The organism is Tritonibacter multivorans (genome assembly GCF_001458415.1).
Lineage (GTDB): Bacteria > Pseudomonadota > Alphaproteobacteria > Rhodobacterales > Rhodobacteraceae > Epibacterium > Epibacterium multivorans.
Genome location: NZ_CYSD01000021.1, coordinates 113,442 through 171,112, shown reverse-complemented (window position 1 = coordinate 171,112; position 57,671 = coordinate 113,442). Strand labels below are relative to the sequence as shown.

The window sequence follows — 57,671 nt, the reverse complement described above, 5'->3', positions numbered from 1 at the left end:
AGGATCCGCAAAAAAAAGGATTTGCCTTGTGCGCCTAACTGCGGGACTAATCAACTTTAGTTAAGGCCACCTAATCTGAGTGGGCAGTATCCAGGCAGCCATTCATGTCCAGACGTCACTACAATCTTCCCCCTTTGACGATGCTTTTGGTCTTTGAGGCCGCCGCGCGCCATCTGAGCTTTAAGGCCGCAGCCCAAGACCTGTCCGTGACGCCTGCGGCGGTCAGCCACCAGATCAAGGCGCTGGAAACCGAACTGGGCACGCCCCTGTTTGTCCGCAAACACCGCGGCGTAGAGCTGACCGAGCATGGCGTCGGACTGTGTCAGGTGCTGAGTTCGTCGTTCACCCAAATCTCGCGCGAGCTGGAAAAGATCCAGCGCGCCGAAGAGCAGGACACAGTAACGGTTGGGTCCACCACTGCGGTTGCGGCCCTGTGGCTGTCGCCGCTGATCATTGATTTCTGGCAGCTGCACACCGATGTCAGCGTCAATCAGGTGACGCAGGACCGCCCCTTTCAAAGCCCGCAGGGAGTCGATTTCTTTATCCAGTATGGGCGCGAAAAGGTCGATTACCTTGAACATCAAGAGATTTACCGCGACCAGCTGGTGCCAGTGGCAGCCCCACAATCGGCGCGGGATCTGGAGGGCAGCAGCCTGGCCGACCTTGCCAGTCAACGTCTGATCCATCTGCACGTGCGGTCACAGAACTGGACGACATGGCCCGACTGGTTTTCGGGTCTGGGCTACACCGGCGCGATCAACGAAGGCACCACGGTCACCAATTATTCGCTGGCGCTTCAATTTGCGCAGAAGGGGGCCGGAGTGGTGCTGGGGTGGAAAACGCTGATCTCTCCCATGTTGAAAAGCGGCAAGCTGGCGGTGATCGGATCACATTCCCTGCCTGCACCGCACGCTTTCTGTTTGGTTGGCCCGCCCAAAGACCAGCTGTCGGAGAATGCCCGCAAGCTGCAGGACTGGATCTTGGCGCGCAGCCTTGCCGGGTCGGATTAGGCCACCTTAATCCTGATTGAGGTTTTTCAATATTGAGAGCCCCCCGTTTTCGCGCCTTTATCACTGAAAATGAACCGCTCGTTTCAGGAAAGCGCCATGAACAAACACAGCTCTCTTTCTTCCGTGTTGACCGATGTGAACACTGCCAACGGTCTGCCCAATGCCCATTACATTGACCCCGCGATCTTTGACGAAGAAAAGCGATCTGTGCTGTTTGCCAATTGGTCGGGCATTGGCTTTGGCAAGGACATCCCCGAGGCAGGCGATGCCAAACCCGTGGATTTCCTCGGCATGCCGCTGTTGCTGGTGCGCGATCGCACCGGTGAGATTGGCGTGTTCCAGAACACCTGCCGCCATCGGGGCATGATCCTGGTCGACAAGCCGCAGAAGATCCGTGGTGCAATCCGCTGTCCCTATCATAGCTGGTGCTATGGGCTTGATGGCGCGCTGCGCACCACGCCGCATGTGGGCGGCCCCGGTCAGAACACCCATGAAGATGTCGACATGGACAAGCTGGGCCTTGTGCGCATCCGGTCTTTTGTCTGGCGCGACGTGGTGTTTGTGAACATTGACGGCACCGCGCCCGAGTTTGAGGAGGCCCATGCCGACCTGTTGCAGCGCTGGAAAGAGTTCGACACGCCGATCCATCATGGTGGCGAGGTGTCCTCGTTCAAGCTGGAGGTCGCAACCAACTGGAAGCTGGCGGTCGAAAACTACTGTGAAAGCTACCACCTGCCGTGGGTGCATCCGGGTTTGAACAGCTATTCCCGTCTGGAAGATCACTACAATATCGAAGAGCGCGGCAAATACTCCGGTCAGGGCACGCTGGTCTATCGCCAGCTCAAAGGCGAGAACGGTGAAACCTTCCCAGACTTCCCGGGGCTCAGCGACAAATGGGACGAAGGCGCGGAATATGTCGCGGTCTATCCCAACGTCCTCTTGGGCATTCAACGCGACCACAGCTTTGCGATCGTTCTGGAGCCCAAGGATTGCGGCAATACGGTTGAGCACATCGAGCTGTATTACGCCCAGTCCGAAAAGGACACACCGGACCAAGACGCGCTGCGGGCATCTAACGCTCAGCTGTGGAAGACGGTTTTTGAAGAAGATGTCTTTGTGGTCGAAGGTATGCAGAAGGGCCGCCACGGCGAACTGTTCGACGGCGGGCGCTTTTCGCCTGCGATGGATGGCCCGACCCATAACTTCCACCATTGGGTTGCAACGCAGGTTGAGAAGGGCCGCGTAGAATGACTGCGGCACTGAAGGACGGGCTGGCTCGTAATTTTGTTGCGGGCCAATGGGTTGAAGGTGATGTCGGCGCGGTGATCCCGGTCGAGGATCCGGGCCATGCGGCGCATTTTGCTGATTGCGCCCAGGCCAGTGAGACCAGTGTTGCCACCGCGCTTGAGGCCGCGCGCGCCTCGTTTGAGCGGGGCGATCTGGCGGATTTGCAGCCCTCGGCCCGGGGGCGGCTGATGCAGCGCATCGCGACAGAGATCCGCAACATTGCGGATGAAGGCGGCGAGGTCCTGTGCCGGGAAAGCGGCAAGTCGCTGGAGGCCGCGCGCGATGAATTTGAAGAGGCGGCGCAGTATTTTGAATACTACGGCGGTGTCGCAGATAAGATCGAAGGCAAATCCATCCCCTTGGGGCCGGATTATGCGGATTACACGGTCTATGAACCCTTTGGGGTGTCGGCGCAGATCGTTCCGTGGAACTTCCCGGTGTCCATTGCCGCGCGGTCGCTGGCGCCGTCGATGGCGGCAGGGAACTCTACCATTATCAAATCGCCTGAACTGGACCCGATTGGTCTGGCGATGCTGGGCACGGCACTGGAGCGCGCGGATGTGCCCGCAGGGGCCGTTTCGATCCTGAACGGATTGGGGTCGGACATTGGTGCCAAGCTGGTGGCGTCTTCCGAGGTTGATCAGATCGTGTTCACGGGGTCGGTTGCAACCGGGCAGGCGATCCTGCGCGCGGCGGCTGATCCGGTGACGCCCTCGCTGATGGAGCTGGGCGGGAAATCCGCGGCGGTGGTGTTTGAGGATGCAAACCTCGACACGTTCATTGCCAGCCTGCAAAGCGGGATCTTCTATAACGCGGGGCAGGTCTGTTCGGCCATGTCGCGGGTGCTGGTGCATCGCTCGATCTATGACGAAGCCGTGGCACGCGCGGCGGAATTGGCAAATGGGCTGAGCGTTGGGCATGGGCTGGAAAACCCGGATCTGACACCTGTGGCCTCGGCCCTGCAGCTGGAGCGGGTGGAAACCCTGACAGCCACGGCACGTCAGGACGGCGCCCGTGTTGCGGCCGGCGGTGCGCGGTTGGATCGCAAGGGGTATTTCATGGCGCCGACCATTCTGGCCGATGTGGACCCCGCAAGCCGGGTGGCCCAAGAAGAGATCTTTGGCCCTGTGACCTGCATGACGCCCTTTGACACCGAAGCGGAGGCGATTGCGCTGGCCAATGGCACCGATTTTGGTCTGGTCGCGGGGATCTTTACCCGTGATCTGGCACGGTCCCATCGTGTGGCGCGCAAGCTGCGCGCCGGGCAGGTGTTTGTAAACGAATGGTTCGCCGGGGGCATCTCGACCCCCTTTGGCGGTGTCGGGAAGTCTGGCTTTGGCCGCGAAAAAGGGCTGGAGGCGCTCTTTAACTATGTGCGGACCAAAAACATCGCCATTTCGCTGAAAGGCTGACCATGCAGCGGGATGAACTGGATCAGGCGCTGCTGGCGGCGCATGCGGATCATGACATCGCAGAGCTGGTGCGGCTTTACACTGTTGCTGCCGAAACGGCAGAGGCGGATGATGATGTCGAAGCCGCCAACTTTTTCCTGACCCATGCTTTTGTTTTTGCACTGGAAGGGGGCGCGCCAGAGGCCGCGCCCCTGAACCAGCGGCTCGCCGCGCGGGGCTGTGCAAAGCTTCTTGAGTTTTAAACAGACGGTTCAGACCTTCCAGTCGCGGGGGCGATGAGCCGCGCGCAGGCCCTGAGATGAACCAGCAAAGGACCAGCACGGGACCCGGCCATCGCCGGGTGCCGAGGCCGCGCGTGCGCGTTTCCTGTGGTGAGCCTGCGGTGCAAATGCCCCTTGATATCGGCGCAGGCGCTTTCCGGACGCTTAACGCCGATGTGATGCAAGTTTCCTTTTGAGTTTACCCTTCCTTATCGGGTGTCGCGTAACCCTTGTTTTAACAGTCGCGAATGATGGATTCGCATCAGTGTTTAGCTCGTTTTTTGTCATTTTGCCTGATGGCCACGCTTAAACAAGTTTTGGAATAATCATGGGAATTCTCGATTGGGTTGCCGCCTTTATTGCGAGCAGAACAGGCAGTGACAGCGACGACAATATGGCGGGCTCGACCGGCGATGATACCATCGACGCGGGCGCAGGTGCGGACACGGTCGCGGGCGAAGAGGGCCATGATGTCATCGATGCGGGCGATGGCGATGACGTTGTTTATGGCGACATGGGGGACGGGTTCGCGCAAGGGCAGGATGCCTCTTCGCTGGTGCTGGACATCAACAATATCCAGAGCGTGTCTCATGACGGGTATACGGGGTCTGCCGGGAACTATGCGGTGTTCAGCGATGTGGCCACGCTGGACGATGGCACCTCGGTCTGGGGCAAATTGGTTCTGGTCGAAAAGTCCAATGCGGATATGTCCGTTGGCTTTGGCTATACGGCTGGTGCTGAAATCATTTTGTCCGGGGATGAAGCGGGCGATCAGGCCACGTTTCGGCTGGAGTTCTATGACCCCGTTACGGGGGATCCGGTCTATCTGAATTCTACCGCGACTTTCAATGACGTCGATGACAACAGCGGCTATGGCGACGCCGAAGCGGTGATTGTGGATGGCAACAGTTTTACCAGCTTTGGCCTGTCACAGGATTCTTCCCTGACAACCACAAATGTGGATGGGGTTGTGACGGCGACCGGGTCGGAGATGAACGACTATACCGATCAGGATGCGTGGTTCTCGGCCGAGTTTGAGGATCGGTCTTCGATCGAGTTCACCCTTCAGACCCGTGTTGGTCTCGCGGGGTTTACGCTGTCTGGCAGTACCATTGATGATCCGGTCATAACCCTGATCGAACAGGGGGCTGACACGATTTCGGCGGGGGATGGCGACGACGTGGTCTTTGGTCAGGGCGGCGACGATGTGCTGTCCGGCGATGATGGCAATGACAGTATGGAAGGCGGGGATGGCGACGACAGCCTGGACGGCGGCGAAGGGGCTGACACGCTTTTGGGCGGTGAGGGGGCTGACACCATCGCCGGCGGCGATGGCGACGACTATATCGAAGGTGGGGCAGGCGACGACTTTCTGACCACGGGGCTGGGCAATGACACGCTGATCGGCGGTGAAGGTGACGATACGCTTCAGAACTCTGCAGGGGACGACAGCCTTGTGGGCGGGGTTGGCAATGACAGCATTGTTGCGACCGATGGCAATGACACGCTGGATGGCGGTGATGGCGCAGACACGCTCTATGGCGGCAATGACAACGACCTGCTGATCGGCGGCGAGGGCGCGGATCTGATGTACGGTGAAGCCGACGCCGATACCTTTCAAATCGAAGACAGTTTTGGCAATGACACGCTGGAAGGTGGTGAGGCCGGAACCGATTTCGACACCGTTGACCTGACGGCGGTGACGACAGGCGTCACGGTCACGTATTCGGGTGACGAGGCCGGCACGATCACCGATGGGGCCGACACGGTCACATTCTCGGAAATCGAAGCGCTGGATCTGACGGATCAGGCGGATGTGGTCGATGCGTCCTCGGACAGTGCCGGTGTCACGATAGATGCCGGCGCGGGGGACGACACGGTGACCTTTGGCGCGGGCGATGACTCCATCACCAGTGGCGCCGGGTATGACGACCTGATCCTGACCGCCGCAGGTGGGGCCGATACGGTGAGCGACTTTGACCTTGGTGATGATGACGCCAATGGGTTCTTCAATGACCAGCTGGATGTGTCTGATCTGATTGGCGGCACCGGTCCAGCTGGCGCGATCCGCGCCTGGGATGTGAGCGTCACCGATGATGGGTCCGGCAATGCCCTGTTGTCGTTCCCGAGCGGAGAGCAGCTGGTGCTGGAAGGCGTTGCCCCCAACCAGATCAACACTGCACCACAGCTTTTCGCGGCAGGGATCCCCTGTTTTACACCGGATGTTCGGATCGCAACGGCGCGCGGCGCGGTTCCCGCAGGCCAGATCCGGGTCGGAGATTTGGTGCAGACCGCCGACAATGGGTATCAACCTGTGATCTGGACCGGCCAGCGCAGTCTGTCGGCATCAGACTTGCAGGCACGTCCGCATTTGCGCCCTTATTATGTGCTGCCGGGGGGTTTTGTGTCGCCCGAACGTCCAATGCTTCTGTCTCCGCAGCACCGGCTGGTGGCCGGGCGGCAAGTCCTTGGGCAGGCTGCGACAGTGGCCACACCTTTGGGCGAGACATTTGTGTCGGCCAAGCTGCTGGCAGATATTGATCCCGGTTGCCATCAGCACGAGGGCGAAGAGGGCGTGACCTATGTGCACCTGATGACAGAACAGCACGAGGTGGTCTTTGCCGAAGGGGTCGCAACAGAGACTTTCTGGCCCGGCCCCGAAGCTGTGCTTGGCCTGTCGCGCGCAGACAAACGCGAACTGTTTGCTTTGTTCCCGGAACTTGTCGCGGTGCATGGTCTGGTTGGCGACCATGGCCGCGCGCATGTCGCGCATGTCTATGGTGGTCTGGCGCGCCACGCCCTGACGCGTCGGGATCTTCGGGCGATGCAGGTGGCCTGAGCATCGCCAAGCGCAGAGGTCGCTGTTGGAAAAGCAGCTGTCGCAGAAGGGCGGGGCAAAAGCACACCCGAGGTTTTAGACAGGGCGCGTTGCAGAGCATGCGCTCTTTTTCTTTTGGGTTTACAGGCTGCAAGAGTTCGTTGATTTGAACGGACATAAAAAACCAACAGGGACACTGAAATAATGACCGCTTTGAAAGAAGAGGGTGCAGGCATCGCACCTTCGGAAACCGACTATAAATTTGGCGCAGGCCAGGCGCTTGCCGGGGCGCAGATGCTGTTTGTGGCCTTTGGCGCGCTGGTGCTGGTGCCGATCCTGACAGGTCTGGATGCCAGTGTGGCGCTGTTCACCGCTGGCCTTGGTACGTTGATCTTTCAGATCGTGACACGCGGACAGGTGCCGGTGTTTCTGGCGTCGTCTTTCGCCTTTATTGCGCCGATCATTTACGGCGTGCAGACTTGGGGTCTTCCGGCGACCACCGGCGGTCTGGCGGCGGCGGGCCTGCTCTATGTCGCGCTCAGCTTTGCGGTGCGGATCTGGGGCAGTGGTTTCCTGCACAAATACCTGCCGCCCGTTGTGGTTGGCCCGGTGATCATGATCATCGGCCTGTCGCTGGCGCCGGTTGCGGTCAATATGTCCACTGGTCTGGCCGGTGATACGCAGATCATGCCGCGCGGGATCGCCATGCTACTGGCGGCAATTGCGCTGGGCACCACCATGCTGACAGCGATCCTTGGCCGTGGCATTATGCGGATTGTGCCAATCCTTGCGGGCATTGTTGCGGGCTATGTCGCGGCTGTGGTCATTGGGTTGATCACCGGCGAAAGCCTGATCAACACAGGCGGTCTGGCGGATGCGCCGTGGTTTGCGGTGCCGGAATTTGTCCGCCCTGAATTCAACCTCGCCGCCATTCTGTTCATCCTGCCCGTGGCGATTGCGCCTGCGATTGAACATTTCGGGGATATTCTGGCGATCGGCAATGTGACCAAGAAGGACTACCTGAAAAAGCCCGGCATTCAGAACACCATGCTCGGCGATGGTCTGGCGACCACGGCTGCGGGTCTGCTGGGCGGGCCGCCGAACACCACCTATTCCGAGGTCACCGGTGCCGTTACCCTGACCCGCGCCTTTAACCCGGCGATCATGACTTGGGCTGCGATCTTTGCGATTGCGCTGTCGTTCGTGGGCAAGCTGGGCGGTGCGCTGGGCACCATCCCGATGCCGGTCATGGGCGGCATTATGGTGCTGCTGTTTGGTATGGTCACCGTCATCGGCATGTCCGTGGTCGCAAAGATCGGCGATCAGCTGCAAGAGCCGCGCAATATGGTGATTGCCTCCACCATCCTCGTGCTGGGGCTGGGCGGTCTGACCCTGTCCTTTGGCGAAGGCTTTTCGCTCGCGGGCATTGGTCTGGCTGGGGTGGCCGGTCTGGTTCTGAACCTGGTGCTGCCGCACGCGCCCAAAGACTAAGGTCTGGAAGATAGACCGCAGGAGGCCCTTTAGGGGGCCTTCTGTACGGTGGTGCCGGGGATCAGGCGAAAGCCCACGTCCTTGGTCGACACCATCGGCTGCCCGGCGATCCGCGACAGCATCAGTTCCGCCGCCTGCTGGCCAATCTTCAGATGTGGCACCGAAATCGAGGTCAGCCGATAGGGCTGGATCGAGGCAATCGGAAGATCCCCCCAGCCTGCAATGCCAATATCATCCGGCACCGACAGGCCCTTTTTCTTGCAATACTCATAGCCACCGACGGCCATATTGTCGTTCTGGTAAAAGATCACCTCGGCCTCTTCGCCCGAGGCCAGCAGCTGTTCGGTGCCATAGTAACCGGGGTAAAAACCGGGTGCGTCGCGCAGTTGCAGCTGTTTGATCAGCGTGCCACCCGCATCTTCGATGGCCTTTGTATAGCCTGCCAACCGAGAGCTGGCGGCATTGGCAGAGTGATGCGAGGTGCCGATATAGGCAAATTTTCGGTAGCCATTGGTCGCCAGATAGCGCCCCATGGAATAGCCGCTGTCAAAATGGTTGAGGCCCACACACATGTCCAAAGGGGCAGAGTTGAAATCCCACAGCTCCACCACCGGCAGGCCCGAGTTGCGCAGCATCTGCACCGCGCGCGGGGTGTGCGACCGGCCCGTGACGATCAGCCCGGCGGGCTGCCAAGACAGAACCGTCTCAATCCACTTCTCTTCGTTCTCGAGCGCGTGTTCGGTCAGCCCCAGCACCGACTGATGGCCAAAGGCCACCAGCTTGCGGTCGATGCCTTCAAGAACCTGCGCAAAGATCTCATTGCCGAGTTCGGGAATGGAAACACCCACAAATGTGGTCTTTTGATCACCGGCAAACACCGTCGCCAATCGATTCGGCAAGTAGCCAAGACGGTCTACCTCGGCCATGACTTTGGTGCGGGTTTTCTCGGAAAAACCACCCTCATCCCGCAAAACCCGGCTGGCCGTCATTTTGGAGACACCTGCGGCGCGGGCAACTTCGGCGAGGCTTACTTGCTTGTTTTTCATCGGTGTTTCAGTGTTTTTTCAGGCTTACGTTACGGGTAACGTTTTTTGTTGACTTATTGTGGCTCCCGTCGAATGCTAACGTAACGTTACGGGTAACTCAACACATGTTGGGAGGCATGGAGGACCCGAATTCGGAGGAGGACGTTGTGCTGACGACAACGCAGAACAATCTGTTTTTTGACGGCATCAAAAAGCACTTCGGCGGCACCTATGCGCTGCGGGATGTGTCATTGAATGTCGAACCCGGGGAAATTGTGGCCCTGTTGGGGGAAAACGGCGCCGGGAAATCGACGCTGATCAAGATCCTTGGCGGGATCCACAAGGCCGATGAGGGCCGGGTGTTGATCAATGGCACCCCTTACGAACATCGCCCCGGCGGGTTTGGAGAGCGCCAGTCGGTGGCTTTCATCCACCAAGACCTTGGCATGATCGAATGGATGACCGTGGCGGAAAACATGGCGCTGGCGCTGGGATACGCGCGCCAGTCCGGCATGATCCGCTGGGGCCAGGTCGAAGAGTTCGCCCGCAAAGCCTTGGCCAAGGTGGGCTGTGACTTTGATCCGACAACCCGTGTTCAGGACCTGTCGCGCACCGAAAAGTCGCTGGTGGCGATTGCCCGTGCGCTGGCGGTGGATTGCGATTTTCTGGTGCTGGACGAACCCACGGCCTCTTTGCCTGCAGATGAGGTGGAGCGATTGTTCGCCGCCCTGCGTCCGCTGAAAGAGCAAGGGGTAGGGATGATCTATGTCTCGCACCGTCTGGACGAGATTTTCCAGATCGCGGATCGGGTGGCGGTTCTGCGCGACGGCGAACTGGTTGGCCTGCGCAGCATTGAACACACCACACCGGAAGAGCTGGTCTATATGATCGTGGGGCGCAAGACGCGGCAGGTGATGAAATCCACCACTGAGCAGGGCGCGCCAATCCTGCAGGTGCGCGATCTGTCGGTGGGGGCAACCGGGCCGGTGAGTTTTGACCTGCACAGCCAAGAGATTGTGGGACTGGTTGGTCTGCGCGGGGCAGGGCACGAAGACGTGTCCCGCGCGCTGTTTGGCGCGAAGGCGTTTGAAGGCACCGTGACCCTGAACGGCAAGACGCCGGATTTGGCCTCCCCCCGGTCCGCGTTGCAGTCCGGTATTGGCCTTGTGGCCCGCGACCGCACCGAAGAGTCGGTGGCCATGTCGCTGAGCATTCGGGAAAACACCTTTTTGAACCCTGCCGCCGTGGGCCGGTCGCTGTTTTCCTTCCTCAGCCCCAGTGACGAAAGTGCCCTGGCCGAAGAGATTGGCGCGCGGGTGGCGTTGTCGCCCAATGATCAGAGCATGGCGATTGAATCGCTGTCGGGCGGCAATCAGCAGAAGGTGGTCATTGGCCGTTGGCTGGAGACCGGCCGCGAACTGCTGATTTGCGAAGACCCCACAGCGGGCGTCGATGTGGGCGCCAAGGCCGAGATCTATGCGCTTTTGAACAAGGCGATGGAGGATGGTCTGGGGATCATCATTGTTTCTACCGATTTTGAAGAAGTGGCCACGGTGTGCCACCGTGCAGTTGTGTTCAGCCAGGGCGAGATCGCCGGGCAGCTCACGGGTGCAGAACTGACAACAGAGAACCTCATCCAGGCCGCCAGCGCCGGGAATGCGGTCGAGACGCAAGGGTAACTGATCATGCAATCGCTTGAATCCAACGCATTGGAACCCACCAAGGCCGAGCTTAAGGGCGCGGATACCAAGACCCGACTGCTGCGGTTCCTGCCGGTCTATGGGCTGGTGATCCTGACGCTGGGGCTGATCCTGCTGTTCTCGATCCTGCTGCCCACAACCTTTCCGACCTTGTTGAACCTGCGGGCGATTATTTCGGACAAGGCGATTATTGCGCTGTTGTCGCTGGGGGCGATGATCCCCATGGCAGCCGGGCGGATCGACCTGACCGTGGGCTATGGGATTGTGCTGTGGCACATTCTGGCGATTTCGCTGCAGACCATGTTTGGCCTGCCCTGGCCGATGGCAGTGGCGATCGTTCTGGGACTTGGTTTGCTCACTGGGTTCCTGAACGGTCTGCTGGTTGAGGTCGCCAAGATTGACAGCTTTATTGCGACCCTTGGCACCGGCACCGTGCTTTATGCGCTGGCGCTGTGGCACACGGGCGGCCGTCAAATGGTGGGGCTTCTCCCTGACAGCTTCTATGCGATCAATGGCACCTTTGTCTTTGGTCTGCCGATCACCGGTTACTATGTGCTGGGGATTACGATCACCATGTGGCTGATCTTTGAATACACGCCAATTGGCCGCTACCTCTATGCGATTGGGGCAAACCAGCGCGCGGCGCAGCTGAACGGCATTCCGACCCGCAAGTTTGTCATCGGCGCGTTCATGTCTTCGGGCTTTATCACCGCCTTTGCAGGCGTGCTCTTGGCCTCCAAACTGCGCATTGGTCAGGCTTCTGTGGGGCTGGAGTTCCTGCTGCCTGCACTGGTCGGCGCATTCCTGGGCTCAACCACCATCAAACCCGGCCGGGTCAATGTCTGGGGCACCGTTGTCGGTGTTGCCATTCTGGCGGTCGGGATCTCTGGCATTCAGCAATTCGGGGGATCCTTCTGGGTCGAACCGATGTTCAACGGCGTAACCCTGCTCATCGCGATTGGAATCGCAGGCTACGCCCAGCGGCGCAAAGGCGCCAAAAAGTAACCATGCATAAGGGAGGAGATTATGCACAGACGAACACTCATGGCGGTGTCCACCGCCGCGATCCTGGCAGGGATTGGCCTGCCTGGCGTCGCGGCAGAGTTTGACGGGCCCACCACTGGCCCCACAGCTGCCGAAGGACATTCGATTGTCGTGGTGGCCGGCGACCTGAAGAACGGTGGCATCCTTGGTGTGACCAGCGGCGTGGAGGAAGCGGCTGAAACCATCGGATGGGATGTGCGGGTTCTGGACGGCGCCGGATCGATCCAAGGGCGCACGGCAGCCATCGGTCAGGCCATGGCGCTGAAACCCAGCGGTATTATCATCAACGGCTTTGATGCCGTGGAACAGCAGGCCGCGTTGGAAGGGGTTGCAAACGCTGGTATCCCAATGGTGGCCTGGCATTCGGGTCCCAAGATCGGCTGTGATGCGCCGGGCGGTATTTTTGTCAATGTTTCCACCGACGCGATGACCGTGTCTGAGGTGGCCGCGAAATGGGCGATGGAAGACGGAGGTGACAAGGTAGGAGCTGTCATATTCACCGACTCCACCTATCAGATCGCGATCGACAAGGCGGACCGGATCAAAGAAACGATCGAGGCGATGGGGGGCAAGGTGCTCGAATATGTCGACACGCCGATTGCCGATACCTCGTCCCGGATGGGGCCACTGACGCTGAACCTTGTGCAGAAATACGGCGACAGCTGGACCCATGCGCTGGCGATCAATGATCTGTATTTCGACTTCATGGGGCCATCTTTGGCTGCGGCTGGGATCTCCAGCGGTCAGGGTCCGCAGGCGGGGTCTGCAGGCGATGGATCAGAAGCCGCGTTCCAGCGCATCCGCACAGGTGGCTATCAGCAGATCACCGTGGCCGAGCCGCTCAATCTGCAAGGCTGGCAGCTGGTGGACGAGCTGAATCGCGCCATTCAGGGCGCGCCCTGTTCCGGTTATGTGACCTCACCTGCGCTGGTGACACAGGACGGGCTGGCGAAACTGGGCGACAGCAACCAGTTCGACCCCGCCATTCCCTACCGAGAGGCCTATAGCGCCATCTGGGGTAAATAAGCACTCCCCGCCTGTCGGCCCCGATCAACGCATCCTGCGGGGGCCGACCCTTTTCCAACACAGATGTTTCGCGCCGGGATTTTCCCGAGGTGGCGGAGCTATGCCCGAAACAGGGCAACACGAAGGGAGAAAGCCATGACGGATCATCCACTGGTCCAGATGCGCGGCATCACCAAACGTTTTGGCGGCGTCACCGCGCTGCAGGACGTGAACCTCGAAGCCTATGCGGGCGAGGTGCTGGCGATTGTCGGCGACAACGGCGCCGGAAAATCCACGTTGATCAAGATCCTGACCGGGGTCTACCAACCCAGCGAGGGAGAGATCTTCCTTGATGGGCAACCGCTCGAGATGGCGAGCCATTCGGATGCGATCGCGCAAGGCATTGATGCGGTTTACCAGACGCTGGCGCTGGCCGATCATCTGACACCAGCGGCCAATATGTTCCTTGGCACCGAGCTCACGCGCAAGGTTGCTGGGATTGAATTCCTCGACAATCGCCGCATGAAATCCGAGGCCGCCCGTGTGCTGGACGAACGTCTGGGCGTGCGGCTGCGGTCGATGGATGTGACCACCGACAGCCTGTCGGGCGGTCAGCGTCAGGCGGTCGCCATTGCGCGCGCCGTCTATCACGAAGACCTGCGGGTTTTGGTGATGGATGAACCCACCGCCGCGCTCGGCCCGCAAGAAACCGCGCGCACCCTGAAGCTGATCAAAGCGCTGCGCGAACAGGGGCTCGCCGTGATCCTGATCAGCCACTCGCTGGATGATGTGTTCGAGGTCGCCGACCGCGTGCATGTGCAGCGCCGGGGCCGCCGCGTTGGCGTTGTGGAGACAGCAAACAGCACGGTGCAGGAAGTTCTGGGCCTGATCGTTGGCGCCCCCGCCAATGACGCCGCATGAGGAGGAATAAGATATGAGCGCAGTTGCAACAAATTCCACCTCAAGGTCGCTGATGGAGCGGCTGGAACCTTACCTCGCGATCATTGGCCCAATGGTCATGATCCTTGCCATCCTGCTGTTCATGGGCGTGGCAGAACCGGCGCGGTACTTCCGCTTGTCGAACCTCAACCTGATCCTGCTGGATGCGGCTCTTTATATGCCGATGGCGATGGCGATGACCTTTGTCATCACCCAGCGCGGTATTGACCTGTCGATTGGCTCTATCGCTGCGCTGTCGGGCATCTTGATGGCGTTCCTGATCAAACAATACGGCTTCCCGGCTTATGTTGCCGTGCCGCTGGCGCTGGTGCTGGGCGCGCTGATGGGGCTGATCAATGGGCTGATCATCACCCGGTTCAAAGTGCCGGATCTGATTGGCACGCTGGCCATGGACCTTGTGTATCGCGGTCTTGCGCTGGTGATCGCCAAGGGGCTGGTGCTCGCACGGTTTCCCGAGATGGTGACCGAAATCGGTCGCGGTCAGATCCCCGGCTTTATCCCGGTCCCCGTCGTGATCGGCCTGCTGACCATGGCACTTGGCTATATGGTGCTGAAGCAGACGCATTTTGGCCGCTACACCATTGCGATTGGCTCCAGCCCGGAAGCGTCCGAGATGACCGGCGTCGCGGTGGATCGTCACAAGGTCTATGCCTATGTGCTGATGGGCGCCTGCGCCGCACTGGCCGGTGTCATGCTGACCGGCAAGCTGAACGCGATCCAGGCGACATCTGCGCCTTACTTCAACCTGCATGTGATTGCGGCGGTTGTGGTCGGGGGCACGTCCCTGTTTGGCGGTCGCCCGTCCATGGTCGGCTCGCTCGCGGGCGTTTTGCTGTTGTCCATGATGATCAATGCGCTGGTGACCCTGCGGATCGAGTTCTTCTGGCAGTCGGTGGCCTCGGGCGTGGTGATCGTCAGCTCGGTCGCGCTTTACACCTGGATCCAGAAGAAAGACCGCGACGGGGCGCTTGGGTTGCTTGCCAGCCTGCGGTCGAAAGAAGCGCAGCGCATGTTCCGCTTTTCTGCCGCCCTTTTGGGCGCGCTGATCCTACTGCTGGCCATTGGCGCCGGGCTGGCAGTTGACCCCACCCCAAGCGGGTAAGGGAAACGGCGCTGGCTGGGGGTAGGAGCCCGGCCAGCGCCACGCAAGGCTCCACATCATCGCGAAACGGGAGGAACTTACGATGACAAAATCCAACACTCTACTGCTGACCACAAGTGCAATTTTTGCCTTTGGCACCATGGCATTCGCCGAAACGCTGCCTTTGCGCGAACTGCCGGGCATAGAAAGCCGCGACTACTGGGTGCCGGGGGAGGTCAATGCCGAAGGCAAGCTGGAGGCCATGCAGGAGGTGGTCGGCAGCGCGGCGGTGCCCTTCACCGGCAGCCTCGACAAGCCGGTGCAAATTGCGCTGATCTACCCCTCGGCCGATACATCCGACTTCTGGGCGCGCAACTATCTGGCGCTGACCAAACGTCTGGACGAACTGGGCATTGCCTATGAGACCACCGAATTCGCCAGCCGTCAGATCGAACATTCGCTGCAATCGACCTATGCCAATCAGGTGGTACAGGACGGCGATCTCTATGACTTTGTGATCTTTGGCCCGTCGGAACTGGCCATTCAGGCGGATAATATCGACAAGATGTCGGCGTCAGATGGGTTTTCGACCTTTGTCTGGGCGTTTCACACGCCGCTGAAGGATTTGAAGAACCAGCCGGATGCGTGGTTTGATTTCTCGTCTGCGGCGGGGGCGCTGACCATGTGTGACTATATGCTCGGCCGTTTGGGCAAGGATATCACCATGGCGATGAACCGGGGCATTCCGGGGATCACCGACAATCAGCGTTCGGGTGATTTCAAAGCTTGCGTAGAGGAAAAGGGCGGCTGGACCACGGCTTATGAGCATTACGGTGAATACCAGCGCGAAGGCGGCTTTGAAGGCACCAGCCTGATCATGCAGGCCTATCCAGAGGCGACGATCATCCACAATGCCAATACGGCCATGGCGATGGGCAGCGTCGAAGCACAGGTCGCTATGGGCAAAGAGAAAGAGATCTTCTCTACCGGTTGGGGCGGCACCGGGCTGGAGCTCGATGCCATCCGCCGGGGTGAGCTGGACGCGACGCCCATGCGGATGGGCGATGACGTGGGCGCGGCCACAGCCGAGGCAATCAAAGCCCATCTGGAAGACCGCGCGGGCGATCTGCCCTTTGTTTTCCTGGGCCGGATCACCGTCGCACATGACCAGATGAGCGCAGAGGAGATCGATGCGCTGGAACAAGAAGCCTTCCGCTTTTCCGGGGTTGGCGCGCTGGAGCGCTAATTTCTTCAAAAGCGGTTGACGAAAGACCTGTGACCGGTCACATTGTGACCGGTCACAAGATTAGACCACGGGAGGAGATTCGATGGCCCAATCCATGATGCTGATCGAGAAGTGCAGCCACTGCGTGAGCTGGTACGATATCGAGACAGGCGCACTGCAAGGACGACTGGCGCTGCCGGACTACCCGCATGAATTCGTGGTCGATGCGGATTACCACTATGCCTATGTTGGCCACTACGGGGTGCAGAACTCCGGGATTGATGGCACGGACGGGCGGTCGGTGATCGTGATCGACATCCGTAAACAGGAAATCGTTCACACCTATGATCTGGGCGAACATGCCCGCCCCCATGGGATCGATCTGGACGGGCAGGGGCGGCTTTATGTGCTGTCGGAATGGACCGGCCATCTGCTGGTCAAAGAAAACCCGCGCGCCTTTGATCAGGGTTGGGACCACATCACGCCCACCGGCGGGGTGAAATCGCATCTTTTCGCGATCACCAATGATGGCGGCACAGCTTACTCCATGAACCTGATGTCGGGCGATGTGACGGTGTTTGACCCTTACGACGAAGGTGTTGCGCCGGTGTCGATCAAAACCGGTGAGAAACCCGAAGGCCGCTGCCTGCGCGAAGAGGCGGGGATCCTTTATACCTCGCAGCGGATCTCCAACACGGTGGCGGTGATCGACACCGAAACGCTGGAAATCCAGCGCAGCTTCCCAACCCCGGATGACCCCTGCCGCATCTACTATGACGGCAAGCGCAACCGGCTGGTGACCATGAACCATTTTGGCGGCTCGTTCAGCGTCTTTGACGAGGCTACGGGCGAAATGCTGCATGAACAAAAGACACCGGCGAACCCGCTGGCGCTCTGTATCGATGACAGCTGCGACTATGCCTATATCGCGATCGACTGCGAGCAGGTGCAGCGCTTCAATCTTGATACGTTCGAGGTGGTGCAGACCTTTGATACCGGTAAAGAGCCTGACGTGATGGTCATCCTGCCGGACGGATTTTCGAAATACTGGGAGGACTTGGCGTGACCAAACCACGGATCGCCATTGTGCCGGGCGACCCTTCGGGGATCGGGCCGGAACTGATTGCAAAGCTAGTGAATGACGAAGGCGTTCTGGACGCGGCCAATGTGCTGCTGGTGGGTGACAGCCACCTCTGGCAGCAGGGGGCAGGGCAGACCGATCTGGCGGTGCCGCTTGCGACCATTGGCGAAGCAGACATCGCGGATCAGGATGGCATGTCCCATCTGGAGATGGAGACCATCTCGCCCGAGGATGTGAAAGTGGCGGAAGTCACTGTTGCGGGGGGCACCACATCGCTGCGCTGCTTGGACAAGGCGTTGGATCTGGCGCAGGCGGGTCTGGTCGATGGCGTGCTGTTTGGCCCGTTCAACAAGGCGGCCATGACCTCAGCCGGTCTGAACGCCGAAGACGAACATAAATACATGGCGCGCTATCTGGGGTTTGACGGCTACCACTCTGAAATCAATGTGCTGGATGAGCTGATGACCACCCGCGTCACCAGCCACATCGGGCTGAAGGACGTTGCGGCCAATATCACTGAGGCAGGCATCCTGAAGGCGGTGAACCTTGCCCATGACACGTTGGCCAAGGCAGGTCACAGCCGCCCGCGCATCGCAGTGGCTGCGCTGAACCCCCATGCGGGCGACAATGGCAAGTTTGGCCGCGAAGAGATCGACGTGCTGGAACCGGCTGTGCGCAAAGCGCAGGAAAAACAGATGGATGTCACGGGGCCTTGGCCTTCCGACACTGTATTCCTCAAGGCCAAGCGCGGCGAGGTCGATGCGGTTGTGACCATGTATCACGACCAGGGCCAGATCGCGATCAAGCTGATGGGCTTCGAGCGCGGCGTGACCGTTGCGGGCGGCCTGCCGATCCCGGTGGCGACCCCGGCCCATGGCACCGCTTTTGATATCGCAGGACAGAACAAGGCCAACCTTGGCGCAACCCGGCAGGCCTTTGATCTGTTGGTGCGCATGGCAGGCACACATCGAACCGCGCGTGACGCTGGCTGAGGAGACAAGACAATGACCAAGATTAAATCCGTGCGCACGCGCGTCTGGAACTGGACGGGGCCGACGGTGCCGCCCACGGGCAATTTCTGCACCAATGCGTCAGATGTATTGTGGGACAAGGGCGATGCTATGTCGTCCTTCCGCTTTCACCAGTGGCTGACCTGCGAGGTTGAAACCGAAGACGGCACCATCGGCATCGGCAATGCAGCCCTTGCGCCGACCGTGGTGAAGAAAGCCATCGACGACTGGTTCGCGCCCATGGTGATTGGCGAAGACCCGTTCGATTACGCCTATCTTTGGGAGAAGATGTACCGCCGGTCCCATGCCTGGGGACGCAAGGGCATTGGCATGACCGCGATCTCTGCCGTGGATCTGGCGATCTGGGATCTGATGGGCAAGCTGACCGGCAAACCAGTGTTCAAACTGCTGGGTGGTCGCACCAAGGAAAAGATTCCGGTCTACTATTCCAAGCTCTATGCAGGGCCGATCGAGTCGATGCAGGCCGAAGCCGAAGAGGCGCGCAAACATGGCTATCAGGGCTATAAAATGCGCTTTGGCTGGGGCCCCAAGGACGGCATGGCGGGCATGCGCGAGAACCTCAAACGGGTCGAGGCCGTGCGCGAGGTTGTGGGCTATGACGTGGATCTGATGCTGGAATGCTATCAGGGCTGGAACGTCGACTACACCAAACGCATGCTGCCCAAACTTGCCAAGTATGAACCCCGCTGGCTGGAAGAGCCGGTCATCGCCGATGACGTCGAAGGCTACCGCGAGCTGAACGCGATGGGGATCGTCCCGATTTCGGGTGGGGAACACGAATTCTCGGTCATTGGCTGTAAGGATCTCATTGAAAAGAAAGCGGTTTCTGTCCTGCAATATGACACCAACCGCGTGGGTGGCATCACGGCGGCGCAGAAGATCAACGCGATTGCCGAGGCGTTTCAGCTGCCGGTGATCCCGCACGCAGGTCAGATGCACAACTACCATCTGACCATGGCCAATGCGAACTGCATGATCGCCGAATACTTCCCTGTGCATGACGTCGAAGTGGGCAATGAACTGTTCTATTACATCTTTGAAGGCGACCCGGATGCGGTGGATGGCTTTATTGATCTGGACGATGACAAACCGGGTCTGGGGATTTCGATCACCGATAAATACCTCGAACATTTTGAGGTGACGGAATGACCGCCTACACCGGAATTTGGCCCGTCGCGCCAACGCCGTTCAACGATGACGGCACGCTCGACCTTGAGGGCATGAAGCGGGTGTTAGATTGCCTGATCGATCAGGGTGCGGATGGTATCTGCATCCTCGCGAACTTCTCTGAACAGTTCCTCCTGTCGGATGCAGAGCGCGAGGTGTTGACCCGGCTCAGCATCGAACATATCGCGGGCCGCGTGCCTGTGATCGTCACCATCAGCCACTATGCGACCCAGATCGCGGTGGAACGTGCGCAGCTGTCCAAGGACCTTGGCGCGGATATTGTGATGATGATGCCGCCCTATCACGGCGCGCTTCTGAAAGGCACGGCGCAGCAGACGTTTGAGCAGTTTCAGGCGGTGGGCGAGGTCGGCATCCCGATCATGGTGCAGGACGCGCCGCTGTCCGGAGTCGACCTGCCGGTGCCGCTCTTGGTGAAAATGGCGCGCGAGATTGAACAGGTGAAACTGTTCAAGATCGAATGCCCGCGGGCTGCGAATAAACTGCGCGATCTGATTGCCGAAGGCGGCGACTTTATCGAAGCGCCTTTTGACGGTGAAGAGGCGATCACGCTGCTGGCGGATCTGGACGCAGGTGCGACGGGGTCGATGACCTCGGGCATGATTGTCGATCAGATCAAACCGGTGCTGACCCATTACTATGCGGGTCGTATTGACGAGGCGACCGCTGCCTATGGCCGTGTGGCCATGGCGATCAACCACGAGAACCGCCAATGCGGCTGGCAAAGCTGCAAGGCTGCCATGGTCGAAGGTGGCGTGATCAAATCTGACGTCTGCCGCCATCCGATCCCGGCGCTGCATCCGGCGATCAAATCGCGGCTCTTGGATCTTCTGAAACCTCTGGACCCGATGGTCCTGACCTGGGGGAAATAACATGCTTTTGGGCAAAAATCTGATTAATGGCGCATGGGTCGGCTCTGACCGCATGTCCCCAAGCGCGGACCTTGATGGGTTTGAATTTGCACAGGCCACTGGCGAACAGGTCGACATTGCCTGCGCGGCAGCCCGCGCGGCCTTCCGCACCTATGCCAATACCTCTCGTGGGGATCGCGCCGCGTTTCTGCGCGCCATTGCCGAAGAAATTGACGTGCTGGGTGATGAGATCACCCAGACCGCAATGAAGGAAACCGGCCTGCCCGAAGCCCGCCTTGTGGGCGAACGCGGCCGCACCACCGGTCAGTTGCGCATGTTTGCGGATCTGATCGAAGACACCCAATACCTCGACATCCGCAAGGATGAGGCGCTGCCGGACCGATCCCCTCTTCCCCGGCCCGACCTGCGCCTGACGCACAAAGCCATCGGCCCTGTCGTTGTCTTTGGTGCGTCGAACTTCCCGCTGGCCTTCTCGACCGCTGGGGGCGACACCGCGTCGGCCCTGGCGGCGGGGTGTCCGGTGATTGTCAAAGGTCATGGCGCGCATGCTGGCACAGCCGAATTGGTAGGCCAGGCGGTGGCCAAGGCGATGACCCGCTGCGCCATGCCTGCGGGCACCTTCCAGATGCTGCAAGGGTCGGGCCGCGAAGTGGGCGCCGCGCTGGTGCAGCACCCGGAAATCCGCGCAGTGGGCTTTACCGGGTCGCTGGCGGGTGGTCGGGCGCTCTATGACCAGTGCCATTCTCGCCCGCATCCGATCCCGTTTTATGGCGAACTGGGATCTGTGAACCCGATGTTCTGCCTGCCTGCGGCCGTTGCCGCACGCGGTGACGCGCTGGGCACCGGCTGGGCCGGATCGCTCACCATGGGGGCAGGGCAGTTCTGCACCAACCCCGGTGTTGCGGTTGTGGTCAAAGGCGACGGCGCGGATGCGCTGGAAGCGGCCTGCGTTGCGGCGCTGAAGGATGTGGCCGAGCAGACCATGCTGACAGACGGCATTCACGAGGCCTATGTCAAAGGCGTGCAAACCTTCCGCGAGCTGATGGTCGAGGTCGGATCTTGCGGTGCGGCTGCGGGCAAACGCGCGGCCTTGCCTGCGCTGTTCAAAGTGTCTGCCAAGGAGTGGATGGCAAATCCGCACCTTCAGGAAGAAGTCTTTGGTGCCGCAGGTATTCTTGTCCTGTGTGACGATATCGCAGAGATGCAGGCCCTGGCCGAAGGGTTGGAAGGTCAGCTGACCACCACCCTGCATCTGGATGACGCCGACATGGATCTTGCGGCAGCACTTCTGCCGGTTCTGGAGGAAAAAGCAGGCCGGATCCTGGCCAACGGCTTCCCCACCGGCGTTGAGGTCTGTTCGTCCATGATGCATGGCGGCCCATACCCGGCAAGCACCGATGTGCGGGCCACATCGGTCGGCACCTTGGCGATTGTGCGCTGGCTGCGTCCGGTGTCCTTCCAGAATATCCCAAGCGCGCTTCTGCCCGAAGACCTGCGGGGGTAATCTGGCGATTGTGACCGATCCCATTTTCTCCTAAACTGTTGATAAGAAGTGAGGGAGGCTCTGGTGGGAAGCAAATCAGGCGGTCGCAATCAAGTAACAATGCGAGACGTCGCCAAAGCGGCCGGCGTCTCGCGCATGACCGTGTCGCGGGCGCTGAAAAAAGACAGCCCAATCTCCAAAGAGACCCGCGATCACATTCTCAAAGTGGTCAAGGAAATGAATTACGTGCCCGACCAGATGGCGGGCAGCCTGACCACCAAGAAGTCCGGGTTTGTCGCGGTTCTTCTGCCGTCTCTCAACAACTTGCACTTTGCCGAAACGGTTCAGGCGCTGACCGATGAGCTGGAAGCCGTCGGTCTGCAATTGCTTCTGGGCTACACGGGCTATTCGGTCGAACGCGAAGAGCAGCTGATCGAAACCATGCTGCGCCGTCGTCCCGAAGCGATCGTTCTGTCCTATGACGGCCATACGGATCGCACGCTGGAACTGTTGCAGGATGCGTCGATTCCAGTGGTCGAAATTTGGGAAACCCCGGACAAGCCCATTCAGCATACGGTTGGCTTTTCCAACAGCGATGCGGCGCGGGATATGACGCGGGAACTGGTCGCTAAGGGTTTTAAAAATATCGTTTTCCTCAGCGAAGAAGAAGATGACTGGACCCGTGGTGCGGCCCGGCGCGAAGGCTATCAGACCGCTATGATCGAGGCCGGGCTGGTGTCGCATTCGGTGCGCTTTGGCGCGCCCCCGCTGAGTATCGAGAACGGCTCTGCTGCAGCTGAAAAAATCCTGTCCGAAATCCCGGATGTGGACTGTATTTTCTGTGTTTCGGACCGCGCGGCCTTTGGTGTGCAAAGCCGCCTATTGGCGTTGGGGAAATCGGTGCCGGGGGACATTTCGGTTGTCGGGTTTGGTAACTTTGAAGTCTCCCGTTTCAGCTCGCCTGCAATCTCTACGGTTGTTGTGGACCCTGTCTCTATCGGGCGGGAGGCCGGCAGTTTGATTGCGTCAGTTTTGAATGCCGAAGCGACAAATGACGAATCGCCAATACAGATTTCCATCCCCCCGATACCTGAATTTCGGGCCAGCAGTCGCGACTGAGGGGAAAAACTTGCTAAGGCTTTGAATAGTTTCAATTTATAAATCTTTGTGACCGGTCACATATAGGGTATTGTGACCGGTATCAAGGGTGGAGACAAAATGCCTAATATTCGTTTAGAGAACCTCGTGAAGCGCTATGGAGAGTTCCAGGTTCTGCATGGAATCAACCTCGAGATGAAGGAAAACGAGTTCACCGTTCTCGTTGGCCCCTCGGGATGCGGGAAGTCGACAACGCTGCGGATGATTGCTGGTCTGGAGACGGTTTCGGACGGTGAGATCTTTATCGACGACAAGCCCGTCAGCCATCTGGAACCCAAGGCCCGTGACCTTGCTATGGTGTTCCAGGATTACGCACTTTATCCGCATATGGACGTTGCCAAGAACATGTCTTTTGCCCTGCGTCTGGAGCGCCGCCCGAAGGCGGAGATCGACGCGAAGATTAAAGACGTGGCTGAAATGCTTGGCCTGACCAAATTCCTGCACCGCAAACCGGGTGAACTGTCTGGCGGCCAGCGCCAGCGTGTTGCCATGGGCCGTGCGCTGACCCGCAACTCTGGCACCTTCCTGTTTGACGAGCCGCTGTCGAACCTCGACGCCAAACTGCGCGGGCAGATGCGGGCGGAACTGGCGCTGATGCGCCAGAAGGTTCAGAAAAACATGATCTATGTGACTCATGACCAGATCGAAGCCATGACGCTGGCCGATCGGATTGTGGTGATGCACGGCGGCTATATTCAGCAGCAGGGCACCCCGGAGGAGCTGTACAAGCGCCCGGTGAACAAATTTGTTGCGGGCTTCCTTGGCTCCCCGCCGATGAACTTTCTTGAAGGCGACTTGGCCGATGTGGATGGGCGTCTGTGCGTGCAGGGGCAGGGGTTCTGCCTGGCGCTGTCGGACGAACGCCGCCAAGCCCTGGCCAATGCGCCGCGCGGTCCCGTCACCATGGGCATTCGCCCCGCTGACCTGACCTATGCGCCCGATGCCGGTGACAACACCGCGCTCGACCTGCGGGTTGTCGTGTCTGAATACATCGGTGCCCAGTCGGTGCTGATCTGCGATTGCGCAGGCCAGAAGGTCGAGGTGGAGCTGAAGTCCGACACCCCGATCGCCTTGGGCGAAACACTTCGGTTTGCAGCCAATGCGCAGGCCATACATCTCTTCGATCGCGAAACGGAGGAGGCGCTCTAAGCGTAGGAGCTGAGCGCAAACAAAACAGCATGGGAGGAGCAAATGCTGACTAATTTCAACTTCACAGGGGCCGCCGTCGCCTTGGCAATGACCGCCGGGGCCGCCGCAGCTAATCCTTATGAACCCTATGCGGGAACCACGCTGGTCGTGAACTTTCCCGCGCATCCGCATTTTGATGCCGTAATGGAGGTACTGCCGCAATTCACAGAAGAAACTGGTATCCGGGTGGAAGTGGACCAGCTTCAATATCTGAAGATGCGCGAAAAACAGACGCTGGAACTGACCAAGCGCAAGGGTGACTATGACCTGATCGCTTATGTGGTCTTCTCCAAGGCGGACTATGTCTATGCCGACCAGCTGGAGAACCTGGCGAAATACTTCATGAATCCGGCGCTGGCAGATCCCGGCTATGACGCAGGCGACCTGATTGACGGCTATGTGGCCAATATCGGCGTGGCGGGCGGTGACAAAGGCTATCTGCCGGGGGCGACCGGGTCGCTGTTTGGGATCCCGTTTGGGTCCGAGACGTCGATCCTTGGCTATCGTCAGGACATCTTTGACAAGCATGGGCTGCAGGTTCCGACCAATTACGAGGAACTGCTGGACGTGGCCTGTAAGATCCCGGAACTGGAGCCCGGCATGGGTGGTCTGGCGTCGCGCGCGGCCTCTGGTCATCACGCAAGCCACGCGTTCCTGCTGCACCTTGCACCACTGGGTGGTCGCATCTTTGACGACCAGTGGAACCCGATTGTGAACAACGAGGCCGGTGTGGCCGCGGCTGAGGCGCTGAAAACCATTGTGGATTGTGGTGCCGAAGGCGCCAAGACCTTTGGCTTTGCCGAAGCAGGCGCGTCCTTCCTGCAGGGCAATTCGGCAATGTTCCTCGACTCCACCGTCTTTGCGGGTCAGGTGAACAACCCCGAGAAGTCCAAAGTTGTTGGCAAGGTCGCATGGGCCCCGCATCCGATGGGTGTGCGCCGTGGCAGCCAGACCGGTGGTTTTGGCATCGGCATTCCGGGCAACGCCCAGAACAAAGATGCGGCCTTCCTGCTGATGCAGTGGCTGACCTCTAAAGAAGCCGACAAAGCGATTGCGATTGCCGGTGGCAACCCGTCGCGCTTCTCGACCCACAGCGACCCAGCTGTGCTGGAAGTTCAGCCGCACCTCGAGGTCTTTGGTAAGGCGCTGGCCTTTGCAGACCCTGACTGGCGTCCGATCATCCCCACATGGGGCAAGATCAACGCTGACCTTGGCACCACGCTGAGCCAGGTTCTGACCGAAGATCTGGACATCCAGACCGCGCTTGACGGTGTGGCAGAGCGGGCCCGTGGCATCATGGAAGACGCAGGCTACTACACCTGGCAGAACTGATCTGACCAAAGCTTGGTCTTAGGACCCGGTCCTCGAGGGTGCCCGTCTGCAACGGGCGGGCACCCACCGCAAACGAAACTCCCCAAAATCGAAAAGGGCCTCAGCAATGAGCGCTGCTTCAAGGGCCAATCGGCTCACCCCATACCTGTTCCTGGCGCCTGCCGCCGTGATCCTCGCCTTCGCGCTGCTCTATCCGATCGGCTATATGGTCTACGCGAGCTTCCTTGACTGGAGCCCGAGCCAGCGCATCGGAGAGGCCGACTTTATCGGCCTGCGCAACTACACCAACCTGCTTCAGGACGCCGCCTTTGGCGAAAGCTTCTGGGTCACGATCAAATTCGCCGCCGTTGTGGTGACGCTGGAGATGATCATCGGTGTCGGGCTGGCCCTGCTTTTGGACCGCAATATCAAGGGCATGTCCCTCTTGCGGACCATCTTTATCCTGCCGATGATGATCGCCCCCATCGTTGTGGGTCTGATGTGGCGCTACATGTACCACCCGACCGTGGGTATCTTTAACCGCACCATCAAATCCTTGGGCTTTGAGGAAGGCATCCCGTGGCTGTCGGACAGCACCTGGTCCTTCATCGCGGTGGTGATTGCCGACGTCTGGCAGTGGACGCCCTTTATCTTCATCCTTGCGTTGGCTGCGATGCAGTCCTTGCCCCGCTCGGCGCTGGAAGCTGCTGATATTGACGGCGCCACCGAATGGCAGAAGATCACCCTGATCAAGATCCCGCTGATGATGCCGGTGCTGATCGTCACCCTGATGCTGCGCCTGATTGATGCCTTCAAAGTGCTCGAGGTGATCATGGTGCTGACCAATGGCGGCCCCGGCCTGTCCACGGAAATTGTTGCCCTGCGGATCTTCCGCACCGCGCAGGAATTCCAGGAACTGGGTGAAGCGGCCGCGATGTCGAACATCCTTCTTATGCTGCTGATGGCCCTGACAATCGGCATGTTCTTCTACTCGAAACTCCAAGAGGCACGGGCCGCACGGATGCGTGCCGCTGCCGAACAAGAAGAGGCGCACTGATCATGGCCGTCCAAGACAAAAAACAGAACCCGGCGTTCTACGCGCTGCTTGCAGCCTTGGTGATCATGTCGGTCGGGCCGATTGCCCTGATGCTGGCCACGTCTTTCAAGACCAACGTAGACATCTATGACAACACGGTTTCGGCGTTCTTCTTTACGCCGACGCTGAAAAACTATGAAACCGTGCTGTGCAATGTGCTGTGGTACGAGCCAGAACACGTGCGCTATTGCGATCCGACCTTTGGCCGGGCGCTGGGGAATTCGCTGTTCATTGCCACTGTGTCCACGGCGATTACGCTGATCGTCGGCTGTATGGCGGCCTATGCGCTGGTCCGGTTCAAATTTATGGGTCGCGGGGCGGTCTCTATGACCACGCTGTTGATGCGGATGGTGCCCCCGGCGGTTCTTCTGGTGCCTGTGTTTGGCATTTGGACGTTCCAATACGGGCTCGACCAATCCTATACCGGGATCATTCTGGTCTATACGGCGATGAACCTGCCCTTTGTGATCTGGATCTTGCAGAGCTTTATCGTCCAGGTGCCGATCCAGCTCGAAGAAGCCGCACGGATGGATGGGGCAAACCCTTTGCAGGTGTTCTTCCTGGTGGTGCTGCCGATTATCAAACCCGGTCTGGCGGCGGCGGCGATCTTTACCTTCCGTATCGCGTGGAATGAATTCCTGCTGGCCAACGCGCTGCTGGGCCGGTCGACCCGGACGGTGCCGGTGACCATTGTGAATTCGATCACCGAATATGACATCGACTGGGGTGTGATCATGGCCACGGGAATGCTGCTTGCGGTGCCACCGATCCTGTTCACCTTTGCGGCGTCGCGCCAGATCATCACCGGCATGACCGCAGGCGCGGTGAAAGGCTAAGTGATGGAGTGGTTGCTCTCTCCCATTGATCCCAGCCGGGCGCATGACGTGGGGTTTGCCATCAGCTGGCATGCCCGCACCATGACCCTGGCCTGGGGGGTAATGGTCCCTGCGGCGATCTTTGCCGCGCGCTACTTCAAGATCCTGCCGGGGCAGGACTGGCCGCGCGAGCTGGACAGTCAGGTCTGGTGGCGCGGGCATTGGATGGGGCAGGCGCTGGCCTATCTGCTGACGCTCTTGGGGCTGGGGCTGATCCTTGGCGACGACAGCGCGCATTTTGCCCCCATTCACCGCATCCTTGGCTATGTGGTTCTGGGGCTCGGGTCGGTTCAGGTTCTGCTGGGCGTCTTCCGTGGCAGCAAAGGCGGCCCCACAGCCCCGGCCCGCGATGGTTCCCTGCGTGGGGATCACTATGACATGACCCCGTGGCGGCTGCATTTTGAGCGCCTGCACCGGGTGCTGGGGTATGCGGCGCTGCTGATTGGCTTTGCCACCATTTTCACCGGGCTTTGGGCCGCAAATGCGCCGCGTTGGATGTGGGCCGTGCTGGTTCTCTACTGGAGCGGGCTGCTGGTGGCCGCACTCTACTGCCAGCGCCGCGGCTGGTCCTATGACACCTATCAGGCGATCTGGGGCCCGGACCCCGAATTGCCCGGCAACAAGATGCCCATGACCGGCTGGGGCACCACCCGCCCCGGCGACACCTTTGGTCAGGACGTAAAAAAGAAGAAGGAGGACACCCATGTTCGGCGTACTTGAAGGCACCGGGTTCGAAGCCCTGTCGCCTGAATTTGAAGCCTGCTTCATTGGCCACGCCCGGGTCGAACGCCTGTGGACCGGCGCACGCTGGTCGGAAGGCCCCGCATGGTTCCCGGCCGGGCGCTATGTGACCTGGTCGGACATTCCCAACAATCGCATGATGCGCTGGGATGAAACCGATGGGTCGGTGTCGGTGTTCCGCCAGCCGTCCAACAACTGCAATGGTCACACTGTGGACGGGCAGGGGCGGTTGGTTAGCTGCGAACATCTGACCCGGCGCGTCACCCGCACCGAACATGACGGGTCGATCACGGTTCTGGCCGACAGCTGGCAGGGCAAACGCCTGAATTCGCCCAATGATGTGGTGGTGAAATCCGATGGCTCGATCTGGTTCACCGACCCGTCTTACGGGATCATGATGGATTACGAAGGCGACCGCGCCAAGAGCGAGATTGGCGCCTGCCATGTCTACCGCATTGATCCGACCACCGGTGAGGTCACAGCCGTGGCGACAGATTTTGTCAAACCCAATGGGCTGGCGTTCTCGGCTGATGAACAGCATCTGTTTGTGTCGGACACCGGTGGCACACATCAGGCAGGCGGCCCGGCGCATATCCGCAAGATCGCGGTCCATGCGGATGGCACCTCCTTGGGCCAAAGCAAAGTTTTCGCAGAATGCACAAATGGGTTCTTCGACGGCTTCCGGCTTGATCGCGATGGCCGCATCTGGAGCTCGGCTGCGGATGGCGTCCATTGTCTTGCGCCGGGGGGCGATCTGATCGGCAAGATTCACATCCCCGAGATCGTCGGCAATGTCGTCTTTGGCGGCCCCAAGAAAAACCGTTTGTTCATGGCCGCGACCAGTTCGCTGTATTCGGTCTATCTGAACGTGAACGGGCTTTAGATCCCTGTCGGCAGTCATACAGGCAAGACGAAACCGGGCGGCTCTGTCATGGCCGCCCGGATTTTTGGTTCAATCAGCGCAGATCAGTATTGTGGCTGTTTGACGTTCAGAAGGTTCTGAAAATACTCGACTGTATGGGCAATCCCGGTGTCGAGTTTGATTTTCGGATCCCACCCCAGAAGCTGCTGCGCGCGGGTAATATCCGGGCGGCGCTGGGTCGGGTCGTCGCTGGGCAGATCGTGGAAGGTCAGCTTTGATTGTGATCCGGTATAGGCAATGATCTTTTCCGCCAGTTCCTTGATCGAAAATTCACCCGGATTGCCAAGGTTGATCGGCCCGATCACGTCTTCATCGCTGTTCATCAGGCGGATCAGCCCATCGACCAGTTCGTCGACATAGCAGAAAGACCGGGTCTGGCTGCCATCCCCGTAAATGGTGATGTCCTCATTGTTCAGCGCCTGGCCGATAAAGTTTGAGACCACACGGCCATCCCGTGGATGCATGCGCGGGCCGTAGGTGTTGAAGATCCGCGCAACTTTGATCGGCACACCATGCTGGCGGTGATAATCAAAGAACAGCGTCTCGGCACAGCGTTTCCCCTCGTCATAGCAGGAGCGCAGGCCAATCGGGTTCACATTGCCCCAATAGTCCTCGCGCTGGGGGGACATATGGGGGTCGCCGTAAACTTCGCTGGTGGAGGCCTGCAGGATCGGGCATTTCAGCCGCTTGGCCAACCCCAGCATATTGATCGCACCGTGGACGGATGTCTTGGCGGTCTGCACCGGGTCGTGCTGGTAATGCACGGGCGAGGCCGGGCAGGCGAGGTTGTAGATCTGGTCCACTTCCACATAGAGCGGAAAGGTCACGTCGTGGCGCATGAATTCGAACTGCGGATGGCTGTGCAGATGGTCGATATTGCGCTTGGTGCCGGTGAAGAGATTGTCCACGCACAACACTTCGTTGCCCGCATCCAGCAGCCGGTCGCATAGGTGCGAACCCAGAAAACCCGCGCCGCCGGTCACCAGGATACGTTTGCGGTTTCTATAGTGTCTGGCCATACTCAGTTACCTCTCTAAACAAAAAACAAATGGCACACGTAGGATGTCCGGGTGTTCTACCCGGGTTCACGCACCGCTGACGATGTCAGAGGATGCGGGGAAATTTTGGACGTCTGGGGGCGCTGTTCGGGGAAGAACCCCGGCGGGATTTCAGGGCCGAGCATCTCTGCCAGCTGCGCCAGATCCTGAGCGTAATGAGCGGCGATTTCGGCCGCTAGGGCGTCTGAAACAGGGTCTGCGCTGACCGGGGCCGCATTGGCCCGTTTCAGCCCTTTCATAATACCCAGGGATTTCAGCCCCAAGGCGCGTTTCAGCGGTTTCGACGCCAGTTCCCGAATTGGGCCGCCACGGGCAATCGCATAGCTGAGAAGACGCGAACGGGCGCGTTTGGCCTCATTGATGCGGGGAAACTCTGCCCGGTCATCGTCGTCGAGGCCAAAGAAATCCAGCGCGCGGCGATAGGTGCGGCCTGTGTCTGCGTTCATGTCTTCTTGAAACATGACCAAGGTCTGTTCGCGCGGCACCACTTGCCAGAACCGCTGTAGCATCGCGGCAAAAGCGGCGGTTTCCGTATAAAGCAATGTAGAGGGCGCGCGGCAACGTTTGGGAATGCTGTGCCCCGCAGCGCGATCTTTCGACAAACGCCAAGCGGCGGCAAAATCCGCCTCATCCTCGTCAAATGCGTTGACCAGCTGGCGGTGCAGCGAGGGCAGCATTTTCACCGGATTGCGCAACATGATGATAAATCGGGCATCTGGTCGCACCTTCATGATCTCTGCGGCCGCGGTGCGGGAAAACAGGTACCAAACGGAGGCCTCGATCAGCATCCGGGTCTGGTCAGAGGGCGTAAAAAACGCGCTGTATTCCTCCAACGAGGTGCTGCGGCGCAGGCCGGGCAGGTCGGTGGCGAAGTGATGCGGTTCTTTGGGTTTACTAAAGGCGACCTGCGGATGCTGCGCGAGGTAATGCGCCAGCGCCGTGGTGCCACATTTCGGAGCTCCGACAATGTATCCCTTTGGCGGGAAAGCGGAATCCTTCTGTGAGGCTGCAATGAGCATGATAACAACGGTCCGATAAAAACTCACGAGGCGCCGTTCTGCCACGTGAAAGAAAACTGGTAACGACTACTGAACTTCAGATTTCATTATACGGTGATTCGAGCGAAAGGCGACAGTCCCCCGTGAAATCTTGTGACTTTCAGCGCAAAGTTGAGTGCTGCTTTGGGATTGCAGCCAGTTGCCACGCCGCAGGGCGATCAGGTCACGTCGACACTGGTGATCTGCGGGCCGGGCAGTCGGCATGATCAGAAATTCATCATAAAAGCCAGGTTTCCCCGTTGTTGGCGGGCAAACGCGGATTTGTACCCTTTTGGGGGCATACGGGCCGCAGCGTTCGCGGTTTCCTAGACCTCGAAGTCGGTTCGAAGCTCGCTCCTTTTCGATTTGTGTTCGTCGTGAAGGTACCCGTGTGGAGCGTTGCCTCTCTCTTGTGTTGTTTTGGAGAAAGAGGTCGCTCAATGCGCAGCACGGTCCTGATCCAACGATGAGCTTCGGTTGATTTTGAATGCCCGCGACGCCGCAAGGGGTGTGCGGTTGGGTGTTGTTTTTGTTGTGTATGTTCAATGGTTTAGTGGGGGCGTGTGTTGTGACCTTTCGTAATAGTAACCCGGAATCCGGGCGCGGAGGAGAGTTCTCCAATGGGGGCGTTTCCGAAGCAGCAGACGGTTCGGTGGCGCGGGTAGCAAGGCCAGAACAGAGAAGCGAGCGGGTCGCTCGCAAGGCTCTAAAAAAGGTTTCCGATCAAGTTGTTAAACCCTCAGCCGCCGCAGCCTTGCGGGCTGCGCGTTGGCAGGCGGCACATTCTGAGGCCGAGAAGCACGAAGCGCTTCTAAAACGGGCCAAACGCCGGGGTCTTGAAGCCAAAAAAATTGACGCCGCCCCCACAGTTACTCCCCCTGATGGTTCGCCATCATCCGATATGCCTGCGGCTGACGTCGCAGAGATCGCCAAAGTTCAGGCCCCAGAAAAGCTCGCATCACCGGTGGAAATGCTCATCCCGACTCCCCTCGGGGCGGATCAGGGCGGCGTGGATCTGAACCCGGATCAAGCCCGCGACATGGAAAAAGCCGCCGCGACAGCAGCTGTGGTCCCGGCGTCTGAGCCGGTTCAAACCCGTCGGCCCGTATCTGGGTTCAAGCCACGGCACGAAGGGCTGCACCGGATCTATAATACGGGCGTTGCTGGCGGCATTTTTCTGCTCGCTTTGCCGATCATTGCAGTATTGACCCTTCTGGTTTTTGTCACCCAGGGTCGCCCGATTTTTTATCAGGGCGCGCGGGTTGGTCGCAATGGATCATCCTTTAATATCATAAAGTTCCGCACTTTGGACACGGCGAAGGCAGCCAAGCTGACCCAGAACCAGGTGCTGCCGCAGGGCTCGGGTCTGGAGACCCCTATGGGCGGCTTTCTGCGCGACACGCGTCTGGATGAGCTGCCGCAGCTTTGGAATATTATCCGAGGCGATATGAACATCTGCGGCCCGCGGCCGGTGCGCGAAGAGATCGCAGCGCTGCACCGTCAGGACATTCCTGATTACGATGCCCGGTTTGCCGTGAAACCCGGAATGCTGGGCCCGACCCAAGCGCTGATGGGGCATGGCACGCCGAAGCCCGTGCGCGCCCGTCTGAATGCCGCGCTCTGCCGCAAGCCAGTGAACTACTGGCGCGAGATTGAAATGATGGTGCTGGTCCCGGCCTGCGTGTTTGCCCGCACCGCAACGCTGCTGGCGTCCCGTGCGGGGAAGCTGGCACGCCGTGTTGGGACCCGCTTCACCGGAGGCACCTCCCGCGGGACCAGGCACGCTGCCACTCACGCGACCCTAGATGTGCTTGGCAAACCCGTCGACCGGAACATGGCGGCAAAATATGGCGTTGCGGTGCAGTTTGTTGATGCCATGGGGCAAGCCCATGATGTGCGCTGGATCGACGACAAAAGCTTTGTGACCGCAGGGTCTTTGGCAATGAACCCGGCTTTGGATGCGGCGCAGGGGCCAACGTTGGATGCGGCGCAGGGGCCAACGTTGGATGGCGCGCTGGAGATCACCTTACCCAATGGCACATTGCGTCGGGCACGGGTCAGCGGTTCTTTTGCAGGCCAGGCAAAACTTGGCACAGCTGCGGGCGCGGATGAGCTGGTGGAACTGGCCTATGAGCCTGCCAGCAAATACGCCCATCACGTGCTTGAACGCTATGTCTATCAGCGCGTTGTCGTCCCCCATTATTCCCATTTCCTGCTTGGGCGTCTGCTTCCCTCCTCGGGGTTCATGTCCAACTGGCACAATCTCTTCGGCTCAATTTCGGGCTTTGGTCAACTGCAAGGAGGAACAGCTGCATCCGGTCCGGCTTCGGGCGTGCGTACGGAGAGATAACGCCAGGCAGGAATTCATCCCTGCAAGCTTCACGGCGTTTTTGGAGAGTTTGAGATCATGGAACCTATTACATTTGGCATTACGAACCTGAGTGGAAACGCTTCGGTGAACCCAACGGGGATCGCGTTCAGCAAGACGGGGAACCCCACCCTATTTGTGGCGCAACAGGATGGCACGGTGTACCGCTACGACGTGGAGCGGTCACCGGACGGCCCCGACGCGGATGATACAGACGAATTTGCTGCAACCTCATCCCTCGCGATTGAAGTCATTCAGGATGACACCCAGAATTTCGACGACGACGGGACGGTGAATAACACCCAAAAGCGTCAGGTGACGGGTCTTGCCACCACGACTGACGACAACGGCAATGATGTGCTTTATGTGTCGTCGTCGGACTGGCGCATTGCGGTGGGCACCGACAGCGGGCTTGATACCAATTCGGGGCAGATCCACAAAATCACACTGGACCCGGTGACGGGTGCGGTGATTTCCAATGTGGCTATTCTGCGCGGCTTGCCGCGGTCCGAGGAAAACCATGCCAACAACGGCATTAGTCTTGCAGTGGACCCAAACACCGGCGACGACATCATGTATGTCGCTGTGGGCGGCATCACCAACAAAGGCGCGCCCGGTAATAACTTTGCGGGCACCACAGATTTTGCCTGGTCGGCGGCGATTATAAAAATCAACCTGACCACGCTTGAAACCTATGACGTTCGCACGGACGCAAACGGCAACGAGTTTGTGGTCGATCTGCCGACAACGGATGACCCGACGCGATCCAATGTCGACCTGAACACCCTGAATATTCAGAACCTAAATCTCGATCCCAATTTTACACTGGACGATAATGGCAACGTCGGTGGCGTGCTGCAGCCGGATTGGGCGGGCGGCAACAATGGTCTGAACCAAGCCAAGATCACCGATCATGTGCTCGTGAGTGAGAACGGCCAGCTGACCCTTGCAGAAAACCCGGTCACATTGTTCGCGCCGGGCTACCGCAATTCTTATGATGTCATCACGCTGGAAAACGGCGAGGTCTTCACGTGGGACAATGGCCCGAACGGGGGCTGGGGCGGTCAGCCGCTGTCGTTCTCGGATGGGGCGATTGTGGATGACTGGACCACGGAACTGGCCACAAATGAGTTCAACGAGACCGGCTCTAAGGGGTTTGGTGACCAGCTGCATTATCTGGGCAATACCAGCGATGAATACGGCACCTATGGTGGCCATGCATCCCCCTTGCGCGCGGCAAAAGAAGCGCTGGATGCGGCCTTTAATTCCGATGGAACCTACAAAGGGGCCACGCCGAACGATCCAATTACGGCGGATGGGGTGCAGCTTTTTGCCAATGAGGCAGAGGCGCAGGATTACCTTGCCAAACTGCTGATTATCTACGAACAGGATTCCGGTGGCAGCTGGAACGATGTGACCTCGAACACCGGCCTGCCTGCGGATCTGTTTGATGTGCTGCAGGACTATGACTGGAAACATCCGGGCAGCTCGATTTCCGACCCGACCGCCTTCTTTGATGGCACCAGCGTTCAGGATGGCACGCCGTTTTCGCCGGAAAGCCAGCTTTTGGACGAAGACGAAGATGGCTCGCTGGTGGTGACGCCGAATTCGACCAATGGTCTGACCGAATACCGTGCCACCTATTTCAACGGCGCGTTGCAGGGGGCCATCGTCGCCGCCAGCTTTGACGAAACGCTCTATTTTGCCATGCCAGAAGACACAGATGGCGACGGGCGTACGGATGCGGCCAGCATTGTGCACACCGTTTCGCTTTCTGGGTCGAACCCGCTGGCGCTGGATTCCCTGCCGGACTTTGGCCTGTCTTCCACCCTGATCGACAACACCGGCGATGGGGTGGATGACTTTTCGGGCATTATGGCGGTGGCCACCTATGGTGCGGATACGATCACCATTCTGGTGCCCGGCGGCACACCGATTGATCCCGGCAATGATCTGGATCTGGATGGTCAGAACGACACCATCGACAGCCATGTGGGCGATCCGCAAAACGGTCTTGGGGTGATCCTGAACCAGGGCCAGGAAGACCGTTGGGATTTCGAGCCGAACAATCCGGCCTCCACCCCGCCGGGCGCGGTGCCGACGGGCAACAGTATTGCTGGTGGCATTGGCATCAATGCGGCGTTCCGCGATGGCGTGGTGCCAGCGGTCAGCAATGGCGGTGACGACAATGCGGGCCTTTATGACGGCGGCGTGTTCAACCTTGGTGGCGCGTCCAGCTTTGCCAGTATCGACGAGGCCCATGATGGCGCAGCCGAGGGCAGCGGCAACACCCAGCGCGATGTTCTGGGTATTGGCTTTGGCGCACCGGACGCAGAGCGGCTCGCCATTACCACCGAGATGATCAATATCTTCACCTATTCCCTGAACACCGACGCCCCGGCCAAGACCTGGGACGGCGATGAGCGGGTGGGGCTGGTGGTCGGCCCCGGCGATCAGACCAATTTCGCTGAGGGCACCATCGCCACCCGTGACGAAGGCGGCACGGTGAAATATGGCGTGCAGATCCTTGTTGAAACCAATGAGGTGCCGCAATCGATCTTTGTGGAAATCCCCGGCATCGAGAACCCGGTGATTGCGGGTCTGGGGGATCCGAATTTTCAGGTCGCCATGGATTTTGACCTGACGGCGGGCCTCGAAAGCGCTTCGGCGCGGGCGCGTTATGTCGACAACGGCAGCTATACCGACTGGGTCTCCACCCCGGCTCTTGCCATCCCGCAAGAGGTGGTGGACGCGATCAAGGGGGCCTATGACAATCAAGGCGCTACCTCTGGGGCCTTTGTCGGCATGCTGGCCACGGCGGCTGCGGGGGATGACTCTTTTGCGGCGTCTTGGGACTGGATCGACGTAGAGAATGTCGATGATCCGGTGGGCTCGGCCCATATTGGCGTGCACGAGACCGACAATGATATCACCAAATCCAGCTTTGCGCCGGGATCCTTCGAGATTACCAATACTGGCGACAAGCGCATCACGCAGGTGGAGTTTGATATCTCCGGCGCCATTCTGCCCGATGCGGTGATTGATCCCTTTGGACTGGCGGGAGATACCGCAACCAAAGAGCTGACGATTGACAGCGCTGGTGGCACGGGGGTCGATCAGACGCCCGATGCGTCCAACTATGTCGGCGCCGGTGGGGCGGCGGGCTACGAAGGGCTCATTCTGACCTTTGACAATACGGTCAACAATGGGTTCGAGACTGGTGAAACAGTGACCTTCTCCATTGACCTTGACCCCAATTCGCTTTTGGGCGCGCGCAAAGCGCTTCTGGATGCGGGATCGACGTTCAACTGGGATGCTGCCGGGATTTCCGGGGCCGAGATCATTGGCTCGCATGTGACCGTCACTTACGAGGACGGGTCCACCAGTTCCAGCCAGCTGATCCATTCCGGCACCGATGCTGGCGCCTATACCGATACCTCTGAGGCCAGCCCCGGCATCTTGCCGACACTGACCGTCAATGGCATTGATGAAGGCGGCACTGGCACCTATGGGGCGGGTGGACCGTCGGTGGTGGTCAGCGGGCCCGATGGGTTCACCGCGCGGGTCACATTGGGCAAAGGCTTTGTGCAGCCCGTCACAAATGAATTCTACAATGGCAATGCCGCCGATCAGGCCTATGCGCCGCAGCTGGATCAGCAGCTGGCGGATCTGGCGGCCTCGGATTTCCCGGCCAACAACCTTGTAGAGCTTCAGACCTTTGACATTGCGCTGGATGGCAGCAATCAGGACATCACCTCGATGTTCGATTTCAACAATATCACGGACTATGACTTCTCGGGCGAGGCCGAGGTGCCGTTGGCCTTTGTTGCCACCATTATCAATCCGGGTGCGAATGACGCGCCGATGGGCGGAACCACCGCGCCCATCTTCCTGACGTTTGATCCGGGGGCGGGCGACACCGCACCGCCGACGGCGCTATCCTCCGATGCGCCGGATGTGGGTCCGGGCGAGGCCGGTCAGGCCACATTGGATGTCACTGTGGTGTTCCAGGACAATGTGGCCATTGATGTGTCTTCGATTGATGTGGGCGATATCACTGTCACCGGTCCGGGTGGGGCGTTGAATGTCAGCAATGTCAGCGTTGATATGGGCAGCAACGGCAGCCCGCGGTCGGCGACCTATACCATCGACGCACCGGGCGGCACCTGGGATGTGGCGGATGATGGATCTTATACCGTTGGACTTGAGGGCAGCGAGGTGCTGGACACCTCGGGCAATTCGGTGGCTGCCGATGCCACGCTCGACAGCTTCACGGTTGATATCTCCAGCCCGCCACCGGATCCGTTCCGGGTCGAGGCCGAAGACTTTACCATCGACCAGAACTTCACCATCAAAAACAACACCTCTGCCTCCAATGGCCAGTACCTGCAGGCCGGGGGCAGCGCAGAGCAGCGTGCGTCCTATACCTTCATGGCAACGGGCGGCGTCTATGATCTGGCGCTGGGCTACTATGACGAGGACGATGGGCAATCGACCTTGCAAGTTCTGTTGAACGGCACCGAAATCGACAGCTTTACCTGGGATCGGGACACCGGCGGGTCTCTGGCCAACCCGGCCACGGCGGCGACGCGGGATATCACCGGTCTGACGCTGGCCAATGGGGATGTGATCGAAGTGGTGGGCTTCAAAAACGGGGGCGAGCCGCTTCGAATCGATTTCCTTGATTTTGCCTATCAAGGGGCTGGGGGCGGTGACACCATTGTCCCGACAGTTCAGTCCACCAATGCACCCGACCTCGGATCCAGCGAAGCGGGCAATGCGACCACGGATATCACCATCACCTTTGCTGATAATGTGGCGATTGATGTGTCCTCTATCGACATTGGCGACATCAATGTTTCGGGTCCGGGTGGTTTCCTGACCATCAACAGCGTCAGTGTCGATGTTGCCAGCGATGGCACGCCGCGCACTGCGACCTATACGGTCAACGCGCCGGGGGGGACGTGGGATACAGCGGACAATGGGGCCTATACCGTGGAGCTGCTGGACAGCGAGGTCGAGGACACTTCGGGCAACAAAGTCACTGCAGATCCGAACCTTGACAGCTTCAACGTCAATATCAGCGGCTCCGGACCTGATCCGTTCCGGGTCGAGGTCGAGGACATGGCGCTGACGACCTACACGGTGAAAAACAACGCCAGCGCCTCGGGCGGGCAATATGCGCAGGCCTTCGGCAGCGGCGAACAGCGGGCGTCCTACACCTTTACCGCCACCGATGGCACCTATGACCTCGAGCTTGGCTATTTTGACGAAGATGATGGCCAGTCCAGCATGCAGATCCTGCTCAACAGTGTGGCGATCGACAGTTTTGTCTGGGATCGCGACACCGGTGGATCGCTGGCCAATGGCGCGACCTTTGCGACGCGGATGCTGAGTGGGGTGGAACTGACCAATGGCGATGTCATTGAACTGGTCGGCACCAAGGACGGCGGCGAGCCGCTGCGCACCGATTATCTCGACTTTACCTATACCGGTGCCGGTGGGGGCGGGGACACTATGGTGCCCGTTGTGCAATCCTCTTCTGCGCCGGACATTGGACCGGGTGAGGCTGGAAATGCGACCACAGACATCGTTGTGACCTTCGGCGACAATGTGGCGATTGACGTATCTTCGATTGATGTCGGCGACATCACAGTGACCGGCCCCGGCGGTGCCGTGACGGTCAGCAGCGTCAGTGTCGATGTTGGATCAGACGGGACCCCACGGGTTGCGACCTATACGGTTGATGCGCCGGGGGGCACCTGGGATGTCGCGGACGAGGGGGCCTATACGGTGGCGTTGCAAGCCAGCGAAGTGCTCGACACATCTGGCAATGAGGTCGCCGCAAACGCGACGCTCACAACCTTTGATGTCGATCTCAGTCCGCCAGCGGCGTCTTCGTTCCGGGTGGAGGCCGAAAGCACCGATGTGTCGCTCGATTTGGGTTTCACCGCTAAGAACAATGCCTCTGCGTCGAACGGCCAGTATATTCAGGCTCAGGGCAGCGGTGAGCAACGGGCGTCCTACACCTTTGATGGCACCGCAGAAACTTATGACCTGGTCATTGGCCATTACGATGAAAATGACGGTCAGTCGACGCTGAACATCCTGCTGAATGGCAGCCAGATCGACAGTTTTGTTTGGAACCAGGACGCGGGGGGGGCGCTTGCCAACGGTGACAGCTTTGCCACTTACGAAGTCAGCAATTTGGCGCTGACCTCGGGCGATGTGATCGAGATTTCGGGCTTTAAAGACGGCGCGGAACCCTTGCGGGTCGATTACTTCGACTTCGTATTTAACGATGAGCCGATTGCCTAAGGCTTGTGATTGAAACCTTGACCCGCCAGTGTTGATCCATGGTGTGATTAACGCGTTTGACCTTTGGTTACCCTTGTGAGCTGGCGGTCGTCAAGAGGGAGGTATTTTATGCAGGATTTTGCAAGCGCCACCCCGGCTGCGGCCCATATGGCTGAACCCGGCAACCAGAGCGGGGGGTATACCAACGCTGCGGCTGGCAAGAACCGATACAAGGCGCTGTTTGTCACCGCTGGGGATTTTTCCCATATTAACGCGCAAATGCTGCCCGCCCTGCGGTCGCAGTGCCCCAACGTGGATTTTGAAACCTTCAACGCAACAGAGTTTATGCGCAGCCAGCAGGGCACCATGATGCTCTGTGGGCTTGGGGCGTTGCAGGAATACGGGCTGTCGACGCTCAGCTCCAAGGCAAAGCTGCGCTACCGCCTGTTCCGGGCCCGCAGCTATTTCGACCGTGTCGGGCGCATGTTGCGGCGGCGCTTTGGCGATGCGGGGTTTGATTTCACCGTGCAGACGCAATCGATGTTCTCGGCCGCGCTGCCGGGGGTGCCGAACTATGTCTACACCGACCACGTCGCCCGTGCGCGGCTGGCCGATGAAGATCAGGAAGGCACAGGGCATCCGTCTTCGGTCTGGCTCGACCGGGAGCGCAGCATCTATGACGACGCCGATCATGTCTTTACCTTCGGCCCGAAAATCCGTGATTTCCTGCTGAACGATTATGGGATTGCGGACAGTAAGGTGTCGGCCATCGGCGCCGGGGCTTCGGCGCGGCCGGACTGTCCGGTGGACATCAGCCTGGCGCGTTCAGAGCGCCGCAATATTCTGTTTGTCGGCGTCGATTGGGAACGCAAAGGCGGGCCCGAAATGATCGAGGCGTTCAAGGAACTGCGCACCCATCTTCCAGATGCCACCCTCACCATCATTGGCTGTTCGCCGGATGTGCAGGTGGAGGGGGTCGATGTGCTGGGCCGTCTGCCGCTGTCGGAGCTGCCGGACTATTTTCACAAAGCATCTTGCTTTTGCATGCCGTCGCGGGTCGAACCCTTTGGGATCGTGTTCCTCGAGGCCATGCAGTTCGGGCTGCCGGTGGTGTCGACGACCGCGGGAGACATCGGCGCCATCGTGCAGGACGGGCGCACCGGGCGTCTGTGTGCGCCGCGCGATGCTGCTGGGCTGGCGCAGGCCCTGCGGGATGTGCTGGAGGTGCCGGAAACCTGCAAACAGATGGGCCTTGCCGGACTGGAGCGTGGCCGCCAGTTCACCTGGGAGGCTGTGGCGCGGCGGATTGCGTCGCACGCACCGGGCGCGTATGGCCGTCCCGCAGCCGAGGCGCTGCAATGGTGAGCCAGCGTATTCTTTTTGTCATCGACAGCCTGCGGGTCGGAGGGGCGGAGACGCTGCTTTTGGATTTGCTCGACGCGGCCAAGGCACGCGGCGATCTTGCGCATGTGGCGTATTTCACACCCGGCCCTTTGGCCCCCGAGGTCGAGAAACGTGGCATTGCCACCACCCGCCTCAGTCGCAAGGGGCTGAGGGATCCGCTGGCCTTGTGGCGGATCTGGCAATTGATGCGCCGCTGGCAACCCGATGTGGTGCACAGCCATCTGACCAAAAGTGATCTTGTGGCCCAACTGGCCGCACGGATGCGGGGCCTGCCGCGTCTGGTCACGCTCCACAATGCTGCCCCCTGGCGCAAAAAACGCCTGCCTGCGCGGCTGTATCATTGGGTGGTCGGCAAACCGGATGCGCTGATCGCGGTGACCCCCTTGGTGGCCGACCATGTGGCCCGCTATGGCGGAGTGCCCCGCGAGAACATCGAGGTGATTCAAAACGGCGTCGACTTGTCGCGTTTCTCGCCCGAGAACGCGACACCGCTGGACCTGAGCCAATTTGGCGTCCCCAAGGACGCTGTGGTGATTGCCAAAGTCGGGCGCCTGAATGTGCAAAAAGATCATGCCAATTTCCTGCGCGCAGCGGCCATTCTGGCGCGCAAAGACCCAAGGGCGCATTTTCTTGTTGTTGGCGACGGCGAGCTGATGACGCAGAGCCAGGAGCTGGCGCGGCAATTGGGGCTGGGCCCGGACCGGCTGACCTTCACCGGCAATATTCGCCAGATGCCCGAGCTGCTCTCGGCGATTGATATCTTTATGCTGGCCTCGGCCTGGGAAGGGCTGCCAATGGTGCTGCTCGAGGCGATGGCGATGGGGTTGCCTGTGGTGTCTACCGCCGTGGGGGGCGTGCCGGATTTGATTGCAAACGGCGAGAATGGCATGCTGGTGCCAGCCTCGGACCCGGCGGCCCTGGCGGCGGCAGGGGGCATGTTGGTGTCAGATGCCGACCTGCGCCACCGTATTGGGGCCGCAGGACAAGACACCGTAAGGGCCCGGTTTTCGGGCAAGGCTATGACCGATCGCATTTGGGCGCTTTATGCAGCGGCCCGCGCAGGCGCACCCGTTGGGCAGCCGCAGACGATGGAGGGGAAGCAGGAATGGAACGGATGACGTATGCAGGGAAACGCTGGGCTGTTGTGCGATGGCTGTTGGGCAGTCTGGTCGCGGTATTTTGGCTGAGTTCCGCACAGGTTGCTGTGGCCGAGGACTATATTATTGGGGTCGGGGACAAGCTCTCGATCTCGATCTTCGGACGCGAGGATTTCTCGAATGCGGTTGAGGTGCGCGGCGACGGCACCATTCGTCTGCATCACTTTGGTCGGGTCGCGGTCACCGGCAAAACGCTGGCTGAAATCGAAGACACGATTGCCGAACGCGCCGCCAACCAGTTCGAGGACAATGTATCTGTTGTTGCAGGCATTGCCGAATATCGCCCGATCTTTGTGATGGGGAACGTGCAGGCGCCGGGGTCTTATAAATTTGCCCCAGGCATGACGGTGATCAAAGCGATTGCGCTGGCGGGCGGCTATGAACGGGCGCAGGCGGCTGCAGGCACAAGTGAACGGGCAATTGTGGATGCCCAGCGCCGTGCCTTGGATGCGCGTATCCGCCTTGAATACGCCGAGGATGAGCAGAAATCGATTGTCGCGGAACTGGCCCGGCTTGCTGGTGAAAGTGCCGCAAGCGACGCCTCGGAGAACCCGGATCAGGTCGCGGTCTACAGCACGGGACGTGCCATTTTGGAAGAAACCATCGAAGGCTATCGTCGCCGCAGCGCCTTGGCGGAGGCCGAAACCGGGTTTTATGCCCAGCGCCGCGAGATCCTGTCGCGCCAGCTGTCTGTGATAGAACAGCAGCTTGAGGACGTTAGCGGTCTGGTGACACAGGGTCTGACGCGCCGCGACCGGCTTATTGATCTGCAGGTGGATCTGGACAATTACCGCTCGGACGAGCTGGAAACACTGGCCTTTGCCGCCAAGGCGGAACAGACGGGCGCCAATGCCGAAAGCGAGATTGGCGTGGCCCGCAGCCGCTACCACCGGGATCTGTTGCGCGACAAGATCGAGATCGACCAGCGGGTTGCCCTGCTGCGGTCAGATTTGAACGCAGCAATGGATTTCCTGCGCAGCGCAGCGCCGACCTCGGCCCTTGTGGTCGAAGCCGAAATCACCACCACCTTTGAGATCTACCGCAATGGTCAAAGCGGGGCGGCTGAATTGGTGGAGCTGACAAGTTTGATGCAGCCTGACGACGTTCTGGTTGTCACCTTTGGTGGGGTCAGCGCAGGGAACTGAGCCACAGCGACAGGCACAAACCAAAAAGGGGAGAGGTGAAAACCTCTCCCCTTTTGTTTGTTTCTGGGCAGCCGCCTACCAGTCGAAGTCGCGGCCCAGATAGTCGGACAGGCGCGCATTGTAGGGCGCATAGAACGCACGCAGGCGATCTGCGGTCTCGCCGGGGATTTTGGGATAGGATCGGGCTTCGGTGCGGGTCTTGCGATAGCCAAAGTCGTGATCGCGCAGCCCCAGAAAATCGCGCGCAACGTCTCGCAACGTGCCGGGCGCGTCGCCAAAATACTCTGCACTGTCCAGGATCAGCAACTGATCCGCTGGGAATGCCGCGTGCCACAGTTTGATCTGTTCCACATAGATCCCGCGCAGCAGGGCAAGCGGCAGTTTTTCGGCCGGGTTTGATTTCGACAGCAGCGACGCATAGCGGTCAGCGGTAATGTCGGCATCGCCCACCAGACGGAAATCCCGTTCGATCCATGCTTCAAAGCTCAGGTCGGTCATGCCGCCACGGCTGTTGTACTGATGCGCGGAATAGGCCCGTGCCACGGGGTCACGCAGCAAGAGGATCAGCCTGCAATCGGGCATCTGCTGACGCAGCAGCTGTGGCACATGGGGCAGCAGGCAATAGGACGGGCTGGCCTCTCCGGAGATCCCTTCAATCTCGCTCAGTTCACGACGGGTTGGAAAATGCGCCCGGTACCAGCTTAAGGGCGGCAGCGGGTCCTGATCAAAGTAATGCACCTCTTTGGTCCAGGCAGGCAGGATCTGCGGGTGCGTGGTGAGGTTTTTGTAAAACGATGTGGTGCCGGCTTTGTGGGCTCCGATGATCACAAAGCTGGGCAGGGGGCGGGCGGGGTCCTGCAGTCCGCGCATCTGCAACTGCGTGCTGCGGGCCACCTTATAGGCAATACTGCGCCGCAGGGTTCTGCGGGCTACATCCATAACGGTCATCTTGCGCGTTCTCCCTCGTGCGTCTGAGACAGATGAGACAGGGGTGGTGTGTTGTGGGGCTGCCCCGACACTTTGGCCGTGGGGCGATAGATGCGGGACAGGCGGTCCACCCAGGCGTCCACGCTGTAGGTGTCCGCGACCCGTTGTTTGGCCGCCGCGCCGCAGGTTTCTGCCAGATCAGGCGACTGCAGCATTCTCAGCAGGACCTCAGCCAGGGCATCGGGGTGGTGCGGTGGCGCCAGCGGCGTGCCGGTTCCAGCCAGAATCCGGGCATTGTCGCCCACATCGGTCATCACACAGGGCAGGGCATTGGCCATGGCCTCCAGCAGGGAGACGGGCGCGCCTTCCCAATGTGATGCGCTCAGGAAGACATCGGCTGCCGCCAAAAGCGCCGGAATATCCCGGCGCAGGCCAAGGAACTGCACCCGGTCCTGCAAGCCAAGTTCGGTGATCTGCTGTTCCAATGCGGCAAGGCGATTTGGCTCCGGTGCTTTGCCCGCGATCATCAGGCGCGCTTGGGGGGCTTCTGCGGCCACTTTGGCAAACGCCGTTAGCATGTCGTCATAGGCCTTCTGCCCGATCACCGCCCCCACAGCGAGCACCATCTGTGCGCCGGGCTGGTCAAAGCCAAGCTCTGCACGCAGGGCGGCTCGTGCGGTCACGCGCTGGGCATCCGTCAGCGCCGCTTCTGGCGCCACCGCATTGGGGACGACAAGACAGGGGCGGTTGCCCGTATCGGCTTGGGCCGCATCCGCCACGGCTTGACCAACCGCAATGCGGGTAATGCCGGGCAGGGCAAGCACCGCGCGGTATAGGGTGCCGCGCACGCGGCTGACACGGGCGGTGCTGGCTTTGACATTGTGGATTGTCGTGGCAAACGGAATGCCCAACAGGCGCGCGGCGAACCCTGCCACAACCGTGGATGTAATCAGATGCGCATGGACAAATTCGATCCGCCGCCGTCGCAGCGCTGCCACCACGCGCAAGAACCGGCGCGGATCAATGAGGCTTTTGCCGGGAAGGCAGACAACCTCGGTGCGGGTTGCCTGAATCTCTTCCATAAATGGGGTCTTTTGGCCGTTCAGAACAATGACCGTCAACTGAATGTCGGCGCGGTCTTCCACCGCTTTGGCAAAAGTCACCACAAGCCGTTCCGCGCCGCCGGTGACCAAAGTATCAATCACATAGGCAAGCCGCAGAGGCGCTGCCGGTGAAGGGGTATTCATCTTGGGATCCTCCTCGCTGGGGGCTCTTTCCGCCTGCAGTCCCGCGCCTGTGTGTCAGCGGCGGGACTGCTTCACGTGAACCAGAGCGGCGAATGGCTGTTAGCTTCGGTCCTGGCCGACCGCGCGGTGGCGCATCAGGTTCACCCGTTCCGAGGGCACTTTGCTGCGACCGGCTGGCGATGACGGAGCCCCTTCGCGGCTGCGCGTCTGCGGGCCGGGCGTGCGCGGGGTGGTTTCCTTGTGCGTGATCAGCGCATTGAACCCCGCAACGGACAAGCCAGCCAGCAGTGAAACAACCATGACAATCGCCAATTGAACCCGCCGCGGCGCAGAGGTGGACCGCAGCGGTGCAACCGCGGCTTCGATCACGCGCACATTGCCCTCCGAGGTGCCCTGGCTCAGTGCTTCGCTGTCGCGCAGACGCAGTTGCAGCCCCGCAATGCGTTCGGCCTGTTGGTCCCGCAGTTCGATCAGAGGGCGCATTGCCGGCATCAGTTTGGACAGATGCTCCATCTTGCTGCGGTTTGCGACCATGGCGCGTTCGATGTAATCCACACGGGCCAGTTCTTCGCGGATCTCGATTTCAGTTTCCAGCATCTGATCGCCCGTTCCAAACCGTTTCTGGTAGAGTTGGCGACGGGCCTCGAGCGCGGCGAGCTTGGTGCGGGAATCCCGCAGAAGACGCGCAAGATTGGCCTGATCTTCAGAGGTTTTATCGAGGTCTGTCGCCACAAACTGTGGATCAAGACCGCCCAGCAGCACAGAAAGCTGTCGGGTGATTTCGCCTTCCTGCGTTGTGGCCGCTTGCAGGCGGACACGCAAATTGGCGCTTTCACGGGTGGCGTGAAGGCGGCGGCGGCGTTCCAGAAAGGCATTGGTCAGGGTATTGGTCAGTTCTGCCGCGATCTCGGGGTCTTCGTGGCGGACGGCCACTTTGACCACATAAGATCCGGTGATCAATTCCACCCGCGTTGCAGCCTGAAACCACAAAACGGCCTGACGAATCGCATTCTCATCCTCGGGAAGTCCGGGGAAAACCCTTTGAATTCCGACCTTTTCCAGCGCTTCGCGGTTCAGCTCCGGATTGTCGAGAAGCAGCATTTCCGCGTTTACAACGCCCTGAAAGTCACCGGGGTTCGGCGCCTTGACCCCCGAGCCTTCGGCATCGGGGACGTAAATGAATTCTCGCCCAAGTTGGAAGAGGATAAGCGATCGCGCCTCGAAATTGGGCGCTTTGGAAAGGACGTAAAATGCAAGCACCGGAAACACGCACATGGCGACGGCTAGGGTGATGCGAACGAATTTCCACGAAAAACGAATTGGCTGGTCCAAAGCTCAGCTCCTAAACACATAACACTCGAAAACACAACACAATCGAGCGTAGCACCGGATTCCCGATCCGGCAATAAGGCAGCCGCAGAACTCAGATTTTTTCGGATGGAACTTTACATTTTGAAAAACTGTCGCCTAGACTGGAGGCAGTGTTTTTAAGTGGTACGCCCGAAGTGTCGGGCCTGTTTTGTGGGTGCACAGTCGTTATGCACGTTTTTTCTGGACCTTTGTTCCTCGTGGGGAGTCCCCGCAGCGGCACCAAACTGTTGCGCAGTTTGTTGAACCGAAATTCGCTGGTCAATCTCTGTGATCCGGAATCTCATTTTATCCCTTATCTCTTTCAGAAACACGGCGGTCAGCCGGAGCATTTTGAGGCAGATCTGGACGCACTTTTTATCGATTTCGATCAACTGCCGTTTCAGATTTACTGCCAAAGCCAGGGCCGTCCGGTGATGACGCGACGGGATTTTCAGCACCTCGAACAGGCGCGCAATTGGAGCGATGCGTTCGAGGTGATCTTGCGGTTTTACGGCGAGGATGCAGCGGCGGGCGAGGGGCCAATCTGGGGCGACAAGACGCCGTCTTACGTTTTGGAAATGGACCTTCTGAAGCGGATTTTTCCGGCCGCACGGTTCGTCCACATTGTGCGCGATCCGCGGGATGTCGCCCTGAGCGCCAAGGCGGCCTGGGGGCATAACCCTTTGCGCACGGCGGTAAAATGGGCCCGAGACATGGCCGCGGCAGAGCAGGGGGCAAAGGCGCTCGGCCGCGATTATTTGCGTGTGTTCTATGAACAGCTGGTTGCGGATCCCGAAACTGAACTGCGCCGGGTTTCAACGTTTATTGATCGCGCCTTCGAGGCAGAGATGACGACGCTCAGCGTGCCATCTGAAAACATCGGCGGGGCGCGGGGTAAACGCTTTATCGATGCGAAGAACATTCAAAAATACCGGCAGACAATGCCGCCGACGTTGCAGCGCCGGATTGAAGAAATCACCTTTCCTTGGATCACGGATCACGACACGCCCTACAAGGCCGAGCTGGCGCGGCGCTACCGCCCGATGAGCCCGCTTGCGCGCAAGATGCTGACGGGGGCGGACGGTCTGCGATCGATCCTTCATAAAATGCGGCGCAAGGGCATGATCAACGGTCTGCGCATCACTATTGGCAATCGGCTGCAAAAGCGCCGGTCGCCGCAGTAGGGAGCGCCGTCGTGTTTGGAAGCACTGAACAGATGCGGGAAAGGTTCATGCTCCTTGGGCTGGGCGTATTGGCCGCCGGGGCTGCGTTGGCGATTGGGGATTCGTCGCTTGATAAACTACTGGCACTGGTGCTGTTTGGTGGCCTCTGTGCGCTCACGCTGCGCTATCCGTTGGTGGCTTTGTCGTTGCTGATTGTGATGACGGTATCGAATCTGTCGTCCAATCTGATCCTTGGGTTCGGCGCGCCTTCGGTGGCCAAGCTGGCGGCGCCGGGGATGATGGCCCTGCTGATTGTGCGGCTGATGTTTTGGGGAGATCGCCCCTATGTTGGCTGGCTGAGCCTTTGGTTTTTCTGCGGGCTTTTGGGATTGAAGCTGTTTGGGGCCACCTATGCGGCGGATGACTGGAGCAAAACGCTCAAGGATTGCTCGGATTTCTTAAAAGATGCCATTGTCGCACTGCTTGCGCTGGCTTTTCTGAATTATCGAAACGGATTTCAGGTGGTTGTGGCGTCAGCCGCGTTGACGGTTGCCTTCATTTGCGGGCTGGGGCTGATACAGGTGCTGGGCGTCGATCTGCCGGGGGCGTTCTGGCTGTTTGCCCGGTTTGGCGAATACAATGGCCGTTTTGCCGGGCCGATTGAGGACGAGAATTTCTTTGCCGTTGTGGTGGTGTTCTGCATCCCGCTGGCATTGGCGCAGCTGTTGGAGGCGCGCAACACGCGGGGGGTGACGCTTTGGGGGCTGACCTGTGCGCTGCTGTTCTTTGGATTGCTGGCAACCCAATCGCGTGGGGGGATTCTTTCGCTATGTGTCGGGCTGTGTGTGCTGTTTGCTCAGCTGAGCCGGGGACAGAAGGTGGGGGCTGTTGTGGCCTCGATCCTTGTGGTGATTGCGGCGAGCTTTTTCATCGGCGATGAGGCGTTTGAACGTCTCGCAACCCTTGGTTCGCTGGTGAGCGAGGAAGGGGTCGACAAAAGCACCGAAGGGCGGCTTGCCAGCTGGACTGTCGCCGCCGAGATTTTTCGCAGCTACCCTTGGATGGGGGTGGGCGCGGGCAACTTCAATTTGCTCTATCAGGATATTGCGCTGGAAAAGGGGCTGATTTTCCGGGGTGAGGGACGTTCGACCCATTCCCTTTATCTAGAGGTGCTCACGGAGCAGGGGCTGATTGGTCTGATGTTCTTCCTTGGATTTTTGGCGGCGGCGGCGCGTGGGGTGTGGCGTGCAAATAGGATTGCCCATGCGGCAGGCGATCGGCGTTTGGCGCTGCAAATGGCGGCCTTTGGCGCGGGTCTTTTGGGGTATCTCACCGGGATGGCATTTCTGCATGATGCCTACCCGCGGTTCCTGTGGATCGTGTTGGTGATGGCAATCGAAGCCGACGGGGTGGTTCTGGCGACACTGCCGCCGCCCAAAGAGGGCGATATGTCCGAGGAGGGAGAGGACGAGACAGCCCCTGTTCCCAGCCTGCTGCTAACAGGAGACATGCGGGTGAGCTAAACCTTTGGGGGCTGTCCATCGCAGTTATTGCATCAACACTCTCAACAAAAAGAGGCCGCTGGCGTCCAGGGAGACGCAAGCGGCCTTTCAGGTCCGGGAAGTAAGAGCCAGCCCCGCTAGCGTGGGATTGGCGTTTGGCATATCTAAATCCTGTGGCCTGCCCCTCAGGCCGGTTGGATGCCAGACGGCGCGGGGCCATCTGGGGGCGCGGTGTCGCTGGAATACCCAAGTTGCTGCATCAGAGGGCCGCATCGTGTGGCGATCTCTTGTTGCAGGGACTGAGGCAGCCGGGCTTTGGCGGCGCTGTTTACATCACGGCGCAGGTGTTTTGCGGCGCTGTCGAGGTCATAAAACGCGTCCACTTTGCGCATGCCGACAACATTGCCTTTGGTGTCTGTGACGCGGGTCTTGTCCTGTAAGCAGAGGCCAGACACGGCCGTCGCATCCAGATGGCACCAATCGTAGACGGCGCGTGTGCTGGCTGCGATATTGGCGATAATGTCCTCGAACCGCAGCAAAAGAACCGGGAAACCCGCAGACCGCAGCGCCAAAAGCTCGCGTGCCACATATTGATACAGCGGCAGCACCACGTCGGGGCTCATCCCGCGCGAGATCATGCTTTCGCAGATCCCTTCGGCTTCGCGGATGATGCCAACAAACCGGGCATTGGGGTAGATCCGCAGAAGGTCCTGCGCAAGGCCGACATTATAGTTCACAAGTTTGACCACCATACGCGGTGTCTCCCCTTCGGCAGGCGCGCGTGTTGGCGCGTAGCCTTCTTCGGCCATTGCGCCCCGGAACCGGGCGACCTCGCGGGCGTTGCGGGCGCATTCCTGTTCCAGCCTGCGCGCCATGCGGCGGCGCAACCCCTGCGGCAGGGGCTGCTGGTTGCCGTTTGGCGGGCGGCGCGGGCTTAGGACATCGCCCTGCCGCATCAAGAACGGCAGATACCACATGGTCTGGCGCAGAAACGGTCCCGGCGCGCGCAGACCGCCCCATTTGGGGCGCAGCACCTCGTGCAGTTCCCCGTCAGGCCAGATCGTGTCGGGGTGCGAGCGCAGGATATTGAGGAGCTGATTGGTCCCGCCGCGCTGCAATCCAAGGATAAAGATCGGGCCCGAAGACGAAGCAGTACGATGGTCCATTCTGTGCTCCTGTTGGTGGTGGGGGGATGTTTGGTCCATGGCGTGCATCAGCGTGTTCCCCCGTCATGTTGCGGTGTGTGGCGCGGTGCATGCTGGTCGCGTGTTCCCCGCTCCGGAGTGGGCGGTCGCTTCAGGTCACTGTAAGCGGCCAGCAGCCGTTGCGCGGTGATGCGAATATCGTAATGCGCGATCATGGTGCGCCGTGCGGCTGCGCCAAGCCGGCGGCAGCTTTCGGGTGATTGCACAAGATCGATCAAGGCTTGGGCCAGCGCAGCCCGATTTCCGGGAGCAAAGAGCCGCCCATTGATGCCGTTCTCGATCACATCTTCGGTGCCACCAACGTCTGAAGCCACCACCGCAAGCCCCGAGGCGCAGGCCTCGAGCAGCGCATTAGAGAGCCCCTCGCGGTCCGAGGGCAAGGCAAAAACATCAACGGCCCGCAAGTATGATGGCATGTCATCCACATGTCCCAGCCGGATAACGCCGGGCTGGGTCAAAAGCGCTTCGGGCACGCTGTCGGCGTCGCCGCTACCTGCATTGTGGCCTGCCGCAGTCTGACGGTTAGCGCCTGCGATCAGCAAACGCGCCTCGGGGCAGGCGGCCAGCACGTCCGGCCAGGCCTCGAGCAGCAAAGGCAGGCGCTTCTGCCGCGCGATCCGACCGGCAAAAAGCACCAAAGGGCCAGCTGGCAGACCAAGTTCTTGGCGCAGTGCGGCTTTGGCTGCGTTGTCTTCTGCAGCATTGGGGCAGGGAGAAAACGTCCGGGTGTCCACACCATTTGGAATGGGCAGGATCTTCTGCGGCGCGATGCCATGCGCGCGCAGTTCTGTTTCGATCTCGCGGCTGACCGCGGCAAAGCCATCGACATAGGTTGCCATGGCCCGTTGCCGGATGCTGCCACCCATCTTCCCGCAGACCGAGGCGACCTCGCCGCTGCACATTGGTTTGGCCAGCAGAGGGCGTCCGGTCATCATCCGCCCCAAAAGCCCGGCAAGGGTTGGGCTGAAAGTCGAATGGCAGTGGATCACATCCGGGCCAAAGCGGCGGATGGCGGCGGCAGCGCCAAACAGGAAGCGCGCAGCCCCTATGGGTTTGGGGCCCGAGCAGGCAATCCGCTCGACCTCGATGCCATTGATCACCTCGAACGGTGCAAGGCCGGGGTAGCGACGGGTTATGATCCGCAGGTGATGCCCCTGATCCGCCATCAGCCGCGCTAACTGCGCCAGCTGTTTTTCGGCCCCGCCCACCACGGGGTGGTAGGAAGAAATCACCATGCAGATCTTCATCGGCTGCGCCTGCTGTTCCGGCAGCGGATGCAGTGCGCGTTTGGGGGCAACCGGCAAGGCATGCGCATCAGGGCGTGCTTTCTCGCGCAGCAGGGCTTCCCATTCGCCGACCATGCGGCGGCGGTCAAACAGTTGCAGCACCCTTGCGCGGGCGGCGTCCGAACAGCTTTGGCGGAAATCAGCGTCCGAAAGCATCCGGTCCAGCGCGACCGCCATTGCGGCGGGGTCTGCGGGCGGGACCAAAATACCGGCGCCGTCGGTGCCAATGGCTTCGGCGCAGCCGTCCACGGTGGTGGAAACCGGAGCGCAGCCGCAGGCCATTGCCTCGAGCAGAGTCAGCGGCAGCCCCTCCCATAGGGAGCTGAGCGCATAGACATCCATGGCCTGAAACGCGCGCGCGGGATCGGCTTGCCAGGGCAGCAACTGCACATTCGCGGGTAGCTGGCCCGATGTGGCCAGGGCCTCAACCTCGCCACGCAGGCGCCCTTCACCGGCCATCACAAACTGTGCATCCGGGTGGCGCGGGGCGACCTGCAGCAGGGCCTCGACGTAATCCATTGGCGCTTTTTGCGGTTCAAACCGACCCAGCCAGCCCACAATGGGGCGCGCCGGGTCGAGCCCAAGTTCCGCTGCGACCTCTTGGCGTAGGCCATTTGGGCGGAAGCGGTCCGTGTCTATGCCTGTCCGGATCACCCGAATGGCGCGGTCCTTGACCACATTGCGGTCGCGGGTTTCGCGGCGTGCGTGTTCTGTGATGGCGACAAGCGTGCCGCCCAGTCGCCCGGCAAGATGTTCGAGCAGCCAATAATAAGGGGCCTTCTTTCCCTGCACACGACGCAGGAACGGCATGGAGGCCTGACGATAGATTGCCGGGATCCCGTCCAAGAGCCCAACCGCGCGCCCAATGAAGCCCGCTTTGCTGCCATGGCAGATCAGAATGTCGGCTTGGCGCTCTTTTGCGACACGACGGACATGTTGCAGCGCCCGCAGATCCCCACCCGGATTAATCCGATAGCGGTCCATTGCACAGGTTTCAGCACTCAGCCCTGCCTCGCGCAGACCAGCGGCATAGGTTTCGGCGTTTTCGGAAAAGCAGATGGTGTGGCTTTCGAACAACTCGGCGTCCAAGGCCGACAACAGCATTTTGTTGTAAAACGCGATCCCGCCGGTCGATTTGGTCAGGGCCAAAATTCGAATCTTGCTCATGACAGCCCCCTTTGAGTCGGGCGCAGCGACGGCTGTTGACCTAGGGTGAAGTTTTCAAAACTTTTGTTTTTGTACATTTGTGCCAACCTCTCACTGGTGAAAAATGTGATCACATATCGTAAATCTGGCAGCGTATTGCCGACAAAAAGCGCGATTTCGCTCAGTTTTGCCCCCGAAACCGTGAATCTGGCACAAAGTGGCAAGGTTCCGCCCAACTGTGGTCTAATTCCGCTGATTAGTAATTTCCAAATCTCTTGGATGAAGTGTAGGACGCACTCCGGAAGCCGCGGCGCAGCAAACCAACTGCGTGGTGGCGATTGGATGAACGCAACCCCGAACGCGAAACCCGAAACCACAGACGAATACACAAACCGAAACACCAACCCGAACGCACTTACATACGCATAAGCGACCGTAAAACCGAACGCGAAACCCAACGAGCGACTTGGCGGGCAGAAGACCCGTGTCAAAGTCGAGGCCAGGAGGCCGGGCGGATAAAACCGCCAGTATCGAGAAAAGGATAACCCATGAGCACCACCACCAACGCAGCAGACCTTGCCTTCGCCGGTGCAGAAGGCTTTGGCGCTGAAACCACCGGCGGTCGAGGCGGCGAAATCATCCATGTCACCAACCTGAACGACTCCGGCAAGGGGTCCTTGCGCTGGGCGCTGGAACAACAGGACGGTCCTCGGATCGTTGTTTTTGACGTCAGCGGTGAGATCAACCTCAAGGATATGATCAAGGTGAATGGCGATGTGACCATCGCTGGTCAGACCTCGCCCAATGGTGTCACAGTCACAGGTGCGAAGCTGCGCATCGTCGAGGACAACGTCATCGTTCGCGGCATGCAGTTCCGTCCCGGCGACGGCGATGGTGACACCCCCGACAACCGCGATGGTCTGTCCATCGGGTCCAGCTCTCACACCGTTAAAAACGTGATCGTTGACAGCAACTCCTTCAGCTGGTCCATCGATGAGCTGGTCACTGTCTGGTACGGCGCCCAGAACGTCACCATTTCCAACAACATTATGGCCGAAGCTCTGCAGAGCTCTATTCACTCCAAAGGCGACCACTCCATGGGTCTGCTGGTTGGTGATGGCGCAGAGAATGTCACCATTGTTGGCAACCTGATTGCGCACAATGAATTCCGCAATATGACCGTAAAGGATGACTCCAAGCAGATCGAGTTCATCAACAACGTTGTCTACAACTACGGCCCCAATGGCTTGCTTGGCCACGAAGGCACCACCGCGCATATCATCGGCAACGCTTATATTGCGGGTAAGGACTCGGCGGGTCGCGCGGCGATCCAGCTGAAATCCCCTGAGGCCGGCACCGCTTACTACCTCGAAGACAACATCGCCGAAGTTGACGGTGGCGCGACGTCCAAAATCAAAAACAAATATGTGTTCGAGCCGAGCAATGTGACCGTCCTGCCGTCGTCGCAGGTGGTGGACCATGTTCTGTCCAACGCCGGTGCGCGCTACCCGGAGCTGAACGACGTGGACGAGCGGATCATCCAGTCTGTCAAAGATGGCACAGGGCGCATTATCGACAGCCCGGATCAGGTTGGCGGTTACGACTTTGGCAAAAACGTCGCCGCGCCGAAGGACAGCGACAAAGACGGTATCCCGGATGCGGTTGAAAAGACCATGGGTACCAACCCGAACAAATTCGACGCTCACGGCGATGCGGATGGTGACGGTATTTCCAATATCGAAGACTACATCAACGGTTTGATCGACGGTGATGTTGCCACGGCACCGGTTGAGACGCCGACCGACACAGGGTCCGGCGGCTCTGACACTGGCGCAGGTGGTGTCTCCGACAGCGGGTCGTCCGACGACACCGGGTCTTCTGGGTCCGCTGGCTCTGGCTCTTCCGGCACTGGCTCTTCTGGCTCTGCGATGCGGGTTGAAGCCGAAGATTTCAAAATCATCGAGGGCTTCTTTGAGTCCAGCAACAACGCAGCTTCTGGTGATGATGTCCTGCAGGTCAAAGGCACCAAAGCAGGGGAGGCCGAGCTGGCCTTTGATGGCGCCAGTGGCACCTATGATCTTGTGATCGGTTACTTCGATGAAAACGACGGCAAAGCCGAGCTTTCGGTGCTGGTGAACGGCAAGGCTGTCGACTCTTGGAAGTGGAACAAGGACCTCGGGTCTGATCTGGCAAACAACAAAACCCTGACTGAGCGGGTTATTGAGGGGGTTGAGATCAACGAAGGCGACACCGTCACCCTTGTTGGCAAAGGCCAGGGCAAAGAGCCGCTGCGTGTGGATTATGTTGACCTGCGTCCGCAGCTGGTTGGTGAAGTCATGGGTGAAGACACCTTTGAAAGCGGTGTCGATATTGACCCGATCAAGATCGAAGCAGAATCTCTGCTGCTCGAGGATGGCTTCCGGATTGAATCCAACGGTCATGCCTCTGGTGGTGACGTGATCCGCGTCAAAGGCGGTGGCGAAGGCACTGCGTCGACCTTCTTTGAAGGTGAGACCGGCATCTATGACATCGCGATCGATTACTTTGATGAGGCCGATGGCGCCAGCTTCCTCGAGGTTGTCGTTGGCGGCGAGGTCGTGGATGCCTGGACCTGGAACGCCGAAACCGAACAGAACCTGGCCTCCAAGGACAGCCTGGCCCGCCACGTGATCGAGGACATCCAGATCGCCGCCGGTGACGCCATTGTCCTGCAGGGCTATGCCGATGGTGGCGAGCCGCTGCGGATCGACAGCATTGAGCTGTTCGCAGACGCGCTGCTGGCCTAAGGCGCGCCGCGCCATGCGGTCGGCCTCGGGATGAGGGTGGCCTTGGCGCAGACATAAAACAGAAGCAGAAGGCGGGCCGGCGATGCCCGCCTTTTGTGTTTTCTGCAGCCCAGCCGCCCCCATCAGTTTCGCGCCGCCTTCGCGCGGTTCGAGGAGGGTGACTGGGGGGCGGGTGATCCTTTTGGGGGTTTGTTGGATTTGCTGAACCTACGGCTCAGACGCTTTAGGATCGCGCTTGTGGCCTCTGGCGCGGTGAGTGCTGCAACGCACAGATAGGCCAGCGTAAAGGCAAGGGCGGTGAACAGCAGGCGCGATAATGCGCTTTCGGCGCTAAGACCAGAATGCAGGATCACCAAGCCGGCGGCCGCGCCGGACAGGGCGCTGACTGCGCCGGGCAATAGCGCGGCAAATGTACTGCGGGCGGTGATGTCGATCGCCCGGCGCAGCAGCAGGTAGTTCGGCACAAACCGGATCACCGCCAGCGCCAGCTGCACCATTGCCACGGCCACAATCCCATGCGGCACAGCAAGCCACAGCAGGATCAGGAAGAACGGCAGGTTGATCAGCGAAACCTTGAACATCAGATCGGTGCGGTTGAGCGCCTTGAACACATTGCCCGGAACCATATTGATCGTTCCAATGGCAAAGGCGACGGCGATCAGCTGCATGATCTCGATCATCGGGTACCATTTTGGCGGGTACAGCAGATGCACCATGGGTTCTGCCATCACCGCGATGCCAGCGCCCGCGCCAAACATCAACAGGGCCGAATACTTCAGTGCCCCATAGTAATAGGCCACAAGCTCTGCCCGATCCGACTGCAGGCGGGACATCACCGGATGCAGCACCGACCCCACCACATTGGTAAAGCTCTTGATGCCAAGTTCGGGAATGCGGAACGCCAGCGAATAGATCCCCAGCGCCTGCATGCCAAGGATTTTGCCCACCAGCAGATTGTCCAGCAGGCGCGGCGTTGCATTGATGGTCTGCGCCCCGATTAGGTGGCCGCCAAAGCCAAAGATATAGCGGAAGGTTGCAAGGTCTGGCCATTTGCTGGGCCACCAGGGGCGCACCCACCACGTCACAAGCGTGGCGGCAACCGCACCGGCCAAATGGCCCAGAACCAGAGACCACACGCCAAACCCTAGCAGGGCCAGTGTGATGGCCACCACCCCTTTGCACAGGCCCTTGGCCGTGTCAGGCAGAAGCTTCTGTTTGAGCTTCAGTTCGCGGTACAGAAAGCTGGTATTCACCGTGGTCAGCGCATGTACCACCAGCGCAAAGCCAATGATCGGCAGCAGGTCCGCCAGCTGTGCGTCACCGTACCAAGCG

The 57,671-nt window shown here is 59.8% G+C and carries 41 protein-coding genes (1 of these 41 only partly in view); 32 read left to right on the top strand and 9 right to left on the bottom strand.

Annotated features, from left to right (window positions below):
• Positions 1-104 precede the first annotated feature (104 nt).
• The 6 genes from TRM7557_RS08080 (at position 105) to TRM7557_RS08055 (ending at position 8,278) form a co-directional block, all read left to right on the top strand.
• Complete coding sequence (locus TRM7557_RS08080) at positions 105-1,010, top strand: LysR substrate-binding domain-containing protein (RefSeq protein ID WP_058289709.1); 906 nt, start codon at positions 105-107, stop codon at positions 1,008-1,010.
• 96 nt (positions 1,011-1,106) lie between these two features.
• On the top strand, positions 1,107-2,261 hold the full coding sequence (locus tag TRM7557_RS08075) for an aromatic ring-hydroxylating oxygenase subunit alpha (RefSeq protein WP_058289708.1): 1,155 nt from the start codon (positions 1,107-1,109) through the stop codon (positions 2,259-2,261).
• Positions 2,258-3,709, top strand: a complete 1,452-nt coding sequence (locus TRM7557_RS08070) for an aldehyde dehydrogenase family protein (protein WP_058289707.1) — start codon at positions 2,258-2,260, stop codon at positions 3,707-3,709. Before TRM7557_RS08075 ends, TRM7557_RS08070 begins: the two co-directional genes overlap by 4 nt.
• Before the next feature lie 2 nt (positions 3,710-3,711).
• Entirely contained in the window at positions 3,712-3,951 is a 240-nt protein-coding gene (locus TRM7557_RS08065) for a hypothetical protein (protein ID WP_058289706.1), read from the top strand.
• Between the two features lie 346 nt (positions 3,952-4,297).
• Positions 4,298-6,808, top strand: a complete 2,511-nt coding sequence (locus TRM7557_RS08060; protein ID WP_058289705.1) for a Hint domain-containing protein — start codon at positions 4,298-4,300, stop codon at positions 6,806-6,808.
• Between the two features lie 183 nt (positions 6,809-6,991).
• Entirely contained in the window at positions 6,992-8,278 is a 1,287-nt protein-coding gene (locus tag TRM7557_RS08055) for a uracil-xanthine permease family protein (RefSeq protein WP_058289704.1), read from the top strand.
• A gap of 29 nt (positions 8,279-8,307) precedes the next feature.
• Here the strand turns inward: TRM7557_RS08055 and TRM7557_RS08050 are convergent, their stop codons facing one another.
• Positions 8,308-9,324 carry a LacI family DNA-binding transcriptional regulator gene (locus TRM7557_RS08050; RefSeq protein WP_058289703.1) on the bottom strand — a complete coding sequence of 339 codons (1,017 nt, stop codon included), beginning with the start codon at positions 9,322-9,324 and terminating at the stop codon, positions 8,308-8,310.
• Between the two features lie 146 nt (positions 9,325-9,470).
• Between TRM7557_RS08050 and TRM7557_RS08045 the strand changes: the two genes are divergently transcribed.
• The 18 genes from TRM7557_RS08045 (at position 9,471) to TRM7557_RS07960 (ending at position 29,222) form a co-directional block, all read left to right on the top strand.
• A complete protein-coding gene (locus TRM7557_RS08045) occupies positions 9,471-10,982 on the top strand; it encodes a sugar ABC transporter ATP-binding protein (protein WP_235811430.1) in 1,512 nt (503 codons plus the stop codon).
• Positions 10,983-10,988: 6 nt separating this feature from the next.
• On the top strand, positions 10,989-12,008 hold the full coding sequence (locus TRM7557_RS08040; RefSeq protein ID WP_058289701.1) for an ABC transporter permease: 1,020 nt from the start codon (positions 10,989-10,991) through the stop codon (positions 12,006-12,008).
• A 21-nt stretch (positions 12,009-12,029) separates the two neighbouring features.
• Positions 12,030-13,073 carry a substrate-binding domain-containing protein gene (locus tag TRM7557_RS08035; RefSeq protein ID WP_058289700.1) on the top strand — a complete coding sequence of 348 codons (1,044 nt, stop codon included), beginning with the start codon at positions 12,030-12,032 and terminating at the stop codon, positions 13,071-13,073.
• Positions 13,074-13,208: 135 nt separating this feature from the next.
• A complete protein-coding gene (locus tag TRM7557_RS08030; RefSeq protein ID WP_058289699.1) occupies positions 13,209-13,973 on the top strand; it encodes an ATP-binding cassette domain-containing protein in 765 nt (254 codons plus the stop codon).
• 13 nt (positions 13,974-13,986) lie between these two features.
• Positions 13,987-15,114: an ABC transporter permease gene (locus TRM7557_RS08025; protein ID WP_058289698.1), complete on the top strand. Its 1,128-nt coding sequence runs from the start codon at positions 13,987-13,989 to the stop codon at positions 15,112-15,114.
• Positions 15,115-15,196: 82 nt separating this feature from the next.
• Positions 15,197-16,339: a substrate-binding domain-containing protein gene (locus tag TRM7557_RS08020; protein ID WP_207382644.1), complete on the top strand. Its 1,143-nt coding sequence runs from the start codon at positions 15,197-15,199 to the stop codon at positions 16,337-16,339.
• A gap of 82 nt (positions 16,340-16,421) precedes the next feature.
• Entirely contained in the window at positions 16,422-17,384 is a 963-nt protein-coding gene (locus TRM7557_RS08015) for a YncE family protein (protein ID WP_058289697.1), read from the top strand.
• Complete coding sequence (locus TRM7557_RS08010; RefSeq protein ID WP_058289696.1) at positions 17,381-18,391, top strand: 4-hydroxythreonine-4-phosphate dehydrogenase PdxA; 1,011 nt, start codon at positions 17,381-17,383, stop codon at positions 18,389-18,391. The genes TRM7557_RS08015 and TRM7557_RS08010 overlap by 4 nt, the downstream gene beginning before the upstream one ends.
• A 12-nt stretch (positions 18,392-18,403) precedes the next feature.
• Positions 18,404-19,579 (top strand): L-rhamnonate dehydratase, encoded by a 1,176-nt coding sequence (locus TRM7557_RS08005; protein WP_058289695.1) that lies wholly within the window; start codon positions 18,404-18,406, stop codon positions 19,577-19,579.
• The gene (locus TRM7557_RS08000; RefSeq protein WP_058289694.1) at positions 19,576-20,487 is read left to right on the top strand and encodes a dihydrodipicolinate synthase family protein; all 912 of its coding nucleotides are present in this window, start codon (positions 19,576-19,578) and stop codon (positions 20,485-20,487) included. The genes TRM7557_RS08005 and TRM7557_RS08000 overlap by 4 nt, the downstream gene beginning before the upstream one ends.
• A gap of 1 nt (position 20,488) precedes the next feature.
• Complete coding sequence (locus TRM7557_RS07995; protein ID WP_058289693.1) at positions 20,489-21,991, top strand: aldehyde dehydrogenase (NADP(+)); 1,503 nt, start codon at positions 20,489-20,491, stop codon at positions 21,989-21,991.
• Between the two features lie 99 nt (positions 21,992-22,090).
• Positions 22,091-23,089: a LacI family DNA-binding transcriptional regulator gene (locus TRM7557_RS07990; RefSeq protein ID WP_058289692.1), complete on the top strand. Its 999-nt coding sequence runs from the start codon at positions 22,091-22,093 to the stop codon at positions 23,087-23,089.
• A gap of 99 nt (positions 23,090-23,188) precedes the next feature.
• Positions 23,189-24,277 carry an ABC transporter ATP-binding protein gene (locus TRM7557_RS07985; RefSeq protein WP_058289691.1) on the top strand — a complete coding sequence of 363 codons (1,089 nt, stop codon included), beginning with the start codon at positions 23,189-23,191 and terminating at the stop codon, positions 24,275-24,277.
• A gap of 42 nt (positions 24,278-24,319) precedes the next feature.
• Positions 24,320-25,648, top strand: coding sequence for an extracellular solute-binding protein (locus tag TRM7557_RS07980; protein WP_058289690.1), 1,329 nt, complete (start codon positions 24,320-24,322; stop codon positions 25,646-25,648).
• 106 nt (positions 25,649-25,754) lie between these two features.
• A complete protein-coding gene (locus TRM7557_RS07975; protein WP_058289689.1) occupies positions 25,755-26,684 on the top strand; it encodes a carbohydrate ABC transporter permease in 930 nt (309 codons plus the stop codon).
• 2 nt (positions 26,685-26,686) lie between these two features.
• Positions 26,687-27,559, top strand: a complete 873-nt coding sequence (locus TRM7557_RS07970) for a carbohydrate ABC transporter permease (RefSeq protein ID WP_058289688.1) — start codon at positions 26,687-26,689, stop codon at positions 27,557-27,559.
• Between the two features lie 3 nt (positions 27,560-27,562).
• Complete coding sequence (locus TRM7557_RS07965) at positions 27,563-28,318, top strand: cytochrome b561 domain-containing protein (protein ID WP_058289687.1); 756 nt, start codon at positions 27,563-27,565, stop codon at positions 28,316-28,318.
• Positions 28,302-29,222, top strand: coding sequence for an SMP-30/gluconolactonase/LRE family protein (locus TRM7557_RS07960; RefSeq protein ID WP_058289686.1), 921 nt, complete (start codon positions 28,302-28,304; stop codon positions 29,220-29,222). The genes TRM7557_RS07965 and TRM7557_RS07960 overlap by 17 nt, the downstream gene beginning before the upstream one ends.
• 83 nt (positions 29,223-29,305) lie before the next feature.
• Here the strand turns inward: TRM7557_RS07960 and TRM7557_RS07955 are convergent, their stop codons facing one another.
• A complete protein-coding gene (locus TRM7557_RS07955) occupies positions 29,306-30,280 on the bottom strand; it encodes a UDP-glucuronic acid decarboxylase family protein (protein WP_058289685.1) in 975 nt (324 codons plus the stop codon).
• A 56-nt stretch (positions 30,281-30,336) separates the two neighbouring features.
• Positions 30,337-31,338 carry a sulfotransferase family protein gene (locus tag TRM7557_RS07950; RefSeq protein WP_074941986.1) on the bottom strand — a complete coding sequence of 334 codons (1,002 nt, stop codon included), beginning with the start codon at positions 31,336-31,338 and terminating at the stop codon, positions 30,337-30,339.
• Between the two features lie 919 nt (positions 31,339-32,257).
• Between TRM7557_RS07950 and TRM7557_RS07945 the strand changes: the two genes are divergently transcribed.
• From TRM7557_RS07945 to TRM7557_RS07925, 5 genes are all read left to right on the top strand, one after another.
• Positions 32,258-33,706 carry a sugar transferase gene (locus TRM7557_RS07945; RefSeq protein WP_165592432.1) on the top strand — a complete coding sequence of 483 codons (1,449 nt, stop codon included), beginning with the start codon at positions 32,258-32,260 and terminating at the stop codon, positions 33,704-33,706.
• Between the two features lie 57 nt (positions 33,707-33,763).
• Positions 33,764-40,042: a carbohydrate-binding protein gene (locus tag TRM7557_RS07940; RefSeq protein ID WP_074941988.1), complete on the top strand. Its 6,279-nt coding sequence runs from the start codon at positions 33,764-33,766 to the stop codon at positions 40,040-40,042.
• A 108-nt stretch (positions 40,043-40,150) separates the two neighbouring features.
• On the top strand, positions 40,151-41,386 hold the full coding sequence (locus TRM7557_RS07935) for a glycosyltransferase family 4 protein (RefSeq protein WP_058289681.1): 1,236 nt from the start codon (positions 40,151-40,153) through the stop codon (positions 41,384-41,386).
• Positions 41,380-42,543 (top strand): glycosyltransferase, encoded by a 1,164-nt coding sequence (locus TRM7557_RS07930; RefSeq protein ID WP_058289680.1) that lies wholly within the window; start codon positions 41,380-41,382, stop codon positions 42,541-42,543. Before TRM7557_RS07935 ends, TRM7557_RS07930 begins: the two co-directional genes overlap by 7 nt.
• On the top strand, positions 42,531-43,727 hold the full coding sequence (locus TRM7557_RS07925; RefSeq protein ID WP_074941989.1) for a polysaccharide biosynthesis/export family protein: 1,197 nt from the start codon (positions 42,531-42,533) through the stop codon (positions 43,725-43,727). Before TRM7557_RS07930 ends, TRM7557_RS07925 begins: the two co-directional genes overlap by 13 nt.
• 75 nt (positions 43,728-43,802) lie before the next feature.
• Here the strand turns inward: TRM7557_RS07925 and TRM7557_RS07920 are convergent, their stop codons facing one another.
• From TRM7557_RS07920 to TRM7557_RS07910, 3 genes are all read right to left on the bottom strand, one after another.
• Complete coding sequence (locus TRM7557_RS07920) at positions 43,803-44,675, bottom strand: sulfotransferase domain-containing protein (protein WP_074941991.1); 873 nt, start codon at positions 44,673-44,675, stop codon at positions 43,803-43,805.
• The gene (locus tag TRM7557_RS07915; RefSeq protein WP_058289677.1) at positions 44,672-45,901 is read right to left on the bottom strand and encodes a glycosyltransferase; all 1,230 of its coding nucleotides are present in this window, start codon (positions 45,899-45,901) and stop codon (positions 44,672-44,674) included. The genes TRM7557_RS07920 and TRM7557_RS07915 overlap by 4 nt, the downstream gene beginning before the upstream one ends.
• A 99-nt stretch (positions 45,902-46,000) precedes the next feature.
• On the bottom strand, positions 46,001-47,233 hold the full coding sequence (locus tag TRM7557_RS07910) for a GumC domain-containing protein (RefSeq protein ID WP_131727530.1): 1,233 nt from the start codon (positions 47,231-47,233) through the stop codon (positions 46,001-46,003).
• A gap of 236 nt (positions 47,234-47,469) precedes the next feature.
• Between TRM7557_RS07910 and TRM7557_RS07905 the strand changes: the two genes are divergently transcribed.
• On the top strand, positions 47,470-48,435 hold the full coding sequence (locus TRM7557_RS07905) for a sulfotransferase family protein (protein WP_165592431.1): 966 nt from the start codon (positions 47,470-47,472) through the stop codon (positions 48,433-48,435).
• Between the two features lie 32 nt (positions 48,436-48,467).
• Positions 48,468-49,937, top strand: coding sequence for an O-antigen ligase family protein (locus TRM7557_RS07900; protein ID WP_082626551.1), 1,470 nt, complete (start codon positions 48,468-48,470; stop codon positions 49,935-49,937).
• Between the two features lie 164 nt (positions 49,938-50,101).
• On the opposite strand, the gene TRM7557_RS07895 is transcribed toward TRM7557_RS07900, so the two are convergent.
• Both TRM7557_RS07895 and TRM7557_RS07890 read right to left on the bottom strand, forming a co-directional pair.
• Complete coding sequence (locus tag TRM7557_RS07895) at positions 50,102-51,082, bottom strand: sulfotransferase family protein (protein WP_058289673.1); 981 nt, start codon at positions 51,080-51,082, stop codon at positions 50,102-50,104.
• Between the two features lie 47 nt (positions 51,083-51,129).
• The gene (locus TRM7557_RS07890) at positions 51,130-53,574 is read right to left on the bottom strand and encodes a glycosyltransferase (protein WP_058289672.1); all 2,445 of its coding nucleotides are present in this window, start codon (positions 53,572-53,574) and stop codon (positions 51,130-51,132) included.
• 527 nt (positions 53,575-54,101) lie between these two features.
• Here TRM7557_RS07890 and TRM7557_RS07885 point away from each other — a divergent pair.
• Positions 54,102-56,339, top strand: coding sequence for a hypothetical protein (locus TRM7557_RS07885; RefSeq protein ID WP_058289671.1), 2,238 nt, complete (start codon positions 54,102-54,104; stop codon positions 56,337-56,339).
• A 122-nt stretch (positions 56,340-56,461) separates the two neighbouring features.
• Here TRM7557_RS07885 and TRM7557_RS07880 read toward each other — a convergent pair whose 3' ends face one another.
• Positions 56,462-57,671: the 3' portion of a lipopolysaccharide biosynthesis protein gene (locus tag TRM7557_RS07880; RefSeq protein ID WP_058289670.1), read on the bottom strand. It continues 326 nt past the right edge of the window; 1,210 of the gene's 1,536 nt are visible here — the last part of the coding sequence; the start codon falls outside the window, past its right edge — the gene reads right to left on this strand; it ends in the stop codon at positions 56,462-56,464.

Coding starts and splice junctions, on each gene's coding strand:
- TRM7557_RS08080 (WP_058289709.1), top strand. CDS start 105: ATGTCCAGACGTCACTACAATCTTCCCCCTTTGACGATGCTTTTGGTC.
- TRM7557_RS08075 (WP_058289708.1), top strand. CDS start 1,107: ATGAACAAACACAGCTCTCTTTCTTCCGTGTTGACCGATGTGAACACT.
- TRM7557_RS08070 (WP_058289707.1), top strand. CDS start 2,258: ATGACTGCGGCACTGAAGGACGGGCTGGCTCGTAATTTTGTTGCGGGC.
- TRM7557_RS08065 (WP_058289706.1), top strand. CDS start 3,712: ATGCAGCGGGATGAACTGGATCAGGCGCTGCTGGCGGCGCATGCGGAT.
- TRM7557_RS08060 (WP_058289705.1), top strand. CDS start 4,298: ATGGGAATTCTCGATTGGGTTGCCGCCTTTATTGCGAGCAGAACAGGC.
- TRM7557_RS08055 (WP_058289704.1), top strand. CDS start 6,992: ATGACCGCTTTGAAAGAAGAGGGTGCAGGCATCGCACCTTCGGAAACC.
- TRM7557_RS08050 (WP_058289703.1), bottom strand. CDS start 9,324: ATGAAAAACAAGCAAGTAAGCCTCGCCGAAGTTGCCCGCGCCGCAGGT.
- TRM7557_RS08040 (WP_058289701.1), top strand. CDS start 10,989: ATGCAATCGCTTGAATCCAACGCATTGGAACCCACCAAGGCCGAGCTT.
- TRM7557_RS08035 (WP_058289700.1), top strand. CDS start 12,030: ATGCACAGACGAACACTCATGGCGGTGTCCACCGCCGCGATCCTGGCA.
- TRM7557_RS08030 (WP_058289699.1), top strand. CDS start 13,209: ATGACGGATCATCCACTGGTCCAGATGCGCGGCATCACCAAACGTTTT.
- TRM7557_RS08025 (WP_058289698.1), top strand. CDS start 13,987: ATGAGCGCAGTTGCAACAAATTCCACCTCAAGGTCGCTGATGGAGCGG.
- TRM7557_RS08020 (WP_207382644.1), top strand. CDS start 15,197: ATGACAAAATCCAACACTCTACTGCTGACCACAAGTGCAATTTTTGCC.
- TRM7557_RS08015 (WP_058289697.1), top strand. CDS start 16,422: ATGGCCCAATCCATGATGCTGATCGAGAAGTGCAGCCACTGCGTGAGC.
- TRM7557_RS08005 (WP_058289695.1), top strand. CDS start 18,404: ATGACCAAGATTAAATCCGTGCGCACGCGCGTCTGGAACTGGACGGGG.
- TRM7557_RS08000 (WP_058289694.1), top strand. CDS start 19,576: ATGACCGCCTACACCGGAATTTGGCCCGTCGCGCCAACGCCGTTCAAC.
- TRM7557_RS07995 (WP_058289693.1), top strand. CDS start 20,489: ATGCTTTTGGGCAAAAATCTGATTAATGGCGCATGGGTCGGCTCTGAC.
- TRM7557_RS07990 (WP_058289692.1), top strand. CDS start 22,091: ATGCGAGACGTCGCCAAAGCGGCCGGCGTCTCGCGCATGACCGTGTCG.
- TRM7557_RS07985 (WP_058289691.1), top strand. CDS start 23,189: ATGCCTAATATTCGTTTAGAGAACCTCGTGAAGCGCTATGGAGAGTTC.
- TRM7557_RS07980 (WP_058289690.1), top strand. CDS start 24,320: ATGCTGACTAATTTCAACTTCACAGGGGCCGCCGTCGCCTTGGCAATG.
- TRM7557_RS07975 (WP_058289689.1), top strand. CDS start 25,755: ATGAGCGCTGCTTCAAGGGCCAATCGGCTCACCCCATACCTGTTCCTG.
- TRM7557_RS07970 (WP_058289688.1), top strand. CDS start 26,687: ATGGCCGTCCAAGACAAAAAACAGAACCCGGCGTTCTACGCGCTGCTT.
- TRM7557_RS07965 (WP_058289687.1), top strand. CDS start 27,563: ATGGAGTGGTTGCTCTCTCCCATTGATCCCAGCCGGGCGCATGACGTG.
- TRM7557_RS07960 (WP_058289686.1), top strand. CDS start 28,302: ATGTTCGGCGTACTTGAAGGCACCGGGTTCGAAGCCCTGTCGCCTGAA.
- TRM7557_RS07955 (WP_058289685.1), bottom strand. CDS start 30,280: ATGGCCAGACACTATAGAAACCGCAAACGTATCCTGGTGACCGGCGGC.
- TRM7557_RS07950 (WP_074941986.1), bottom strand. CDS start 31,338: ATGCTCATTGCAGCCTCACAGAAGGATTCCGCTTTCCCGCCAAAGGGA.
- TRM7557_RS07945 (WP_165592432.1), top strand. CDS start 32,258: ATGCCTGCGGCTGACGTCGCAGAGATCGCCAAAGTTCAGGCCCCAGAA.
- TRM7557_RS07940 (WP_074941988.1), top strand. CDS start 33,764: ATGGAACCTATTACATTTGGCATTACGAACCTGAGTGGAAACGCTTCG.
- TRM7557_RS07935 (WP_058289681.1), top strand. CDS start 40,151: ATGCAGGATTTTGCAAGCGCCACCCCGGCTGCGGCCCATATGGCTGAA.
- TRM7557_RS07930 (WP_058289680.1), top strand. CDS start 41,380: ATGGTGAGCCAGCGTATTCTTTTTGTCATCGACAGCCTGCGGGTCGGA.
- TRM7557_RS07925 (WP_074941989.1), top strand. CDS start 42,531: ATGGAACGGATGACGTATGCAGGGAAACGCTGGGCTGTTGTGCGATGG.
- TRM7557_RS07920 (WP_074941991.1), bottom strand. CDS start 44,675: ATGACCGTTATGGATGTAGCCCGCAGAACCCTGCGGCGCAGTATTGCC.
- TRM7557_RS07915 (WP_058289677.1), bottom strand. CDS start 45,901: ATGAATACCCCTTCACCGGCAGCGCCTCTGCGGCTTGCCTATGTGATT.
- TRM7557_RS07900 (WP_082626551.1), top strand. CDS start 48,468: ATGCGGGAAAGGTTCATGCTCCTTGGGCTGGGCGTATTGGCCGCCGGG.
- TRM7557_RS07895 (WP_058289673.1), bottom strand. CDS start 51,082: ATGGACCATCGTACTGCTTCGTCTTCGGGCCCGATCTTTATCCTTGGA.
- TRM7557_RS07890 (WP_058289672.1), bottom strand. CDS start 53,574: ATGAGCAAGATTCGAATTTTGGCCCTGACCAAATCGACCGGCGGGATC.
- TRM7557_RS07885 (WP_058289671.1), top strand. CDS start 54,102: ATGAGCACCACCACCAACGCAGCAGACCTTGCCTTCGCCGGTGCAGAA.